Raw genomic sequence first — 57,671 nt, 5'->3', positions numbered from 1 at the left:
ATCCTTGGCGAAGTACTTCTCCATGAAGGCCTGCGTGCGCCGTTGCAGCGTTTGCGGGTCGGTACCGGCCTTCAGCTTTACGTACACATCATGGTTACCAAAATCCCAGCGGCTCTTGTTAGCCTGATAATCAGCCGAGTTTTCACTCCGAATGAACGCATTGTAGGTAAGCGTAGAATTACGGGGAGCATTACTCACAATGGCCGTAACGGTAAAGGTTTGCCAGGCGCCGATCATACGCAGTTCGAGCGGCTTGCCAATGGGATCTTCCTTGCCAAACACATCCTGGGCCATCTTCTCACTGATGACAATGTCGCTCAGGCTGTTCAGGGCCGTTTTAGGATTCCCTTTCAGCAGCGGGAAGCTGAACATGTGCAGAAAATCAGCATCGACCAGCCGGACATCCTGGTTGGAGGTTTGCTCCTTTCGCCGGACACTGGAGGTTCGGTCGAAGAATCGGGAAACGCCTTCCAGTTCGGGAAACTCGGCTTTGAGCGCGGGCGAAATTACGTACGGCATGGTGCCGCTTCGACTGGATGTTCCGTCACGTTCCGAGGCCAGGAAGTTTAGCCGGAAGATGCGGTCGGCGTCCGTATGAAAGGTATCGTACGATAGCTCAAAGGTAGCCGTCAGGAACAACAACACGCACGTTCCGAACGCCACCGATAGGCCCACGACGTTGATAAACGTATGCGAGCGGTGTTTCCAGAGCGTTCTAAAGGCGACTTTCAGGTAATTGCGGAACATGAATGATTATGGTAAGTTTGTGTAAATCTGATGGATATGTACTTCCCTGCTGTAAATGACCCTTTCATTGCCGGTGAAGACCAGGGTGTCTGGGCTCCGGCTGATCACCAGCGCATTATCGCCAAACTCACTACGGGGCTGGGCGTACTTTTCTATCGCGAAAAGGCAATTCATCTGGAACCCCTGCCCGAAACAATGCTTGACGAAGGCAAAGCCAGCCAGGTACCAGACATATCGCTACGAGATAATCAGGCCGCTCAAACACCTGTTATTATTGAAATATGCCATACCGCCGGGCTAAAAGGCGACCTTAGAAAAGTAATTCAGCTTATAGATGATGACCTGTACGGTATCCGTGAAGGATTCATCTATGATTATCACACCAGTACATGGCTTCGGTATCGCTTCGGCGATGGTGGCCTGACCACCGAGTCGTCATTCACCGATATTCTGGCTCTCGATCTGAATGATTTTTTAGTTTAGACGCCATTCGGATGCCGAGACGCCAGGGGTCACCCGCGACGGACCGGTCTCTACGTTATTCGCTTCGGAGGCTGGTTACGGGGTTCATCAGGGCGGCTTTTATGCTTTGGTAACTTACTGTCAGGAAGGCAATCAGGATGGCCAGTGTACCGGCTACCCCGAAAATCCACCAGCTCAGGTCTTCCCGATACGCGAAGGTTCCCAGCCATTTGCTCATGGCCCACCAGGCTAGCGGGGTAGCCAGCACAAGCGCAATCAACACCAGTTTCAGGAAATCTATCGATAACAGGCCAACGATGTTCGACACGCTGGCCCCCAGCACTTTACGCACGCCAATTTCTTTGGTGCGCTGCTCGGCAGTGAACGCAGCCAGTCCGAATAAGCCCAGGCAGGAGATCAAAATGGCCAGCATACCGAAATAGTTGACCAGCGTATGCACCTGCTGCTCGCTTCGGTACAAACTCTCGTATTCTTCATCGATAAAATGGTACGTAAACGGGTAATTGGGATTGAACTGCTTCGATAACTGGTTGAGGTCGGCAACGGCCTGCTGCGTTTGTCCGGCCCGGGTTTTTACGAGCAGGTAGCTGGTGTTGCGACCGTCGAAACACAGGATCAGGGGAGTAATGGCCTGATGCAGCGAGTTCAGGTGAAAGTCTTTCATGACCCCTATAATCCGGCCGGTACCCATCCAGAAATTCACCTCCTTGCCAACGGGGTCTTTCATCTGCATTAGTTTGGCCGCCGTTTCATTGATGATGTAATTTGATGAGTCGGCGGGGCTGTCCAGGTTGAAATCGCGTCCATCGACCAGCTTGATGTTCATCGTTTTAGTAAAGTCACCCCCAACGAACATGCACGACACATTGGTTTGCAGGTTCGGGTCTTTACCCGGCCAGCTCAGATCGCCCGACGAGCCCTGTACATTGACCGGTAGGGCCATGGTCGTTGTTGCCGACACAATGGTTGGCTGGCGCATAACTTCCTGCCGGAATGTCTCTAGCTTTTTGGGGTTTGCAATTTCACCTTCCAGGGGGATATACACCACATTTTCGCGGTCCAGACCAAGATTCTTCGTACGCAGGTAATTCATCTGCCGACCCACCGCCAGCATGCCTACAATCAGGAAAATTGAGAGTGAAAACTGAAAGACTACCAACGTCCGCCGGAACAGGGCCGGCCCGGAACCGAACTGTAGCCGGACGCCTTTCAGAATTTTTATGGGCTGAAGCGAGGACAGGAACAGTGCTGGGTAACTTCCCGACAGAAAGCCTGTTATCAGAACCAGAACCAACATAATGAGCCAGAGCATTGGCTCGGCGAGGTTGAGCGTTAGTTGCTTCCCGAATACCTCGTTGAAGGTGGGCAATACACACCAGACCAGACCGAGAGCCAGCACAACGGCCAGTAAACTCGTTAGGATTGACTCGCTCAGGAACTGCCCGATTAAAGATGAGCGCAACGCACCAACCACTTTCCGGACACCTACCTCCTTCGCCCGCATCGCCGACTGTGCTGTGGCCAGGTTCATGAAGTTGATGCAGGCAATCAGCAGAATAAACAGCGCGACGATGGCAAAAATCCGCACATACTCGATTCGCCCGCCTACAGATTGACCATTTTTGTAATCGGCGTACAGGTGCAGATCGGTGATGGGTTGAAGAACAGGTACACCCGTTTCGAAATTCTTCCCGGCTAAACGCGGATAAATATCCTTCATCGCCATTTCAGCCTGCGCTAGGGTTGTCTTTGGCTTCAGACGGACGTACGTACTGAACGAGGTGTTTCCCCAGGTTTTCATCCAGTCCTGTTCCTGCTCTTTCCAGTTCACCAGCCAATCGAACTGGAGCGTGGAATTGGTCGGCAAATTCTCCAGAACTGCCCCAACTACATAAAACTTGTCGTTATTGAGCTGTAGGGTTTTGCCGAGGACCAGCTGATACTGACCAGCCGTAGCCGGAAAGTATTTCTCCGCTAATTTCCGGGTAACAATAATCTGGTTGGGCTGTGCTAAAGCGGCTTTAGGTTTGCCCGCCAGAACCGGCAGATCGAAGACACCGAAAAAATCGTCGGTGGCAAAATGCCCTTTTTCTTTTGCAGCTGTTTCGCCTACCTTAATCAAGCGTTCATCGCCCCAGTTAAATTTCGTTACAGCCGCTACCTCCGGTACGTCTTTCGCAATGGCTTCCTGCAGTGGTCCGGGGGTAATGTTGTTGGTAACCGTTTCGCCATTGTAGGGAAAATTGACCCGCACATAATGGATGCTCTCCGCGTCCTTCAGGAAGCGATCATAGCTCAGTTCATCTTTCACCCAAAGGCCAATCAGCAAGCTGCACGCCATGCCCAACGCCAGCCCAAAAACGTTGATAGACGAGTAGAGTTTGTTCTTCATCAAACTCCGAAACGCGATTTTGAGGTAGTTGCGAAACATAGATGAGGGGGGGAAGAGGGGGAGGAAGGAGGAAAGGGAAGGGAAGAGGGAACTGGCGTCAGCAATCCCTTTCCTCCTTTCCTCCATCTCTTCCCTTTCCTCCTTCCTCTTCAATTACACGTGAAAATTCTCGGTTACTACTTTACCGTCGAACAGATTCACGATACGATGCGCGAAACCGGCGTCGTAGGGTGAGTGTGTAACCATGATGATGGTGGTGCCTTCGTCGTTCAGTTCACCCAGCAGTTTCATTACTTCCTCGCCATTCTTCGAGTCGAGGTTACCCGTCGGTTCATCGGCCAGGATCAGCTTGGGTTTGGCCACAACGGCCCGGGCAATGGCCGTCCGTTGCTGCTGACCGCCTGACAGCTGCTGCGGGAAGTGATTGCGCCGGTGCATGATGCTCATCCGTTCCAGAGCTTCTTCTACCCGCTTTTTACGCTCCTCGGGGGGTGTTTTCAGGTACAGCAACGGCAGCTCTACGTTTTCGTACACCGTCAGTTCGTCGATCAGGTTGAAGCTCTGAAACACGAACCCGATGGAGCCTTTGCGAAGCTGTGCCCGCTGCCGCTCGGTCATCCGGGCCACTTCGGTACCGTAGAAGTTGTAATCTCCATCGCTGGGATTGTCGAGCAGGCCGAGGATGTTGAGCAGGGTGGATTTACCGCAGCCCGACGGCCCCATGATGGCGACAAATTCCCCGTCTTTAACATCCATGTTGATGCCATTGAGGGCGGTGGTCTCTACTTCTTCGGTCGAGAAGAGCTTTTGAAGGTTAATTGTCTGGATCATTGTCTGTCTTTAAGGAGAGAAGGAGGAAGGCAGAAAAGGAGTAAAGAAATTCACTACTTTAGCTTCGAAACCACCGTTTACTACCTCCAGATTATGGCAAAAATTGAAAAGTTTGAAGACCTCTTTGTCTGGCAAGAAGGACTTGCCCAGGCAATCAATATGTATAAGTTATTAGCGACTTGCACTGATTATGGGTTAAGAGATCAAATGAGACGCTGTTCCGTTTCAGTCCCTTCAAATGTTGCCGAAGGCTATGAGCGACACACAAACAAAGAGTTTATACGTTACCTGCGTATTGCCAAAGGGTCTAATGGCGAACTACGAACTCAGATCCATTTAGCCATTGCAGTCAATATTATTGATGCTGTGACTGGCCAGGAGTTACTGGATAAAAGCCGCCTGATTTCCTCCATGCTTCAAAATTTGATCAAGGTAAGACTAGAGAAGTTTAGCTGAAATAACTGGAGAAAAGAGAAATCAAGATAACTGAATCCACCACTACTCCTTCCTCCTCTACTCCTTCCTCCTCTACTCCTTCCTCCTTTCCTCCCCTCCTCCCTTTCGTCCCTCTACTCCCCTCCCCTCTCAAAACTCCAACACCTCATTGTCCCCGAAATTCTCGTAACTGCTTGTGATGACCTGCTCGCCGGGTTGCAGGCCCTCCAGGACCTCATAAAATTCCGGGTTTTTACGGCCCAGCGTTATGTTTCGCTTGACGGCCCGCTTGCCCGATGACTTGTCTACGACATAGACCCAGTTGCCGCCCGTGTCGGAGAAGAAGCCGCCAACGGGAATCAGGGTGGCTTTGGCCGCTTTACCCAATTCCAGCTGAATAGGCGACGACTGGCCGCGCTTGATGCCTTCCGGCGTACCAGTGGGAAATGTCATATCTACCTCGAACCGACCGCTTTTCACCTCCGGATAAACCCGTTTGATTTCCAGTTCGTGTGTTTTTCCATTGAATTCAAACGACCCTTTCAGACCCGGAAACACCCGGCTGATGTAGTGTTCATCGACACCAACGCGCATCTTGAATCCATTCAGGTCATCGATCTGGCCAATGTTCTGGCCCTGATTGATGTTCGAACCAACCTCCACGTCCATGGTGCTGAGCATACCCGAGACGGGCGCTTTCACGACCAGATTTTCAAGCGTTTGCTGCCAGAGAGATACGTTTTTCTGCGTACGGAAAAGGGTTTCTTCAAGTTGCCGGATCTGCGTTTTGGCGTTTTCGTCCTGGTACTTCTGCGATTCGATTTCAATTTTACGGCGCTCGTTGAGCCCTTCATAATCGCGTTTCGCTTTCAGGTAATCCTGTTCTGAGATCACCTTATCGGCGAAGAGTTTGGCCTGCCGGTCGTAGGTGTCTTTTAACTGTTCGAGTTGATAGTCGAGTTCAGAAAGCGTCCGGCGGAGCTGGTACCGTTCTACTTTCAGCCGCTGCCGGGTGTTCTGCAGGTCGTTGACGAGTCGGCTGGCTTCGGTTTCCTGTTGCAGGAAGGTAAGCTTAAGATTCTGGTTTTCGAGACGGAGCAATATTTCACCCTGTTTTACCATGCTACCCCCTTCTACCAGTTTCTGGGTCACATACCCACCAGCGATGGCATCGAGCCGAATGGTTTTGAGCGGCTGCACCACGCCCGTAACGGCAATGAAATCCTCAAATGGACCCGTTGACACGTTCGAAATGGTGATTTTGTCTTTTTCAACGTTCAGTTTCGAGCGACGGTCGGCAAAGAAAAAGGTATAGGCGAGCAGACCGATAAGCAACGCACTGCCGCCGGAAAGTATCAGGCGCTGGCTCGTCCAGAAGCGTTTGGGTAAGGTGCGATCCATTTTAATAAAAGGTGAAATGTTACAGCGTGAAAGAGCAAACAGGTATCTTGAACTCCTCCGTTTTCCTTAAATGGAGCCAACGCCGTGCCACTTTTGATAAATACCTGTCAGTTAAGCTATTATACCATACCTCTTCCCAAAGGTTGTCCGCTTTCGGACAAAAACTGTCCGCTTTCAAACGCGCCTGTACCGTCGCCCTTTCGGCTGTTTTTTTCTTAATTTCCTTCGTCACCAATCGACACCAGCACATAGGGCGACAGCGTTCGGGCCCGGCTGTCCCGATTCAGGAAATCATACGATAGTTTACTGACGTGGTAATAAGGAAACACGGCCACGGTCCGAACGCTGAAGTGTCGCGCGGCCAGCGAATCGGCCTCTTCAGCACTGGTGAAAACAGGCTGTGGACCCCTCTGTAGCTGATGGCGCAGGGCCGAGTCAGACCGAACATAGCGCGTTGGGTGGTTGGCATAGAACTCATACGTCCAGTAGCTCCCCCCGCCAACCCCGACGCCGGGCATGTATAAAAGCGTTGGGCGCTGCGCCGAACCCGGTTGCTCATTGGCGTAATGGGCAGCGGTCATACCCGCCTGATACGGCATCAGCGTTGGGTAAATAAACAGGTTGAGAACGCCCGCCAGCACCAGCATCGTGCCCACCATTCGACCCGCCAGCGTGAGCAGCGTGCTACCGCGAAACAACAGAAATATCAGCAGCGTGACAGCCCCCACCCAACCCATCGCCAGAGCCGACTGATCTGGTTGCACGATGTATAACAGACCTATCGACAAGGCCATCAGGACTACACCAAGAACGGTTTGCCCAAGGGTCCACCAGCGTAGCGCCACGGGCGACAGACTAACCAGAAACCGGGCGGTAAGGATGGCAAAGAAAGGAAACACGATATTCATGTAGTGTGGCAGCTGGAAAGCCGACAGCGAAAACAGCGCAAACGTGGCCAGCCCCGCCCCCAGGGATACATACTCGGGTGCCGGGTGCTGGCGCTTCACCAACCCGGCTATCGACCGGCCCACGCCGGCGTAGAACGGTAGCGACCAGGGCAGAAACGCCCAGAGCAGGGTATGGAAAAAGAAAAACTTGTCACCCGCCCCTTTGATAGGACCTGTATTGAAGAAGCGGCCGAACTGGCTGTCCCAGAAGAAAAAACGCACGCCCGATACCCCCGTGTCACCAAAAATAACCTTCTCCGGATGCAGATCGAACTGCTGATACAGGCAGTAAATTTCAGGAGCCGTGAACAGGAACGACAGCGCAACAGCCACATACCAGCGTAGTTTGAGCAGTTCGCGCCACTGCCCCGTTACGAGCCAGTGAAACACCAGCCCCGCCCCGATCGGTACCAGCACAAACACACCCTTCGTCATCAGCGCGCAGCCTGTCAGTAAAGAGCCCAGGAGCAGGTGTACAGGTGCAGTGAGAACGGGGGCCCTGCCCTCACCGGAATCACCGGCATAAACCCGCCAGAAATGGTATACCGCCCCCATGATCAACCCCATCAGATAAGGCTCGGCACGGACGTCGAAGTTGGAAAGCACGCCATGAAAGGCCGTCAGCAGTACCAGTGTGGCTACCTGTGCTACAATTTTCGGGTAAACCGAACGGGTGAAGCGGTAGGTGTAGCCAACGCTGGCCGCAAAAAAAAGCAGGGCCGGCAACTTGTACCCAACCGTGTTGACTCCAAAAATACGGAAACTCACGGCCGTTACCCAGAACGGGAAATGGGGTTTGTCGAGCCAGTCGGTACCAACGGCGTAGAGGTTGACAAAGTCGCCCGACTGGGCCATAACTTTGGCGATGTTGGCATACAAAGCACCATCGGGTTCCTGAATGGGCGGGAAAAGACCGGTAGCATTCAGGACGAGGCCAGCAGCGACAAGCGCATAAAACCAAGAGTCAGGAATGGACGGCGAAAGGGTGCGTTGCTGAGGGGCGGGCATGCGTACTGAATAAGTGATAATAACCGTTCATTTCATTGACTCGAAAACGCAAAGCGACCGTTCAATAGAGGCCAAAGTACGTAAGAAAAGCTCAATCTGCCGTTGAACCCATATGACGTGCAACATTTAACCCTCCTCGTCTATCTTTGACCTATGCAACAAGCAAAACTACTACTCGTTGACGACGATCCCGATGTTCTGTTGGCTGCCCGCCTGTTGCTTAAACGGCACGTGGCTACGGTAGACATTGAGAAGAATCCTGAAAAACTCCCTTTTCTGCTCAATAACAACCGGTATGACGCGATTGTCCTTGATATGAATTTTCAGCGCGACGTTAGCAGCGGACGCGAAGGATTCGCCTGGCTCGACCGTATCCTCGACATAGATCCCAGTGCTCGCGTTATCCTGTTTACGGCCTATGGCGACGTCGAAATGGCCGTTCGCGCCATCAAAGCCGGTGCTGCCGATTTTGTCCTCAAACCCTGGCAGAACGATAAGTTTCTGGAAACCATCCGGAGCGCCATCCATAAACCGGACGGTAACGGGCAGGCCCCGGAGCCGGGCAAACAAACGACGCCGGACCGCGGAACCGCCCGGACGTCCAAACCGAACGCCATCATCGGGAACGCCATGCGTCCTGTTCTGGATACCGTTGAACGCGTAGCGCCCACCGATGCGAACGTGCTTATTCTGGGCGAAAACGGGACGGGTAAGGACCTGATTGCGCGGGCTATCCACGAGCACTCGAACCGGCGAACCGGCCCCTTCGTAAGCGTCGACGTAGGCGCGCTGACCGAGAGTCTGTTTGAAAGCGAGCTCTTCGGCCACGTCAAAGGGGCCTTCACCGATGCGCGCGACGACCGGGCCGGCCGGTTCGAAGAAGCCCATGGCGGCACGATCTTCCTGGACGAGATCGGCAACCTGACGCCCAATCAGCAGGCCCGCCTGCTCACCGTGCTGCAACAACGGCAGGTGACGCGGGTAGGCAGCAACAAAGCCCGGCTGGTAGACGTGCGCCTTATCTGCGCCACCAACGCCGACCTGTCTGAACAAACGGGTTCGCCGATGCGCTTCCGGCAGGATCTGCTCTACCGGATCAACACCATCGAGCTTACCCTTCCGCCCCTGCGCGAACGCCCTACCGATATTGGCCCGCTGGCCGACCACTTCGCTAAAAAATACGCCAAGCAGTATAACCGGCCGGTAGCCAGTATCAGTCCGGCGCTGCTGACCGAAATGAAGCAGTACCGCTGGCCGGGTAACGTCCGTGAATTGCAGCATGCCGTTGAGCGCGCCGTCATTCTGTCGCAGGGCAAGACGCTCGAACCTGCCGATTTTGTGTTCCGAAAAGACACGGCATCGGCCACATCGCCCGTAAACGAAACGCTCCAACTGGAAGCGATGGAACGCCAGCTGATCCAGCAAACGATGCAAAAATACCGGGGCAGCATTACCGATGTAGCGCGTGAACTGGGCTTGTCCCGACAAGCGCTTTATCGTCGGCTGGAGAAGTTCGGCTTGTAACGCTCCACCATAAACGAAGCGAACAGCACGGGTAAAAACAAGGCTTTGTACCGCTTTCGGGTTGGCATGGTGGTGTACCATTCGTACATCGTCAGTCCAACCCGTTTTGTGTATACATGTATGAAGCACAACTTCCTGACTGCTACCCTGATCGTTTCGGTCGCCTTCATCCTGCTGGCGATCAGTCCACCCCGGCGGCCGACCCTTTACCTGATCGGCGACTCGACGGTAAAGAACTCCAGCGACAAAGGCGAGGGCGGTATGTGGGGCTGGGGGCATTTTATTGCGGCTCACCTCGACACATCGCGTCTGCAGGTCGAGAACCACGCCATGGGTGGCCGCAGCAGCCGTACCTTTCTCGCCGAAGGGCGCTGGGACCGTATTATGGCTACGCTGAAACCCGGCGATTTTGTGATGATGCAGTTCGGGCATAACGACGCCGGGCCTGTCAACGATACCATCCGCGCCCGTGGCTCCATCAAAGGTATTGGCGATGAAACGGAAGAAATCGACAACCTCATCACGAAGAAACATGAGCTCGTACACAGCTACGGCTGGTACCTGCGGAAGTACATAACCGATGCGCAGGCCAAAGGTGCCCTGCCGATTGTGTTGTCGCTGGTGCCGCGGAATGCCTGGAAGAACGGAAAAGTGGAGCGGGCCACGGGTAACTACAGTACCTGGGCAGCTGATGTAGCCAAAAAACAGGGCGCTTATTATATCGATCTGAATGGGCGCGTAGCTGCGAAATACGACGCGCTTGGCGATTCGGCAACGCTACAGACAACCTATTTCGTCAGCGATCACACCCATACCAATGCAGCCGGTGCCCGACTCAACGCGGCTACCGTGATGGAGGGTATACAGCAATTGGGGAACTGCCCATTGAACCAGTATGTGCTAGCGAAAGCACCCAAATAGTTGCCTGTCTGATACCACATACCCCTGAATCCAAAACCCTACAATGGAAGAAATTGCGTTTACAATGAAGCTGAAGCCAGGCGTGGCATCCGAATACCAACGGCGGCACGATGAACTGTGGCCTGAGCTTTCGGCTGCCCTCACCGACGCGGGTATTTACGACTACTCCATCTACCTCGACCGGCCGACGGGCACGCTGTTTGCCGTGCAGAAACGGTTGCCGGGCCATACCGCCGATGCCTTGCCAACCCAGCCCGTCATGCAGCGCTGGTGGGCTTACATGGCCGACCTTATGGAGACAAATCCCGACTCTTCCCCGAGGGTTGAACCCCTCGAACGGGTGTTTCACCTGGATTAAACGGGTATTCTGAGTTATTCCAGCGCTAAACGGGTTTTGCTAGCTCGGCAGCAATCGCTTCCTGCGCCAGCCGGACGATCTCTTCGGGGGTTTGTCCGGCGGGTTCGATACCGGGCAGCACGGTCCATGACATCCGCGAGAAAGACCGCAACGGAAAAATACCTTTCGGGTTGAAGTGCCCTGTTCCCCCAATGACAACGGGTACGACAAGCGCCGTTGGTGCCCGTTTGAGCAGCACCGCCAGCCCGCCCGTTGCAAACGGACGCATCTGTCCGGTGGCTGAGCGGGTTCCTTCGGGGAAAATAACAGCCGAGTGTTTCTTCAGCTGAATGTGTTTGCCCAGCCGCGCAATTTCAGCGATGGCCTGCTTGGCGTCTTTTCGGTCGATGAGGGCCGCACCGCTTTTGCGGAGGTTATACGAAATGCCCGGAATGCCGTGCGACAGCTCGATTTTAGACACGAAAATGGGCGTATGTCGTCGCAGGAACCAGATGACAGGCGAAATATCGAACATACTCTGGTGGTTGGCGACAAAGACGATCGGTCGGTCGGTGGGTAGCTCAGGGGCGAGATGACGGTATTGAATCGTACTACCTGTCAGATACCAGCCGTAGGCGATGAACCCGTTCATAACGTCTACTGTTTTCTTATGGGCGTCTTTACCGAACAGATGAAACGCGCCAACCTGAAGCGCATGAAACACAAGCAGTACCAGGCCAAAGTAAAGCAGGTAGATACTGCTCAGCACGTAATCTAGAAGTTTCTTCATACAAGCGGGTCCAGTGCAGACTGGCACCGTAGCTACTGATTTTTTCTCAAAAATAGCAATCAGTCGTTTTCATTAGGTAGAAAAAGGTAAAGCTGGCTAAATCTGCCCTTTGTTTTAACCGTAACTTGCCAGGAAATAGAAATCGATCGTTTATCTTTTATATAGTTTGACATGAGTTTATCAGGCAGCCGTTTGGACGTAATGCGCTTCGTCGGCGAAAAAATAGATGCGTTAATGGCCGAATACTTACGGCCAATTGAAACGAACTGGCAACCCACTGACCTGCTGCCCGATTCGACGCAGGACAATTTTCTGGACGAGGTAAAGCTGCTGCGCGAGAGTGTTCAGGAGCTTCCTTATGACTATGTGGCCGTACTGATCGGCGACACCATTACCGAAGAAGCCCTGCCTACCTACGAATCGTGGCTGATGGATATGGAAGGCGTTGACCAGGAAAATGGCAACGGATGGAGCCGATGGATACGGAGCTGGACAGCCGAAGAAAACCGCCACGGCGATCTGCTCAACAAGTTCCTCTACCTGTCGGGCCGGGTGAACATGCGGGCTATGGAAGTATCGACGCAATACCTTATTGCCGATGGGTTCGACATTGGTACGGGCCGCGACCCATACCGCAACTTCATCTATACCTCGTTTCAGGAGCTGGCCACGAACGTTTCGCACCGCCGGACCGCCACGCTGGCGAAACAGGCAGGCTGTCCGCAGCTGTCGAAAATATGCGGAGTCATTGCATCCGACGAGATGCGCCATGCCAAAGCGTACAAAGCGTTTGTGGGTCAGATCTTTGAAGTAGACCCCTCCGAAATGATGCTGGCGTTTGAAGACATGATGCGCAAAAAGATTGTGATGCCGGCTCACTTCCTGCGCGAAACAGGGGTTAAAATGGGGCAGACATTCAGTCATTTCTCCGATGCGGCCCAGCGGTTAGGCGTATATACCACCCAGGACTATATCGAGATTGCCGATACACTGCTGGCCGACTGGAACATTGCGGCCGTAAACGACCTGAACGATGCCGGACAGCGCGCCCGCGACTACCTGATGGCGCTACCCAACCGCCTGCGCCGGGTTGCCGACCGGACAAAAGTGCCTACGCTGGAATATCCGTTCAGCTGGATTGCATGAGAACCCGGCTAAATCCATGAATCGCTTTGCGGTTGGCCTTAGCTGGCGTATCGCCACCATCGTTATCCTTACGGGCGCGGTGGTGGCGCTGTATGCCAGCCAGTCAAATAAGCTATGGCTTGTCGTTGCCTTAATCGTCACAGGCGTCTTATCCCTCAATCTATACCAGTACGTTACAGGTCTCAATCGCAAACTGACCCGTTTTCTGGAGTCGGTGCGTTATTCGGATTTTACCGTTGCCTTCCGGGCCGACAATAATTTTGGTCCCTCGTTTCGCGGCCTCAACGATCAGTTCAACGAAGTACTAGATGCCTTCCGGCAGGCGCGGGCGGAGAAAGAAGCCAACCTCCACTACGTCAACACCATTGTTCAGCACGTTAGCGTTGGGTTGCTCACCTTCGATGCCAGCGGTCAGGTCGAACTGGTTAACCAAACGGCGCTGCGGCTGCTGGGCATCTACCGGCTCCGCACCCTTACCGACCTCAACGCAACCCACCCGGACCTGGCCGGACTCCTCCAGTCGGCTACCAACGCATCGGCCCCGGTGGCTTACCAGACCGGCACCGATGGTGAGTTATCGGTGCGGTGTACGGCGGTGCGGCTCCGCGGACGGTTGGTTACGGTGGCCTCGCTGCAGAATATCCGCACCGAGTTGCAGCAACGCGAACTCGATGCGTGGCAGAACCTAACAAAGGTGCTTCGCCATGAGATTATGAACTCCATCACACCCATCGTATCGCTGGCAGGTACCATGCGCGACATTGTTGAGATGGACCTGGTGCCGGCACTGGGGCCCGACGCGTCGACAATGGCTCCTTCGTTTTCTGTAGCCGCATCCCTCACCGATCTGCGCGATGCGCTGACGACCATTGAGCAGCGGGGCGCGGGTGTCATGCAGTTTGTGGATGCCTACCGGCACTTCACCACCATTCCACAGCCCATTTTTGCCGATGTACCGGTCGAGAATCTATTGCGGAACGTAGTCCAGCTGTTCCAGCCTGAGGTACAGAAAAACCGGGTCACCATCACAACCACATCGCCTAACCTGGCTATCCGGGCCGACACGGCTCAGATTGAAATGGTGTTGCTGAACCTGGTCAAAAACGCGGTGGAGAGTCTGGAGAAAACGGCCAGTCCATCCATTCAGATCGAAGCGGAAGCAGATGGGCCCTACGTAATCATTCGGGTGTCGGATAACGGCCCGGGCATAGAGCCGGAAGCGCTGGAGCAGATTTTCATTCCGTTTTATACGACCAAGAAGACCGGTTCAGGTATTGGGTTGAGCTTGTCGCGCCAGATCATGCAGCTCCACGGGGGCCAGCTTACGGCCGAGTCCAAACCCGGCCAGGGCAGCACCTTCAAACTGGTCTTTTAGTGCATTTGGCGCAGGTTATGGTGTCTTGACTGCGCGCTCCCAAAGCTGAAAGTTGGTCCGTAGCCGCCCGATGCGTAAACTTGCGCCTATCATTCACTTGTTTCCCCTCATGAAATCACCGTTACTTACACTTGCCCTGGTCGCCGGCTTTGCGGTTACCAGCTTCGCCCAGATCGACTTACCGGCTGCCAGTCCAGCCGCTACCGTTTCCCAGCAGGTAGGCCTGGGTACCGTTACCATCGAGTATGCCCGCCCCTCGCTCAAAGGCCGTACCATGTTCGGCGATCGCGTTCCCTATGGCAAAGTATGGCGCACGGGCGCTAACAAGATTACCAACCTGGTTCTGTCGGAAGCAATGCTCGTCGATGGCAAAAAAGTCCCCGCCGGTCGCTACGGTCTGTACGCCTTGCCAACCGCAGCTGATTTTACCTTCATTTTAAACAAAGACGCCAACAACTGGGGCGCTTACACCTATAAAGAGGCCAACGACCTGATGCGCATTACGGTGAAACCCGAAAAAGCAACGACACTCACCGAAGCCCTGACATTTGAATTTACCGACTTTACGCCGACCTCGGCAAGTCTGACCATGCGCTGGGAGAGTCTCCGGGTCAAACTGCCGATTACCAACGACCCCGACGAAAAAATCATGGCCCAGATTGCGGAACAGACAGCGAAAGCAGACGCGAAACCAGGCGTATTTTCGGCCGCAGCCAACTATTATTACGACACCAACCGCGATATGAAACAGGCGCTGGTGTGGGCCAACAAAGTGGTAGAGTCCGAAAAAATGTACTGGACATATTACCTGCGGGCTAAAATCGCAGCCAAAACGGGCGATTGTAAACTGGCCAAATCCGATGCGCTACAGTCGCTGGAACTGGCGAAGAAAGCAGGCGACGACGCGTATGTCCTTAACAACCAGAAGTTGCTGGCCGAGTGTAAGTAGTCACGCAGAATTAGATTGACTTATTTTTGATGAGCAGTTTGTCATGGCTCCGGCCACCCGGTCCGAGGAACGAGGAATCTTCGGATAAGTCTGGTTTTACTGACCATCTCCGAAGATTCCTCGTTCCTCGGACCGGGTGGCCGGAGCCATGACAAACAAAGTGCCGTTTAAGTCTGCTCGATTGCTTAACTCGTTTCGTGGTGAACTTGCACACACGCAGGTTCACCACGCTTATTGGTACAAGGATCAGCGTTAAGGCCCCGCGACAATAACTTCCAGATCCGGCCACTGCTCACGCAGCAGATCAGCTAACGCCTGTAGCCCCCAGGCCTCGGTTCGGCGATGTCCCAGGGCGACGACCGCTATCCCGCGTTCTGTCACGGCTTCCTGCGCCGACGGACGGTATTGACCTGTCAGATACAAGCCCGCACCCGCGTTGGCGGCTTCCCGAACAAGCCGGTCGTTCATTGCCCCAACTACGGCGACCCGCCCAACAACTGTCTGTCGTCCGGGATCGACTTGATCGTAGCCCCCAAAAAGTGATTCCAGCTGGCCAATCCAACCCGATACAGGCTTGGGTGGTGCGTCGAATAGCATACCAATAGGCCGTTGGGGCAAGGGAGCGCCGGTTTCGGAGGTGTCCTGCTTATAACCCAGCGGTTCGAGCGGGCCGGTCACCTGCAACCGTTCGGCCAGCCGGGGGTTATATCCCATTGTCAGGTACTCGTCGAACGGCAGGTGATGGTATATAATGCCGGTATCAGGCGGTAACGCGTTCAGGTCGAGTTTCCAGGGACGGTGTAGCCATAGAGCGTCGGGCCGGTTCGCAGCAATCCAGCCTGCCAGGCCGGAAAACGGCTCCAGCGCCAGACCAAGCCTCCGGACGGGACGTTTTGAAGGATAGTACACACCACCCTGTTCACGCTCGGGATAGCGATCGACGCTAAATTTTTCGCCAAGAAAAGCAGTGATTGCGCTGAGTAAAACCGCCTGGTCGTTCATCTTTTTACAACCGCCGGATACTGCTTTGGTTTAGTCATGCGCAAACTCAGTCTCTACATCGCTATCTCTCTCGATGGGTTCATTGCCCGTTCTGATGGCCGCGTCGACTGGCTCGACAACGTCCCAAACCCAAACCAGCTCGATTACGGATACGACGCTTTTCTGGCCTCGATCGATACGACGCTCATGGGAAACAACACGTACAAGACGATTTTGAGCTTCGGAGGCGAATTTCCGTATGCCGATAAGATCAACTACGTCTTCAGTCGGTCGGAACAGGCCAATACCACTTTCGTCAGGTATATTACCAGTGATCCGGTTGCGTTCGTTCAGTCGCTAAAGAGCAGCAACGGAGGAACTATCTGGCTGGTGGGCGGTGGCCAGCTGAATACACACCTGCTCAATGCCCGCCTGATCGATGAATTGATCATTACGGTAGCACCCATCGTTCTGGGTACGGGTATTCCCCTGTTTGGCAGCCATGCTGTAGAAACCCAGTGGGCAGCCGTACGCACCGAATCCTTCGAAACCGGCCTCGTGCAGTCAACCTACAGCCTCGTCAGCCAGGACACGCTTGCCTGACAATAAGCCCGTAACTATTTATTTCCCAGCGATTAACCTGACCGTTTAATCGAACAAGTTTGGTGTATTCCATTATATTTCAATAGGTTTGTGTTCTCAAAGAGCTACAGGCCCATGATTTTCCTCGGATAAGACCCTACGCAGGTCTTCGTTTTCCTCCTCCTCAGTACCTCGCTGCTCCGCTTTGCGGATAGCTATTTTCATCCATTTCTCATTATCCATAGGTTACTGCTAGCCAGTTAGGCTGTGGGTCTATCTGTTGTCTCAATGACCAAATTTATTCGGTTGTTTTTGGCTGCCCTGCGCGGTTCGGAAACCAATTTTACGTCCGGCAGTATCAACCGGGCCATCTTTTTACTGTCGGTTCCCATGATTCTCGAAATGGTCATGGAATCCCTGTTTGCCGTTGTCGATATCTTTTTTGTCGCCCGAATTGGTTCCGAAGCGGTTGCAACGGTGGGCCTGACGGAATCGGTGCTCACGCTGGTTTACTCCGTAGCCATTGGCCTCAGTACAGCCGCAGCCGCCATGGTATCCCGGCGGATAGGCGAAAGCAACCCACGCGAAGCGGGTAGAACAGTGGGCCAGGCGATCCTTGTAGCAGTGGTGGTAGCGCTGGTACTGGGCCTGCCGGGTGTGATATTCGCGGAGTCTATATTACGATTGATGGGCGGCAGTCCACAGCTCGTCGCCAACGGAACAGGGTTCACCCGCATGATCTTCGCCAGTGCGCCAGCTATCATCCTGTTGCATGTCCTGAGCGGCTGTCTGCGTGGTTCGGGCGACGCGTCGGTCGCCATGCGGTCGCTCTGGCTGGCTAACGGCGTCAACATCGTGCTCTGTCCGGTATTCATCTTCGGCCTGGGTCCCTTTCCCGAACTGGGGGTTATGGGTTCGGCCGTGGCGACAACAATGGGTCGGACGGTGGGGGTTTTATACCAGCTTTATGCCCTCACGCGCCGGAGTGGGGCGTTGCAGGTACTGCGAGCCGACCTCACGCCCGAACCCGGCGTCATTCGTAACCTGCTGACGGTGGCAGTAGGCGGAACGGGGCAATACCTGATTGGATCGGCCAGCTGGGTATTCCTGACGCGGCTCGTGTCGACCTTCGGCAGTGAGGTGGTAGCAGGTTATACCATTGCTATCCGGATTCTGATTTTCACGATCCTGCCCTCCTGGGGTATGGCCAACGCAGCCGCCACACTGGTAGGGCAAAATCTGGGTGCGGGCCAACCCGACCGGGCCGAAACCTCAGTCTGGCGGGCAGCGCTATGCAATATGATCTTCCTGTTGTTGATTGGGGTGCTGTTCTATGTAGGGGCTCACCGTGTTGTCTGGCTGTTCGACCATACACCCCGCGTAGTCGAGATAGCGGTACAGTGCATTCGGATATTCTGCGTTGGCTATGTAGCGTTCGCTTATGGTATGGTTGTCAGTCAGGCGTTTAACGGAGCAGGCGACACCCGAACGCCAACGCTGATCAACATCGTCTGTTTCTGGATGATCGAGATTCCGCTGGCCTACACCCTGGCTGATACGCTGGATTGGGGCCCATCGGGCGTGTTCTGGGCCGTAGCCACCAGCGAAACGTTACTGGCCGTTATGGCCGTATGGGTATTCCGTCGCGGGCACTGGAAAACAGTACAGGTCTGACCGGAAGGGCGTCGATTCAGGCTGGTCGACTGCCGAAACTTTTACCAAAATCAGCCCGTTCTATTACTGTAACCAGGCTTCGGCCTGTGTTTGGCAACATTGAATCCGGGTGTAAGCCCACAACTCAGCCAAACGATAACCCGATAACCACTCAGAAAAAGATTCATGAACGACACACATAAAGAACCCGAAACCGCCGTTCTGGTCGCGATGATCTCGCAAAGGCAAACCGCCGAACAGACCAAGGAATACCTCGATGAACTGGCATTTCTGGCCGAAACATCGGGCGTCATTACCAAACATTCGTTTACCCAGAAGCTCGAACGCCCCGACATCCGCACGTATGTAGGAAAAGGCAAGCTGGAAGAGATTCAGACCTATATCCGTGCCAATCCGGTCGATATGGTCATCTTCGACGATGACCTCAGCCCGTCGCAGGTTCGAAACCTGGAAGATGAACTGGTCGACATCAAGGTGCTCGACCGGAGTCTGCTTATCCTGAACATCTTCTCGATGCGGGCGCAAACGGCCCAGTCGCGGGTGCAGGTCGAGCTGGCCCAATACCAGTACATGTATCCCCGTCTGACGCGCATGTGGAGTCACTTGACCAGCCAGAAGGGTGGTGTGGGTATGCGTGGACCGGGGGAGAAAGAGCTTGAAACCGACCGCCGGATCGTAAAAGACCGCATCGCGTTTCTGAAGGATAAACTGGAAAAGATCGACCGGCAGAGCCAGACGCGCCGGAAGGAGCGCGACCGGCTCGTTCGGGTAGCGCTGGTTGGATACACCAACGTTGGGAAGTCGACGCTGATGCGAACGATGGCCAAGACCGATGTTTTTGCCGAGAACAAGCTCTTCGCTACCGTCGACTCGACGGTTCGGAAAGTGACGCTGGGCAACATCCCGTTCTTGCTAACCGATACCGTTGGATTCATCCGGAAACTGCCGACGATGCTGATCGAAGCCTTTAAATCGACACTCGACGAAGTGCGGGAGGCCGACATTCTGGTTCACGTGGTAGACGTATCGCACCCGTTGTTTGAAGAGCAGATCGAAGTCGTGAACGCGACATTGGCCGATATCAAAGCCGCCGACAAGCCGATGGTGCTGGTGTTTAATAAAATGGACCAGTTTTCGCCCCGGAACGAATGGCTGGAAAAAGCTGAGCCCAACGATGAGTTTGACGAGATAGGGGCTGATGGCATCATTCAGGAGGAAATAGCGGTTCCGGTAGCGGTTCAGAAAAAGACAGCGCTGGAATACCTCAAGAAAACCTACCTCGCCCAGAAGGCCGACCATGTCGTGTTTATTTCGGCCCAGACGGGTGAGAATATCGTGGAACTGCGGGAGTTGCTGTATTCACTCGTGAAAGAAAAGCACTACTACATCTACCCGAACTGGGTGAACGTACCCCTCTCCGAATCGGCCGAATTCGGCGACGGTTTGGCAGGTTGACGGATTTTCGGCAAATTTGCATGAATACGAAAGTTGAAGAGACGCAACCCCTTGCGTCTCTTCTTTTGGTCCCGTAGTTCAACGGATAGAATAGACGTTTCCTAAACGTTAGATATGGGTTCGATTCCCGTCGGGACCACAACAAATGAAGAAAAACCCGTTGACTGTCAGCTAGTTAACGGGCATTATTTTGTTAGGGCACGGTTTCACTTAGAAACGCCCTCTTTATGGACTCCGAAAACTCTTCATCCCTAATTGTGCTATGGCATGATAAAATCTGCATTACTGCTTATTACCAGATCGGCAGTATACGGGTGAGGGTTATCGTTTCTGTCTTCAGGGTGCGTAATTGATGTATTGCACAAAACGGGGCTCATTGGCGCTGTTAGGACTACTACCGTGCGGCAGCGCATGATGCCAGATGATAAAATCACCCGCAGCGCCCGGAATGGGGATAGCCCCCAAAGCCTCCAGGTCTTGCGTGTGGGGGTCGGTTTTTGGGGGAAGTTGAGTCAGCCAGTCCACGACCCGGTGCTGAAAGGCTGGCACCAGCGAAAACGCTCCTTGGTGGGCCTGCGTATCGGAGAGGTACAGCAGGCCTTGCAGCCCGTAGGGAATTGGTCTGTCTAACCGAACATCCCAGTGCAGCCGGGGACCGGGAAAAGGCCATTTTGTTGTCTGCGGTGGGCTGAAGCCTACCCGGTCGGTGGTGACCCATAAATCTGTCCGGTTCCATAACTGCTCGTAAGCGGCCCGGATACGGGGAGATTCCCGGTTACTGGTCAGGAGCGTATGTTGAAACAACTGGACCATGATCCCCTGCTTGCCCGGATGAGGGGCGTACCAGGTGTGTGGCTGATACCGTTCCATCTGCAAAAAGTTACAGATCAACTCAATCGTTTGATCGCAGTCCTGCCGGGAGATGGCTTCTTTAACGATCACATAGCCATACGTATCCCAGTGTGCGAGATCGTCGGCCGAAAGAACCGGCGAAGCGTCCTCTTTCCGGGGCTTCGTCAATGACGTGCCCAGAATCTGAGCGTTGAAAGCAGCAACCTTGTCGGCGTTGGGCAGCCCGCCAGTGACGGTTTGAATCCACTCCTCAAACGCCTGAAAGCCTGGCGTGTGCTGGTAGAGGTACTGAATCGTTGGTTCAAGTCCCAGCCCTAACGCATTCAACAGGGCCGTATCCAGACTTCCTTCGTCTTCCAACGAATCGCCCGGTAGCTGCCCCAGCCGGCTGGCCATTGCTTTGGCCCAGTATCGTTTCAGGTGCAGGATGCCCAACTGGCCACAGGCCGTCGATGCCGCCAATTCAGTGACCGATGGGGTCATAGTCGAACGAGTTTAGTGATGACTCCTAAAGTAGATTTTCCCGACGAGTCTACTAGTATCATCAGTCCCGAAACTGACGCGTTTTGCCAAATCACCCTGATCAGCATCAGGACGAGTATACCATTAACTTTGCAGGCTCAGCGTGCCGCCAAACCCAATCACCGGCTACGGCGTTGCTACTGGGAGACGGTTACTCGCAAAGAAAAAATAGTAGATAGCCACCGATTCAAGCTATCGGCTACGTTTAAACACAGTGCCATTAATTCGAATTAACTAATCGGTGGTTCAGCAGGGGCCACCAGTCATCATGAAAGCAGTACTCTTATTTTTCGCTTTAATTGCCGTGCCGGCCGTAGCCCAGATAAAACTCCCGGCGAATGAGACCGGTCAGGTTCAGTATCAGGAGATTGTACGGATCGGTGATGGCAAAGGGCCAGCCAGGCAGGTGTTCAACCAGCTGCGGCTATGGACCGAGGAGCATTACCCTAAAAATGAAGCTGAACTTCAGTTCGATGAGCAGCATGGTATTGTCTTTGTCCGGTCGCTGTTCCCCTCCGATGATCAGACGGTCCGGTATACACTCACGGTCGAAGCGCGTATTGGCCGCTACCGGGCCACCATAACCGATCTGGTCGCCGAACAAAAAGGGGGACTTGCCCAGCCGGTTCGCCCCGTCAGTTCTACGGTCGAAGAGATTGAGCGGGCTGCGAATGGGACCACCAAGAATAAGGTGCTGGTTCAGCAGATAGCGGCCAATCAGGCGGAGCTATACCGCCAGATCGATCAATTGTGCCGCGCTACGTTAGCCAGCCTGAAGCAGTCGATGACAGCAGCAACACCAGCGAAACCCTGAAAAGAACATCGTTAGCGGTGCCGCTCTACCCCTACCTGTTCGCAGTACGCCAGCACCGGACAGGTTGAACAGCGGGGTAGCGTACCCGTACAGATGTGTTTTCCAAACGGCATCAGCAGCCGGTTTATGTCGCGCCACTGGTCGCGCGGCACCTGCCCTTCCAGCACCTTCAGCGTCTGCTCGGGTTGCTTTGTCTGCACGTAGCCCCATCGGTTCACCACCCGGTGCACATGAACATCGACACTGATAGCGGCCAGCCCTGTTGCCACGCCAAGAGCCAGATTGGCACACTTTGGTCCAACCCCTTTCAGCGAGGTAAGGGTGGCGAAATCGGCGGGTAGTTCACCCCCGAACTCGTTCACGATCCGATCGGCAATACCCTGCATGGTGTAGGCTTTTTGATCGGGATAGGTGGTGCCGTAAAGCAGGTCTGTCAGCGTGGGAATATCGAGTGCCAGGAGTTGTTCAGGCGTTCGGGCGACATCGAACAGACACAGCGAAACGGGTATGGTCGTTTCATCGAGCGTACGGATCGAGACGATGCAGGAGATCAGTTGTTCGAACAGACTGCTGTAGCCGCGCTCTGCCAGTTCGAACATGGCGGCTTTCGGATACGGGCGAATAGCCTCGTCAATACGGGAGAGGACGACGTTAAGATCGAAGTTGGGTTTCATAAAGGGGTAAACACGGCGAAAACCGAGTTGTCACGGCGCAGACTAAAAAAAAGCTGAAGCCGCCGTTGCCAACCCGGTTCCCGTTATACACTCCCCGTCCTATACGTTCACGACAACCATTTCTACCCGTCGGTTTTCGGGACGCTCCTTCAGGCTTTTGTTGGTGTTGATGGGCCGTGAAGGGCCGTAGCCGATGGTTTCGATCCGGTTTGCATTGATGCCTTTCGACACCAGATACCGCTTTACTTCATCGACCCGGTTCCGCGATAGTTCGACGTTCGCATCGAAATCACCGACGGTATCGGTATGGCCTTCGAGCTTGATGGTCAGCGTTGGGTTTTCCTGCATCACGCCCACCAGCCGGTCCAGTTCGGGGAATGACTCCGGTTTGAGATCGTATTTGGAAACATTGAAATACACGGCGCGCAGGGTGATTTTAGACCCAGCCGCTATCGGCACCAGATCGAAATCACGCGTTACGGCAGTCCGGTTGGTAGCCAGCGTATCGCTCTGACTGAAATACCCTTTTGCCGAAGCGGTTACGGCATAAACACCCCGCGTCTCGATCGGAATTTTGTAATTCCCGCCGGGCAACGTGCTCCGAACCGAATCTGCCGGACTATCGCCAGCAGCTTCGGCACCCGAAATAAGCCGGTAGGTAAGGGTAGCCGCTACAGGACGCCTGGTCTTCGCATCACGTGTCAGGCCGTTGATCGCTACCGCAACGGGGGCAACACCAACGTCCGGTTTGGCAGGCGTTTCGTCCAGGCCGGGTGTATTGCGGGGTTGGTAGCGGGGCTGCGGGTTCGGTTTGGACTGAACGGGCGGCAATGGCCTGGGCCTCGGGGTTCGCTGGGCGTACGTATCCTTGGGCTTACGCTCCGGATTGGTAATGTGAACGCCCCAGAAATTGAAACAGATAATTCTGTCTCCCCTTTCAACATAGTCTTTGCATTCGAACAAGTCGAAAACGGTATAGCCGGGCGTGATACGCTCGAAATAAGCGACAAAATCCACTTCCTCGCCAGGATCAACCCGCCGACGCATTTCAGCTGGAATATTCTCTGCCCGAACCAGTTTGAACGACCGCTCCCCCTGATTGACATACAGACGGGAACTCGGCTGAAAACCAATATTATTGGTGCCGCCCAGATTAGGCCCTAAGCGCTGGCCGAGACGACTACCCGACCCGCGAAATTTCATGTATATGATCGTGTACTGCTCCGTCAGTTCGACCCGCTGAATAGTAACATCCTCATCGTTGACATCCTCCACACGGGGGCGCTCGGTAGTATATTGTACCCGCTGCGCCCAGAGACAGGGTGACCAGAGCAGGAACACAAGACAGGTAAGTAAGTGGCGTTTCATGGTCGTTGTTTACAAGAGGGTGCACCCCCTTTAACGATTAGACCAGCCCTGTAGTTTAGGGTTTAATCCACTGGCGGTCGCTGTGCTTACAATAGGCCGACTGGCGGTCGGTCAGTGGGCGGGCGCTGTTTTAAACACGCCATTTTCCACCGACCAATATTCGGTCTTCAGGCTGTCGACTCCACGAAACGTTTCCACGTTGAAGCCGGCAGCACCCGTTGCCGACCCCGGCACCACCGTTATATGGACAGCCTGCCCGGTACCGTGCCAGGTCAATGGCTGGCCTGTTTGCAAGCGCTCAGGTTTAGCAGAAGCAGGCGTCAGGAAATAGGCGTTACCCTGGCCAAACACAAGGGCGGTGCCATCGGGTGATACACAGACGGCCGTTTTCTCATCAACGCCAATACCCCTCGCCCCTACGTTCCAGTCGGCACGGGCGCGGGCCAGAAAGACCAGATGCCGGCCCTGCCGGTTACGGGCCGTGTAATGCTGATCGGTCAGGATATTGGCCAGCAACGGGTGCATCAGAAAATCACGGCTGCCAATAGTAACCCGCTTGTCGAAGGGATCGGCCAGGGCTTCCTCAGACGTAACCGACCCTTCTTTGGCCGAGAAATACAGTTGTCCCAGAATGGCACAGCCCGCGCTGGTACCACCCAGAACAACGCCATCGCGGATGCGGTCATTGACGGCGTCGATAAGGGGCGTTTTCTGATAGAAGTTGATATAATTAGCCTGATCGCCCCCGGCAAAGAAGATCGCTTCGGCCTGACGTACTTTCCGTACAATATCGGGATGACTGGCCAGTTCGCGGGTATTGACCAATAGTGTTTCGACAGAATTGACGCGCTCGCCCAACTGACTGTACAGATAAGCGTTGTAGCCATCGCTGCCCGATGCCCGGATAATGACCACATCGCCCCCGTTGGCCCGGCGCAGTAACCAGCGCATGGCCCCGGCAACATCGGTACTTCCGCCTGCCAGTACAACTCCACCGATGGGCTGAGTTTTCACATCGGCGGTATCCCCTGCTATCCAGGACGTGTACGTCCTGTTTGCTGGACCTGGAGCTAATGACTGAGCCATTATATCAGTGAGGACCACTAGACAGCCTATCCAGACAAGCAAACTTCTTAACTCGAATCGCTTCATTGGGCAATATAAGGCTGGAAGGAAGTATTATCGAAACTGGGTTTCTACTCATAGCCCTAAAAATCCCGTTTATTTATAAAATTTTGCATAATCAAGTATTTATATAGTATTCTTCTGATATATGGAAAAACAACCATCAGCTTAACCGTTTTTTAATCAACAAGCAACTAGTACTTTTGTAGTCTTTATCAATAAACCAATAAAGCGCTATGAGTAAACACATACGAATTATTCTTCCATTGCTCTTTCTACTTGCGCAGATGAGCTATGCACAAACGCAGGCAATTACTGGTCGCGTCACGTCCTCGGATGATAACGCCGGACTACCGGGTGTTTCGGTGAGCGTGAAAGGTCGCACCCTTGGTACACAAACAGATGCCACCGGTAACTTCACCCTCAACGTGGGTAGCGATGCTACGCTTGTGTTCAGTTTCATTGGTTTTTCGTCTGTTGAAGAACGGGTTGGCAACCGCTCGGTCATCAACGTGAAGCTACAGGCTGACGTCCGCAATTTGAACGAGGTGGTGGTAACGGGATATGGCCAGCAGATCAAACGGGAACTGACCGGCAACATCGCCAAGATTCGCTCGTCCGACATTCAGGACCAGCCCGTAACCACCTTCGACCAGGCTCTTCAGGGCAAGGCCGCCGGGGTTCAGGTGAATTCGGGGAGTGGTAAACTGGGGCAGGGCATTCAGGTACGCGTTCGGGGCCAGTCGTCGGTATCGGCGTCGAACCAACCGCTGTATGTAGTGGACGGCACACCGGTTACGACGGATGACCTCTCGATCAACGACGCCACCACCAACCCACTGTCCGACATCAACCCACAGGACATCGAATCGATCGAAATCCTGAAAGATGCTTCGGCGGGCGCTATCTACGGGTCGCGGGCGGCCAATGGTGTGGTACTGATCACGACAAAAAAAGGGCGTTCGGGACGCACCAACGTAACCTTCGGCATTCAGGCCGGTTCGAGCACACCCACGCGTAAGCTGGAGTTTCTGAACACCAACCAGTACGTCGATTTTTACCGGCAGGCGGCTGCTAACTCCGACCGGATCGATGGACTGGCTACCAACGACCCCGACTCGTACACTACCTACATGGAAAATTTCTTCCAGACGCAGGGGCTTGGCACGTTCGGCACACCACAGCAGGCCAATACGAACTGGGGCGATCTGGGTTATCAGGCGGCTCCGTTCCAGCAGTACGACATGAACATCAACGGGGGTAACGACAAAACGACGTTCTACCTGTCGGGCCAGCTTCTCGACCAGAAAGGCATTCTGATCGGCAATGCGCTGACCCGCTATTCTGGCCGGATCAACCTCGACCATAAAATCTCCGATCGTTTCCGGGTAGGCTTCAATACGGGCCTGAGCCGCACGCTGAACAAGCGTCTGTCGGGCGACCGTCAGTTCGATAACCCGGTTCAGATGGTAGCCCTGCCGCCAATGACGCCATCGACAGACCCCACCACGGGCTTGCCGGTAGGAACACCCCCTGGCGATATCAGCATTCCGAGTTACTACAACCCGATCATCAACCTTCAGAACTCCATCTTCAACACCACCGTTTACCGCAATATCAGTAACGTATATGGTCAACTGGGTATCGTGAAAGGGCTGACCTTCCGGACTGAGTTTGGTCTGGACGTGCTGAACCAGCAGGAAGAGCGGTATTATAACAGCAAAACGCAGCGTAACACCGGCTATCCGGGCGGTCTGGGCCAGTTCCGGACGGTGCGGGTTGAAAATTACACGACGAACAACTTCTTCAACTACAATACCACCGTTGGTCGCCATGGCCTCGATGGCGTGCTGGGTATGTCGTACCAGCAGGCCGAGCAGCGCAGCAGTCTGGCAGAAGGGCAGGATTTCCCGTCGGATGCCTACCGGATGATTATCAGCGCAGCCCGCAAGACCAACGCCACCTCGACCCAATCCAACTACAGTTTCCTGTCCTACTTTGTACGGGCTAACTACAAGTTTACCGATCGTTATTTACTGGGTCTGAGCGCGCGTGTCGACGGCTCGTCACGATTCGGGCAGGACAGCCGGTATGGTTTCTTCCCGGCCGTTTCGGCGGGTTGGGTACTGACCGAAGAAAGTTTCCTGAAGAACACGCGGGGTATCAGCTTCCTGAAACTTCGCGCCAGCTATGGCCGGACAGGAAACGCCGAGATCGACAACTTCCCCCAACTGGGTCTCTTTACGGGCGATGCCAGTTATGCCGGCTTACCGGGCCAGCGTCCTACACAACTAGCCAATCCCAGCCTGAAATGGGAAACCACCGACCAGGCCGATATCGGGCTTGACTTCGGATTCCTCAATAACCGGCTGAACGGCGAGATCGACTATTACAACAAGCAAACGACGGGTCTGTTGCTCAATGTGAACGTACCCGGTTCAACTGGCTTTGCGACGCAGTTCCGGAACGTTGGTTCGCTGGAGAACAAAGGCTTCGAGTTCGTGCTGAATACCGAAAACACAACCGGTGCCTTCCGCTGGACAACCAGTCTCAACGCAGCTACCAACCGGAACCGGATCAAGAATTTGCAGGGGCAGATCATCGAAGGCGGCCTGAACGCCATGAGCCGGGCCGTTGAAGGCCAGCCGCTGGGCGTATTCTTCACCCCCGAGTATGCGGGCGTAGACGCGGCCAACGGTGACGCGCTCTGGTACAAAAACGCGACCAACACCGATGGCAGCATCGACCGCGCTACTACCAACGTATACAACGAAGCCCAGCGTGTCGTTGTGGGAAGCCCGCTACCCAAGTGGACAGGTGGTGTCACGAACACCTTCAGCTACAAAGGCTTCAGCCTGAGCGTATTCTTCACCGGCGTGTTTGGCAATGACATCAATTTCTACGGCGTAGGTCGCTTCTCATCGGCCAATGGTCGTTTCGAGGATAACCAGACAGTCAATCAGCTGGCTGCCTGGACCGCTCAGAACACGAATACCGATGTGCCGGAAGCGCGTTTATTTTTCAACAACGGAGCGCAGCCATCGAGCCGCTTCATTCTGGACGGCTCGTTTGTCCGCCTGCGGAACGCCACACTGGCTTATAACCTGCCCAAGACACTGATCAACCGCGTTAAGCTGAACACCGTGCGGGTGTTTGTGACCGGGTTGAACCTGCTCACCTTCACGAAGTATGCGGGCTGGGACCCCGAAGTCAACGCCGACGATGTTGTAACGAACATTGCACAGGGCTACGATTTCTATACGGCCCCTCAGGCTCGTACCATCACCGGCGGTATCAATATTGGTTTTTAAGCAATCGACAAACGGATTTCACTTATGAATGTATATATCAAAAACGGATTGCTGATTGGGTTAAACCTTATGCTGGTGACGGCCTGCAACGACCGGCTAACCGTGCAACCCACACAAAGCATTGATGTTACCCAGGCGCTGAGCAACGAACAGGACGTTCGTATTACACTCACCGGTGCTTATGATGGTCTTAGCGATGGCAACCTATACGGCGGAGGTTTCCAGTATATCGGTGAACTGCTGGGCGACAATCGTGATGTCGTATTCGGGGGTACGTTTACCGCCCTGGACGAGTTGTGGCGTAAAACGATCACAACCACCAACACCGACGTTCGGGATACGTGGCTCGACAGCTACAACGTCATCAACCGAACAAACAATGTACTGGCCAATCTGGAAAAGGTGAGTGAGGACAACCGTACCAGTTACGAAGGCCAGGCCCGCTTTATCCGGGGCGCGATGTACTTCGAGCTGATAAAACTTTTTGGCAAGAGCTATAACGATGGTACGCCCGCAAGCAACCCTGGTGTGCCGCTGGTGTTGACCCCAACCGGTGCCGTTGGCGACGTGGACAACCGCGTTCGGAACAGCGTGGCCGAAGTATATGCACAGGTAATCGACGACCTGACAAAAGCCGAACAGCTCCTTGCGACGAGCCCGACCGGCACCTTCGCCACGGCCCTTGTGGGTAACTCCGGCGTAGCTACAAAGGGTGCAGCGCAGGCGATGCTGGCCCGTGTTTACCTGCAGCAGCAGAACTTTGCCGCAGCCCGCGACGCAGCTAACCGCGTAATCACAAGCGGAACGTACACCCTGGCCAGCGACGTTGCCGGTGCTTTCTCCGATGTTTCACCCGAATCTATTTTTAAGATCGTTGTAACAGATCAGGATGGTATTACGGGTACGAATGCCCTCAATACGTACTTTGCATCGACCCGCAACTCAGGCCGGGGCGATATCCGGGTTCAGACCAAGTTCCGGCAGTTATTCGGTGCCGGCGACGTACGCGGGCAGTTCTTTACGACTGTCAACAACAACGTCTTTACGAGTAAATTCAATGACCTGTTTGGCGATGTGGTGGTAATCCGGCTGGCTGAAATGTACCTCGTTCGCGCCGAAGCCAACTTGCGGTTAAACACCAGTGTCGGCGCAACGCCACTGGCTGATATAAACGCCATCCGGACCCGCGCCGGAGCTACCCAGTTCACCGCCGTTACCGTAGCCGACGTACTGCTCGAACGGCGGCTGGAACTCGCTTTTGAAGGTCAGCAAATCGCCGATCTGAAGCGTACCGGTACCGCTGTTGGCACAACGCCCTACAACGCCAACAACCTGGTGCTGCCGATTCCGCAGCGCGAAATCGATACCAATAAGCAGCTCGCGCAAAACCCCGGCTACATAAATTAAGGCCCCACAGACCACCGGCCCGTAGGGCCTTAACAGCGCAGCGTTGGTAGCCGGTAACCGGTAAATATAAAAAAGGGCGAATCACGGTTGTGATTCGCCTTTTTTGTGCTGCTAAAGCTGCTGCTTATTGCTTCAGCAGCTTTCGCCTGAACGTGACCCCGTCGACCTGCACATCCAGAATATACAGGCCTGTCGGTGCCGTTCGCAGATCGAGCGATTGCTGGAACACATCGGCTGTCTTCTGGTATTTCTGCCGGATCAGTTCGGCCCCGGTCATACTACGAACCGATACCGTGAGTACGCCCCGCTGCGGACTGTTGAGCGATACCATCAGCGGGCCGTCGCTGGGGTTGGGTGTTACGGTCAGCGCTGGCTCAACCGGTTCGGCGATGGCGGTAACGGTGCCCGCCCGCACGTTCACGGTAACCACCGCCGACGTGCTGCACAAGTCTGTTCCGGTACCCGAAACCGTATACGATGTCGTTTGTGTGGGCTGCGCTACTACCTGCGGGCCAAGTGTTGAACTTAGTCCCGAACCAGACCAGGAGAATACGCTGGCTCCACGGGCATTGAGCGTAACAGTCTCGCCAGGGTTGATAAACAGCGCCGACGTGGCGACCTGCACGGATGATTTCATCCCGATTCGAGCCGTAATGTTATGTGCTACGTTCAACCCCAGACTATCGGCATAACGCAGCCAGTTGCCCTGGCGGTTTTGCCGCCACGAGGTAGCGAAGGTCGATTGGCCATTCTGGGTCGTCACTACGGCAATGCTGTCGCCCGTTGCATACGGGAATATAACGCCAATATGGAACGGCAAACCACTCAGGGGCACATTACGCTCGAAGGTGACGGTGGTAGGGCGGTTATTGGCGACATCGTCCAGGATCACCCGCAACGGCACGTCTTTTTGCTCCAGTATGGCACCAGGTCCATTCTGGAAACCCCGGCCATTCCAGACAGTCACGGTCACGACCGACTCGGTGGCGGCTCCACGGGCGGCTTTAGCCACGCCGAAACGCAGGGCGGTACCCGCCAGGTTACTATAGCCAAGTTCATTCTGGAAGAATTCCGATACGGCCTGACTGCGTTTGCTGTTCTGTCCGGCTACATAGCCGGTACCACCGGGCTCACGCAACACGGTCGGGGTACCGTTGAAATTAGTCAGCTCGGCACAAAGTCCCACATTGAGCACCTCGATATAGGCGGTACGAATAATTGGATCTGATGGCCCGATGGTGTTGAACACCTGTAGCGTTACTTTGAACTTACCCGGCGTATTATACACAACGGTTGGGTTTTGCTCGGTGGAGGTAGACGGGGTACCGCCCTCAAACGTCCACTCCCAGCGGGTGGGGAAATTAGCCGACAGATCGGTAAACCGCACCTGACCGCCCAACAGTACACGCTGGGTTTCGGCCCGGAAATTGGCGGATGGCCTGCTAACGACCTGCGTACCGCACACATTAGCTGTAAGCAGGCTGGCCCGACGCGGGCTAATGTCCATAACGGCCCGCATACGGGCTTTCTGATCGAGCGTAAATATGTTGAAACAACCGTCGTCCGAGTAGTCCATGTAGTTCTGCACCATGTTGGCGTTTCCACAGCTCACCCGCCCCACCTGACAGCCCCGGCTTTCAGAGGCCTGTGGGGGAGTGTCACTGCAAAAATCATCGCCACAGTTGGTGTCGCCCCAGATATGGCGCAGCCCCAGCCAGTGGCCGGTTTCATGGGTAAGTGTCCGGCCCAGGTTATACGGGGCCTGCATGGTTGGAAAAGTGCCCTTCTCAGCATTACCAAATGAGCTGTAGTTGATCACAACACCATCGGTACTAGCGGGGCTGTCGGTTGGAATACCCGGCAGATTGGAGCGACCCGGGAATTGGGCATACCCCAGCAGCCGGTCAGCGCTGTTGAACTCCAGCACCCATATATTGAAATATTTATTGGGGTCCCAGTAGGTAGTGGGTTTGAGCACTCCCTCGATCGCGTCGCGGTCCCAGTTGGCGCGGCTACCGTTGATCCGGTCGATACCCGGCTCAGCCATTGCCCGGCCCTGACGGTCGACAACAGCCTGGCAGAATTCGATTTCGATATCGGCACCCACCGGATTTGTATTGAACCCGCGCGTACTGGGTTTCCGGCGAAAATCTTCGTTCAGCGTTTCGATCTGGGCTCTTACCTGAGCCGCACTCAGGTTACGACCTGCGCCTACTGCTTCGCCATTGTGCACGATATGGACAATGACGGGGATAGTGATAACCGTGGCCGCCAGACGACCCGACTGCATCTTCTTCTTGATGTCGAGCACTTTTAGCTGAAGTTCCCGCTCAAAGTCGTTCAAGCTACCCAACTCCGGATTTCTGGCGCGGAGCAGGCTGTCCATCTCCATCGTGGCACACTGCTGGGGAGTCCGAACGGTCTGGGCCAGCACACCGGCCTGTAGCCCAATGAGCAGGCATACGCTGAGTATAGTTTTGATCATGGCCTATTTCGTAGCAACTGCGTTTAACGTAAAGCGGTAACTGGCGTCGATATCTGCAAAATAGTACTCGATCGTTAGTACCGAAGCGGTCAGATTCTTTATTGTCCAAGGGAATTTGCCATTCAAAACAGGCAGGTAAAACTCCAGTGATGCGTTGGCATTAACAAGCGTCCAGGTATCCGTAAGATATATATCGGGGTCAGCAGCATTACATTTGCTGGCTCCCTCACTGGCCTCAAACTTGCGTTCGTCATCGGCATAAAATGTACATAAATCATCGTAAATGCAGGGATCTACTCCACTCTGGGCAATAGGTATCGCCCCACTCCCCTGCCCCTCATCAAAAACCTGGAGTGATACAATCCGCCAGGTTTTTTTCTCGGTCCCGGTAAGCAACTGGCTATAGGTGATCGGTTTGGGTTCGATTTTTTCGGTACACCGGCTGAAAAGCCCACCGAACAGGACAGGGATCAGCAGGAAGCGTAGAAGTGTTCGCATCATTGCGGTATATAAGTCTGCGTGAAAATAAGCGTCGTATCACGGGTAGCGCTCAGCACAATTTTTGCCTGAAGGTTCAGCGTAATCCGGCGGTCGCGGGGGTTCCAGGCGCCGTTTCCCCGTAAGGTATCGGTCGAGCCAAGTTCTGAACTCGCCTGCGGTGGAATGGTCAGCGTATTATCGCCATTGTCGATAAACTGGAGCGTTGGTTTAACGGCATTGAAGTTGAATAATGGGCTATTGATATTCCAGTTGCTCAGGGTATATTGTTTGCAGTCAGTACTCGTAATCTCTATGTTGGGAACAGACGCCGTTTGCGTGCCAAACCGCTGCGTACCGGTATATAATCCGCCAAACAGGCAGTCATCCTGAATGGTCAGCGTAAACTTCCGACCAACTGCATTGTCTTTCCCGAACCCAACCTGTAACGAACTGGGCTCAACGCTGGTGAGCGTAAAGGTGAGTGACTGCGATTCCAGGATATTATTCGCGTTATTGATCAGCTTCAGCGGAATCTCGCCAAAACTTTTATTGGCCGGAATGATAACCGTGCCTTTAGTGTCGGGCAAGGTGTAGTCCCTTCCTTCGCGCGCCGACCCGGTTACGGTATAGTTGACCCGAATGGGCTGACTCAGCACCGGTCCCGCGTTATGCACCCGAATGACAACCGGCTGGGTACGGCTCTCTTTAAAGGTAAGTGTCGAGTCGCTGAAACGCACGAAGTAAGGCCCTTCGAAGGTGCGGTCCAGATCCTGTTCTTCGCAGCTGACGGCGGCCCAGCCCAACGCCACAGCGATGAGCAGCCCCACCCATCCCGTTTGTGGTCGTTTATTAGGTAGTATTTTATTCATGGTAAGTAGGTCATCTAAAATACATTAGAGTATTTTTTTGTCATGCTGACGAAGGAAGCATCTTCGGGTGAGGTGATTTATCCAGCTACCGAAGATGCTTCCTTCGTCAGCATGACAAAAACGCTTTTTCACAATAACCTAAGCTATTTATACTTGAGTACTTATGTCTCTCTGTTTCATGTCGTGGCGGTAAGCAATGTCATCATTGATCACAACATGCGCACGGATCAATTACTTCCAACTCATTAACGTACTGCTGCATTCGATCTCGCTTTAGTACCCCGGATTCTGCTGTGCTCTTAGGGTAGGATTTTGCTGAACTTCCCGCTGCGGGATGGGCCACAGTTCATAGCGGCTATTCCAGTTGGGCGAGAACGACGACATGACAGCCTGGGCCCGACCCGTACGCACCAGGTCATACCAGCGATGTCCTTCGAATGCCAGTTCGTAGACCCGCTCGCGCTCCACTGCCAGCAGTACATCGGCCTGAACCGTCGTCGTGATGGCCGGGGCTTTGGCCCGGTTACGCAGTATGTTCAAGTCGGCAACGGCACCCGTAGCGCCCGTTTGACGACCCAACTGAGCCCGCGCTTCGGCCCGGATCAAATACATCTCGGCGAGCCGGATCAGGACGATGTTGTTATTGTCTTCCGAAGCCGTGCCATACTTGGCTACCGTCCAGCCGTTATCGCTGCCGCCCAGATCCTGGGTATCGAAATCGATAGTTGACTGACGCAGCCCGGCCTCGGTAGATACCAGCGACAGCACCAGCTGGTTCGACGGAATGACCTCCCGCCGGCCAGCCAGAATATTGTTCAATCCAAAGGCATTTTGATCCGTTCCTGGATCGTCGGAGAGGTTGTAGCCCACTTCCAGAATGGCCTCTCCTGTAAAATCCCTTGTTACCAGATCAATATAATTAGGCTCCAGGGTATACACTCCCGAATTGATCACTGCCGAGGCCATTTCTTCGGCCTTTGCCCAGTTTTTCTGGTACAGGTAGAAGCGAGCCATAGCCGCCCGGCAAGTTGTTTTGTTCAGGTAGGTGGCGTTGGTAGTAATGTTGGTTGAGCCAGCGGCTATGGCTGGCAAGTCTGTCAAAGCCGCTTCATAATCGGCCAGTACCGACGCCAGTATAGTAGCCCGGGGCGTCCGGCCAATAACCCGGTTGGCGGCCTGTTCTGTGGAGGTTACCTGCGGAATGTCGCCGTAGGTGTAGGTCCCGATAAAGTTGGCAAAGCCGCGTAGAAACCGGGCTTCGGCCAGTACCTGCTTGCGGGTCGCTTCGGGCACACCCGCGACCTTCGGCAGCGTTTCGAGCATGAAATTAGCGACATACACCGTACGATACAGATTGCTCCACAAGGCTTCGACTGCCCCGTTGGCCGCCGTAATCTGCTTGGTACCCAATTCACGATAATCGTTGAATGTGCCGTTGAACTGGATATAGTCGGCGGTAAAATCACCGGCAATAATGATCGGCGCGGCTGCTCCGCGCAGGGAGCTGTACATACCGAGCCGAACGGGCTGAACGTCGTTGGGTTCATTGAGAACCAGCTCATCGACCAGCAGGTCGACGGGTTTAGGTTCCAGCACCTCATTACAGGCGCTGAGGCCCAACAAGACGAAGAAAAGACTATAGCGAATAAGACGGATCATAGCAGGGTGTTCGTCAATCGACAGAATGAATGATGGGTTAGAAATTTACCGACAACCCCACAATGACCGTTTTGACCTGGGGGAAGGTAAAGAAGTCGATACCCTGGGCGGTTGTTGAGCCATCGAGCGTGCTGACCTCCGGGTCGGGGCCGGAATACTGGGTCAGGGTCCATAAGTTGGTTCCCGACGCGTAAACCCGCAGGTTCGACAGTTTATACCGCGTTATCCATTGCTTGGGCAGGTTATAACCCAGCGACACGTTTTTCAACCGGACATACGAACCGTCTTCCACATACCGACTGCTCAGGAAGTTATTATACGTACTCTTGGACACATACTTGGGTACGCTGGTGATATCGCCCTCTTTCCGCCAGCGCTGGAGCGCCTTCCGCGACTGGTTATTTTCCAGATCAGCCCCTGAGTTCAGCAGCGTCTGGTTGGTGAGATTCATGATGCTGTTGCCATACGAAAACTGAAAGAAACCGCTCAGCTCGAAACCTTTCCAGGTAACCCGGTTGGTGAAACCGCCAAACAGTTTGGGTTGGGCGTTGCCGATCACCTGCCCATCATCGGGCGTGATGCGGCCATCGCCGTTCTTGTCATCGTAGATAGCGTTGCCCGTGGCCGGATCGACACCCAGGAATTTCAATCCCCAGAAGGTACCCAGCGGCTGGCCGGGCAGGATCACGTTCGTATTGCTGACGCCGTTGGCCGTATAGCCCCTGAAAATAGGCTCGCTGCTAACCAGTTCAACCACTTTATTGTCATTCCGCGACAGGTTGAGGTCGGTACTCCAGCGAACGCCCCCCCGGTCGATGTTGACGGTCGAAATGGTAAGTTCGATGCCCTTGTTGGATACCTTCCCAATGTTCCCCTGCACGGTACTGAAGCCGGTCGTCTGCGGAATTGGCTGGGCAAACAGAAGTTTATCGGTCAGGTTGCTGTAGGCGTCGACGGTCACGTTGAGCCGCCCGCTGAATAAGGAAGCATCCAGTCCTACGTTGGCTTCACGCGTACGCTCCCACTGCAACTGGGGGTTTGTCAGGGCGCGCGGCCCTACGCCCGTCGAACCGCTGTAGGTAGTGGATGCCCAGGTACCCAGAAACTGGAAGTCGCCGATGCGTTCATTACCCGTAAACCCAAAACTGGTTCGCAGCTTCAGGTCGCTCAGGAACCGGAAGCGTTGCATGAACGGCTCCGACGAGATGCGCCAGGCCAGCGACGCCGACGGGAATATCCCAAACTGCTTGTCCTGCCCAAAGCGTGACGAGCCATCGTAGCGGGCCGTGATCGTAGCCAGGTACTTTTCGTCATAGTCGTAGCGAACCTCGCCAAAAGTAGAGATCAGGCCACTGTTGACGCGGTAGGAATCCCCCTGATCGACAATGCCGGCCGATCTGATATACGTAAAATCATCACTCGGAAATAGCCGCCCCTGTAGGTTTCCGCTGCGTTGCTGCCGCTGCAACGCTTCGAAACCAGCCATGGTATTGAATTTGTGCTTGCTGGCCAGCCGGAAATTATAGGTCAGGGTGCTGGTATTGATCAGCGTCGAGAACGTTGAATTGCTGAAGTCGCCATACCCCTGCCCGCCCACACTGGTCAGGAAACCGCCGATGGCCGTCGTCGAGGGTTCGAAGTTATCTTCGGTAACGTTGTTGTAGTCGATGCTTATCTTCGAGCGCAGCCGCAGGTTCGGAATGAACTCATATTCTGCATATAGCCCGCCCAGGAGTTTAGCCGTGTACGTTTCAAAACGGGGCAGCACCGCCTGACCAACCGGGTTGAAGTTGGGGAAGCCCGCGTAGTTGTCATCGTTTGGCCCATAAAGTCGGCCAAATTCGTCGTAGGGCGAGTAATACGGCAGGCTCTTTACGGCACCGGAGTAGACTCCATCCAGAAAATTATCGCCTTTGACCCGCTTATTTTTGGCCCGCGACAATGTTATGTTGGTCCCGAACGACAGTTGTGAGGTGGCCTTGTGGTCAAATTTGAACTGGCCGGTGTAGCGACCAAACTCGTTGTTGAGTTGAACGCCTTCCTCATTGCGGTAACTGCCGCTCAGGTAAAACTGCGTCTTATCATTACCTCCCTGGCTCGAAAGCTGGTATTGCTGGTAGATGGCGCGCCGGGTGGTGGCTTTGACCCAGTCGGTATCGACACCATCGGTCACCCCGCGCACCAGACCCTGCTTGTCGGGGTCCTGGCCGGCATTGGTAACGGCTTCGCGCTGTAGTTCGAGCAGCTCCGACGCGTTGAGCAGGTCGGGACGCCGAACCATGTCGATCATACCCCGCTGCACATCGGCGCTGAAGGTTGTTTTCTGACCGGACCGGCCTTTTTTTGTCGTGATCAACACCACCCCGTTGGCCGCCCGCGACCCGTAGATAGCTTTGGCTGAGGCATCTTTCAGCACATCGATGCTCTCGATATCGTTTGGATTGAACAGAGCGAAGGCGTTATCCTGCTGGCCACCAAACTCCCGGTTCGTCAGTTGTCCGTCTTCTACCGGTACGCCATCGACTACAAACAGCGGGCGGTTGGAAGCCGAAATGGAGGTGCTGCCCCGTACCCGAACGTTGATACCACCGCCCGGTGTGCCCGACGACTGCGTCACCTGCACCCCGGCGGCCTGGCCCTGAAGCGCCTGGTCGAAGCTGGTAATGGGGATGTTTTTGAATTTCTCGGGCGAAACCGACGTAATTGAGCCGGTAATGTCCTTTCGCTGGGTGGTATTGTAGCCTGTCACAACTACCTGGCTCAGTTCGTTGATGGCTTCAACCATCTGAACGTTAATGACCGTTCGGTTACCAACGGCTACCTCCTGCGTTACGATCCCGATGGAGGTAAGCAACAGCGTAACCGATCCGTTCGGAATTGTGAGGCTGTAGTTCCCGTTGGCATCGGTGCTAACACCGTTGGTGGTGCCCTTGACCAGCACGTTTACACCGGGCAGCGCCTGACCGTCGCTCACCGACGTGATGCGTCCCGAAATGCGAAGTCCCTGCGCCAGGAGCCCGCCTGAGAGCAGGATAAAGAAGACTCCGAAAATGACCGTATTGTAGTGGTTCCTCATATAGTGGGTAAAAGGCGTTGCTTGTTCCTGAAATCAGGCGAATCCGGTTGCAGGTCAGGTCGTTGAGAAGTTTGTATGGTGCAACCGGCTTGGTCAATCCTCAGACAATCGTACTACTAACGATGACAAGTCGGTTATTCTGTTTTTCAGCAGAACAATATTCAAAAAATTATGCAATAAGCAGGTATATGTAGTCAAAAAGTTTGCGATCAGGTCCTACGGCAACGGCAGAGCCGAAGGAAGAGAATCACAAAAAAGTCCCTACCAGCGGCAGGGACTTTTCCATATCAATAGTAACTATACTGATTATTTTGTTTTTGGATTCATGGTCGGAGCACTACCTGACGCAGCCGTATTATACTTCAGCTCGTTATCGGGCACATCCCAATAATCCAGGAAGTTGTATTCGATGGTTGCGTTAGTGTTTACTTTACCAGCTCTATCGAGCACAACAGCCCCTTTGCGGCCACCGCCACTGGCTACCGGATCAATTACACCCCAACGGCGAGCATCGTAGAACGAAAGTCCCCGGAAGGCAAGCCCAACCCGGCGCTCCCGACGTAGTTCTTCTTTAGCCTGATCGAGCGTAAGCCCTTTGCCGGATACAGCCGCCAGTCCAGCGCCCTGCGCCGTCCGGACAGCGTCGACCGATTTGAGACCGTCTTCGATTTTACCCGTGTTAATAAGCGCTTCGGCTTTCATCAGCTCATTTTCTTCGTAGCTACCAACCAGATACAGCTCCGTTGCACCCGCCGTCCGGTCAGACAACGTAATGACGCCGGGTAGTTTCTTGCCGCCGTCTACCAGTGCCCAACGCGTATTGAACGCATTGCCCCGGCTGCTTTCGCCGATCCAGGGGGTAGCCCGCTGGGTGAAATTGTTGGCTAACCGCTGATCGCCCGTTCTGTAATCCTGAATCAACCGCTCACTGATTTTGTAGGTAGCTCCACCCGATGGATCACCAGTCGCCTTGGCGGCTACGGTACCCGTTAGCGGTGCCAGAACATCACCATTGGTGTTTGACCGGGCCGTAAAGACATAGTCCGAAGCAGTAACCCCATCGTTCGTCAGGGTAAGCACCTGCGTCCACTGCGCGGCTGTCATAGCTTTGGTGGTGGTGTTTACCAGCAGATTCCGGGCTTTCAACGTATTGATGTTACGCTTCCACATGGCTGTCGTGGGTACCACTCCTTTACCAACCTGATTCACATCGGGGATGATTCTGGCCATCATGGGAGCATAGTCAGCAGCCGTTCCGATGGTAGTAAGCAGGGCAGCCGCTTTATCCAGATTGGCATTAGCCTCTTCGATCATCTTCTCTTTGGACACGAAATTTCCGTTCGTACCGTTAGTGGCACTGTTGATGATACCCGCGTAGTACATCGATCCAATCCGCGAATAGGCAAATCCTTTCCACCAGTAGACCCATGCCTGAATAACGGCTTTCTTGGTAGCCGCATCGCCGGCGAACGCAACCTGCTCCGATAACTCCAGCACTTTATTCATCTGGCTGTTCATCGAATACATGTACCACCATTCATGAAACAGCGGATTGGCTCCCTGGTTAGCATTGACGTTAACCTGACGGATCAGCGCAATTTGCGTGTTTGGTGCGTTTGGATTCAACACGCGCGAACCATCGTCGAGAATCACATAATCCGGAGCACCAATCTGGTTACCGAACTGGTTGGCAGCCTCTTCACTGATCACATCGCCCATCAGTTCATGGACCCCAATGGCACCCGACCAGAAATAACCGGGAATACCATCGTATAAATCCGCTTTTATTTCACGGAATCCGTTTACGTAAACGCCCCCCTGGGCGAAGTTGATAATGCCCGACTCGGTGTTGGCACTACTTACCGTTGGCTGGTTCGGGTTTTTAACGTCAAGCTGCTCCTTGCAGGAGGTAGCGAAACCAAGCAGCATCACCGCTACTAAAACTTGTATCTTTTTCATCGACGAATCATTGAAAGGTATAGCGGGCCGGCTACCCGTGGGGCTCCCCTGGAAGCCTGCCGGTAGCTAGCGCCAGTTAAGTTAGAAACCGATGTTTAGCGTAGCCTGGTACGAACGAACGTTTGGCATCGTGTTGTGGTCTGTTCCACGGTCCCATGCCGAGTTACCCGAACCGGAGCTGATTTCAGGATCGTAGCCCGTATACTTCGTGAAGGTCAGCAGGTTACGGCCCGACAGGACGAGTTGAGCACGACGCAGAACCGGTATGTTGGCAATTTTACTGAAGTCGACACCCACCTGAACGTTACGTAACCGAACGAACGAAGCATCTTCGTAGAAGTAGTCTTTTGTTCCGTTGGCAGCCCGCTGTGCATAAACACCCCGGTAGAACGCCGTCCAGGCACCCGTCTGGCCTTCGATGGTGAAAGGCTTGGCATAGTCAGCATGGATACCATCGCGATACATCCATTCCTTTGTCTGGTTATAGACGTGGCTACCCTGTACCCAGTCGAACTGGAAGCCAAACGAAAGGAAGTTTTTGAACGTGAATTCGTTGATGAACGACATGTTGAACAGCGGGTTAGGATCGCCAAAGCTGTATTTGTTAGCCGAGAAAAATGGCTGCTTGGTTGCTTTGCTGACAACATACCCGTTGCTGGCTACCGTGTAATTGGCCTGCTGATCGGCGGGGATGTAAAGCTGACCATTCACGTCTCTGGCATCGACCTGGCTGATGGATACATTGCCATACAACTGACCGATTTTCTCACCCGCTTTCAGGACGTAGTTGGTGCTACCGGCGTTCGACAGGACAACAACTTCAGCACCGCCTTTTACCGCCGTGATTTCGGATGTCTGACGACCGAAGTTGGTTGTCAGATTCCAGGAGAAGGTAGGCGTCCGGAAGATGTTGGCATTCAGCGAAGCCTGAAAACCGTGCGACCCCAATGAGAACGCATTGTCTTTGATGGAGTTGATTCCCGACGATGGAGCCGCATTGATGTCATAAATAGCGTTGTCTGTCGACCGGTTCCAGTAGGTAGCCGACAAGCGTATGCTGCTCAGCCAGTTGGAACTTTTGAACGGTGTCAGGGCCAGATCGGTACCAATTTCAAGCTCCGACGATACCTCTACATTCAGGTCCGGGTTTGGCTGGCTGGCTGGTGTATAGAACGAGTTGGCGTTACCCAGCGTCCGGGTGTTCAGCACCTGATAGCGGTCGAACGGTCTTGGCTGAATACCGGCCTGACCGTAAGCTGCCCGGAATTTAAATTCAGGAAAAATCCCCGAAATCGGGCTGTTTTCCCAGAATTTCAACGCAGATATCCGGAAATAAGCGTCGCCCCGTGGGAACGTGAACGGCTTGGACGCCTGACCGAAGGCCGACGAGAAGTCGGTACGAAAACCACCCGATACCCCGGCCAGATCACCAAAATCGATCCGCTGGTTCACCAGGTAACCGTAGGTAATAAAGGGCTCGGTATAATCCCGGAAGGTTTTGAAGGAAGATGCCTGAGCTGCCGTAAAAGGCTCATAGGTAGGCAGCGATAAGCTATAGGTATTGTACTCCTTCGATTTCCGGTTCCGATAGTCAAATGCGATCTGCGTCGAGGTCCGAATCGGGATGTTCAACTTGAAATCGTTCTGAAAATCAGTGTTGAAAAACGCCGACGCCAGGAAGTTCTGATACGTCGAGTTCAGGCTTAAGTTATCGATCTCTCCCTTTGCATCGGTAGCGTAGTTACCCCAGAAGTTACTGCCGCTGTAGGCTTGCACGTTGCGATTTTCTGTCTGGTTCGGGTAGGTCGTAATGATCTCCTGACGCGAGTAGTTAATACCGTATTTAGCATCCAGGTCTATGAACTTGTTCAGTTTATAGTTCAGGTTCAGGTTCTGGATAATGTCTATTTTATTGTCATTGTTATTGGTATACCGCTGCCAGTAGCTCGGGTTGTTGTGGTTTACCCCCACCGCATCACCGTAGTAGATACCCGGATTTCCGTCAGGATCTAGCGCCGAAAAATCAGCGAAAGGCCGGGCGTTATTCACTGTATACAGGATATTCCGGTCGTTCGACTTGATCGTATTCTTGGTATAGATCAGCTGCGTCGTTGTCCGGAACGTCAGTCCTTTCGCCAGTTCAGCCCCGATGTTGGTGACAATGTTACTGCGCTGATAGCCTCCGTTGTTGATGATGTTGCTTTCCTGCTGGTTGTTCGAGGCCGATACGGCAAAGTCGAACTTATCGCGACCACCCGACAGCGAAATGCTGTTGTTGTAGGTCGTAGAGGGCTTGAAGAAGTAGTCGTAGTGATCGATGTATTTCAGATTCGCCGTATAGGGCTTGTCAGCCTTGTTGTTAACGTCGAGTGGGTTATACTGAACGTTCTCGCTGTAGATCAGCGTGTTCGGATCAAACGTCAGCGGCTTTCCCGACGTACCGATTACGTTATTCTGGGCATCGGTAACAAAGCCATTGAACTGCGACTTGGCTACACCCCCCACGTTCAGGTATGTGTTGCGTGTGATACCTGACGAGATATCGATCTGAAGTTTTCCGGATTTTCCCCGTTTGGTAAACACCTGAATAACCCCGTTGGCTCCCTGCGCTCCATACAGCGTGGCAGCCGCAGCGCCCTGAACAACTTCAACCCGTTCGATCGTATTCGGGTCGATTGAGCTTAGGATAGCGGTTGGGTTACTGTTAAAGTTACCGTTCGAGTCATAACTGGACGCATCGACCTGCACACCGTCGATGATCAGGATGGGGGCTGTACCCCGGTTGATGGTGTTGATCCCGCGCAACACGATGTTGACTGGCGCACCGGGGGTACCATTTCCACTCGAGATCTGAGCACCGGCAATTTTACCAACCAGCGCCTGATCGATCGAAGCGGTTGGCGTTTGTGGCAGGTTTTTGGACGACACCGATTCGACGGCAATACCCAGCTTCCGTTTATCGGTCGCTACGCCAACGCCCGTTACGACTACCTCCGTCAATTGCCGACTGTCGGTAACCAGTTTGACGTCGATAACCGAGCGATTTCCTACGGCAATTTCCTGCGTCGTTGTTCCTACAAAACTTACCACCAGTGTCCCTCCGCTGGCGGGTAATGAAATAGCATAGTTTCCTTCGGCATCGGTATTGGCACCCCGGCTCGACCCTTTCAGCACGATCGATACCCCAGGAATGGCATTCCCATCTTCGGCAGATGTTACCTTGCCGGTTACCTTCCGTTCCTGAGCCCACACGTTGGCACAGAGTGAGCAAACCAATAGGAAACTCACTAATAAAATTCTCCTCATGTCGCTTTTTGTCTAGGTTAAATGCATGCACACTTTCTGCAAAACTATGTCATCAATCAGACATTGCAAATTTTTTGTGCAAATTTTATATCACACTCATTAATTTCCATAGATCAGCTTATTTCAAAATATAATTTTGCTTTATACCACATGTACCTTCTTTTACTACAAGATTTACAGGGTTTATTTATTCTTTCAGACGAGGCTTATAGACAATGTTTGGCTAAGTATATTCTGCATGTAAATTGCTAATTATTAGAATAATACAAAAATTACTATTAAGTAAAATTACCTATCATTTTTATGAGTATTCACGTATGCCGAATATTGGCCGTAGCTGGTCATTTGTATACGACCATTCACATACAATCACGAATCAATGATAGACTTGTAATTTTCCAACCTGCCTATGCTCTGTAGTGTCAATTACTGCGTTTTGGGCCTATCAAAGGGATATAAGGAGCCACCCCAAAAATGGAAGACTCTACGACAGACAGGGCTAGAAAGGAGTAGTATATTTTCCTCAGTAAGGAACCACAGGCTACGCGCTATTTCACGTAGTAAAAAACCAGATTCATCATCTCGTCGGTTGAGTTCCAGCCATATCCCACTGTTCGGGCGGGATGGTTTGGATTGAGCGGATTTTGATCGGTATTGTCGTAGTGCGCTTCGGCGATAATGGTCGACCCCTTAGGAAGTACAAGCATTTGCCGGAAGAAATAGGTTAGTTGCCAGTTGTAATCCCAATCGGCAATACTGATCAGATTAATGGCATCACCATCGGGCGTAATGGCAAACGCCTTCATCGATCGACCCAACCGATGCATGTGGGGCATCACAGACAGGAGCCGGATCGTATCCGGTATTGGGCCATAATTCATGTAAAAGGCGGGCCGGGTGTTGGCCGGGAGCTGAAACGGCTGATTCGTTACGTTATTCTCGGTGAGCGATAACGTCTTCACTACGCGCGCTACGGGTACTTTGGCAAAGTATAGCCGCACCTCCGACTGGTCCTGGTCAGCTTTGGCTGAGGGTGCATAATGCACGTTCAGGATGAGGTCGCTGCCCGCCCGGATACGTTTGGCCGCGCCAACGGGAAACGTCACGCGGTCGTTACCCGGCACCCAGCCATACATAAACTCATCGGCAAGGGGAGTTTTCTGAAAATCACGCAGGTGTGGATCATCCTCGGCAATTCCATCAATACCGGCCATCGTCCCTGTCGAGTCGACCATCAACCGGCTATGGTGAACCAGTTTACGATTACCGGGAACAAACTCAATAGCATCGACCCATACGTCTTCACTGAGATTCATAGGCACATGGAAGTACCGAAAATCTTCACGCCCATCGCCATGAACCGTATACGGTTTCATTTTCAGGATGAGGTCAGGTTTCCTGGGCTCACTTGACTCGACCTGTGCTTTTCCCATTCCTGCTTTCGGCTTTTCGCCTTCTGCCATTCCACCTTTCACCCAGCTCTGAATGGTATTGATCTCTGATTCTGACAACCCGCGCTCGTTGGCGTAATGCTGAAATTGCCGATCGGCCGGGAAGGGAGGCATATACCGGATCTGCGTAACTTTGGCAATGAACTTGCTTCGTTTGACAACATCCTGATAGGTAAGCAGACTGAACGGCCCTACCCCACCCGGCTGGTGACAGGTTGAACAATGCAAAGCAAAGATAGGCTGGATATCGGCGGTGTAGGTTGGTATCTGAGCCCGTATCATGGGCGCAACAAATAGCAAACACACCAAGAACCCAAGTTGCCCCCTTTTCATAATAGCTCAATATACAAAAAAGCAGCAACGGGATAACCCGCTGCTGCCAGTCAAAAAACTGTTAATGCTATTACTTCACGGTGAAGCTCAGGCGGCAATTGGAGTTAGCCTGTGATACCGGCGTTGGATCGAGGCAGATGCTCTCTTCATTCCACACTTTGAATACCAACCCATCGGAGGTAGTAAGCTCCCAGGTAACCACAAACGCATCGGCGCTGGCAACGGTTTTGCCACCTACCACCTGCGCACCCTGCAGACGGGTACCCGCCGGACGAGGCCGCGCCGGGTTTTCAAACACCTTTACTGCGTTTACCTTATCGTACTTAACCGTAGCATCCTTATAAAGCGCGTAAACGTCGGCGGGAGCTAGGCTGAACGAATTCCACTGGCGGTTGGCCGCTGGTGCATCAATCGTTTTCACTACTTTTCCTCCGTTACCCAGCGATACCGTTTTGGGGTTTCCGTCAGGATCAGTATACGACTCGATCATATCTACTTTGATAACTACTTTACTAACTGTCAGCTTGTTATCGAGCGATACCCACCGGATTTTGAAGTCAATTTTCGAAGCATCCTGCCCCGTAAGCGGAAAGTTTTTTGCGTTGGAAGCAAAATTGGCTTTACCGGTTTCGGCTATCCCCTCAAAAACACCGAGGGCGTGCACACCTGACTCCCACGGTTTGTTTGGGTTGAGTGACTCATCCTGGCAACCCACCAGCAGCATAACCGCCACTGTTAACGAATATAAAAAGAGTTGTTTCATTGCTGTCATTATCTGGTTAACCCGCTGATTACGCACGTTTGACAGTGCGTAATCAGCAGCTATGATTTTCTTAGAACTCCCACTTAGTCTTTACTTTATCCCAGAAGATTGGATCCCGGTCGAAAATCACATCGGTGATATACTTCGACGCGTTGGGGTTCAAAGCACCTTCAGACTGCGGATACGGTAACCGCAGCGCATACTGACGGGGTGGCTTCGAGATGGGTGCCTGAATACCCACGGAGAACTGCTTGAACTGGCTTTGAATAGGGTAGCCGGTCCGGCGTTGCAGGTTCCACATGTCCATGCCCTGCCCCCACGAAGAGAACCAGATTTGCTTGGCCACTACGTTCAGTTTGGACTGGGGGGTCGTAGCTGCATCGTACAGGTCCAGCCACGCTTTCACGTAGGCATCAACCTCGGCCTGCGCGGGAGCTTTTGCTCTGGTGGGATCTGATTTAAGACCCTGGGCCACCACTACGGCGATCTGCTCACGCATGGCAGCGTCAAAAAGAGCTTTAGGATCACCTGTTACGCCCGTTCCGTCCAGAATCGCTTCGACCTGATAATATTTCGTGTTCCAGCTATGGATCAGCGGCCACAGCCCGTCACCACCGAAGTTGAGCGCTGCCTGGCCGGTGAGGGCTACAGCAGGCGTGGTCCGGTCCGAGTAAACACCACCTGCCGGATAGGTACCGGGGGCCGTCCGCAGGGGACCATCGGCAGCCGCACCCGATACATCGGCCCGGTCCCGTCCGAAGTAACCGGCTATATAAGCCAGATCCGTAGCCGGAATAGCGCCGGTGATACCAAATGCCTTTTTATAATCATCCAGGAACGAAGCCCGAAGCGGCAGGTACGATCCACCAAAAGGCGTAGTACCGCGGTCTGTTGGGTTATTCTGGTCCAGAATCCGTGACGTTTGCCGGTAGAAGTAGAAAGGCAAACGTGGATCTTTGTTCAGCATCATTTCGCCCATCAACTGGTGGTTGATATAGGTAGGATCTGACGTACCGGTGTACGTAAGAAACCAGGGGTGTGTGTTGCGCTCCGGTGAAATCTGCTTGGAATACAGGTAAGACCAGTTCTGCGCAGGAGTTGTAATAAACCCACCTGCATCGAAAGCCGCCTTTAGTTCAGCATTTCCATTCGTGCGGCCCTTGCGCGAGGTAAGCAACAGGCGCAGCTTCACCGTTTTGGCAATCCGCGTCCAGGTTGTTGCGTTACCGCCACCCATGTAGTCATTGATTACGGCAACAGGCTGCGGTTTAGCCAGTTCTACAACGGCCTGATCGCATAGTTTGAGCAAGTCCTCGTAAATAGCTGCGTCCTTATCGAATACAGGGGATGTGTTGGGGGTTGCCGCGTTGCCTTTCCAGGCTTCCGAGTACGGCATATCGCCAAACATATCTACGTAGTTACCCATCGCGTATGCTTTGAGTACCAAAGCGATACCCCGGTAGCGGGGATTCTTACCGTCTTCCGTAGCCCGCAGCATCTCTTCCATGCTCTGCAGAGTCCGAAAACCATCATTCCAGGTTCCCTGGAAGCTGGTGTTGCTTAAGTTATAGGCATCGTTGGAATTCCAGAGACCCGCAAAACCCATAGCGCTGCTATTCACAGTTGTGAACGCGTCACGAGCTGCATTTTCGGCTACAGGCAACAGCAGACCCAGCGAACCGGTTGCGGGTTTGTTGGGATCTTTGTTGATGTCCAGATCGGTGTAATTACACGAACTGACTATGCTGATGATTCCAGCCAGTGCCAGTGTCCTGACAATGTTTTTATTATTGATCATCGTAACTGCTTAGTTAGATTTTATTAATGAGGCAGATCTGTTTAATAGATCGATAGACCTCCCTGATCGTAGTTAGAATGAAGCATTGAGGTTAATCCCGAAACGACGCGTTGATGGCGAAGCACCCAGGTCAAAGCCCTGAATGTTCGAATCGGCGAAGTTTGACAGCACTTCGGGGTCGAAGTTCAGCCCTTTCAGCATGTTAGGTGCATAGAACCACAGGTTACGACCCGATGCCGACAAACGCAGGCTGCCAATCACTTTAGCATACCGCTGCAGGAAGGCTTTAGGTACGCTGTAGCCCAGGGAAATTTCCCGTAAGCGCACCACCGTAGCGTCGTAGATATTTACCTCGTCAGCACCGTATGCACCATATCCATCCGTAAAGTGGTACTGGAAAGCGGTCATGGCGATGGTGTTTTTGATTGACTTTCCATCTTCGCCCAGCAGCGGCTTGTAGGTAGACGGATCACCCAGTACACCTGGAATTACCCGCATACCTTCACGATCTTCGGAGTTCTTGAGTTGACCACGCAACAGCAGCGAAGCGGCCGTGCTTGAGAACAGGCTACCACCGACTTTGTAGTCGAGCAGTACGCTCAGTGAGAAATTTTTGAAGTTTACCGTGTTGGTCCAGCCTAGCTGGTATTTCGTATTCGGGTCGCCAATTACGTCTGACTGAGGAGCGCGAATAGGCAGGCCCGTTGACGGGTTGATGAGCAGATTACCGCTTTCATCACGGGCATTCTTCGAACCAATGATCTGCCCGTAAGGCAAGCCGTTCCGGAAAATGGTTCCAAGCGAGGTAAGGCCAGTACCACCGATAAAGATTTCGCCACCCGGACCCGCATCTTCAACTTTCGACTGAATGCGCGTGTACGCCAGGAACGAAGTCCAGGTCAGGCCATTGGCCATCCGCAGGGGAACCAGCGTGAGGCCCACTTCCCAACCTTTATTGGAAATCTTACCGGCGTTTGTGATCTCAGTCTCAAAGCCTGATGTCCGGGGTAGTTCCCGGGTAACGATCAGGTCTGTCGATACACGGTTGAAATAGGCGGCATCAATACCAATCCGGTTGTTGAAGAACTGAAGTTCAGTCCCTAACTCTACCTCAGACGTAAACTCAGGCTTCAGATTGATGTTGTTCAGCTGTTTGGGCAGGTTGGCCGTCGAGATTGCGCCAGCATTGTAGAAGGTACGACCGAGGTTGTAGGCCGTAAATACCTGATAGGGATCGGCATCTTTACCCACCTTGGCGTAGTTAGCCCGTAGTTTACCAAGATTGATAATGTTCTTGGGCAGGTTCAGTACATCGGTGAATACAAACGAAGCGGATACGGCCGGGTAGTAATAGCTGTTATTACCGGCTGGCAGCGTCGACGAGTGGTCATTACGAACGGAACCCGTCAGGAAAAGGAAGTTGCCGTACCCTACCGTCAATTCACTGAAAAGTCCGTACAACCGGCGCTGGCTCCGATAATCAGCCGCGTTCTGGTTCAGCGTACCGCCAATTGTCAGGATGTTCGGATCGATAACGGGTGCGCCACTAATCGCTGATTCGGTGTAGCTACGCTGGTTCGGGTTGAATCCAACCAGCAGCTTGGCATTGATCTTTTCCGAAAAATCGTGCGTTGCCGTCGCCAGGAAGGTAAAATCAATTTCCGTCTTGGTCAAATCCTGCCGGGTTACCGAGCCTAACGGAACAAACGAACCACCTGGGCGGAGAACGTTCTTACGCGTCTCTGAGTAGGTGTTGAGTCCGCCACGGGCAGTGACGTTCAGCCAGGGCGTTACATCGTAGCTCATTGTCATATTCCCATACACCCGGTTCACGGCGGAGTTATAAAGGTTGTACTTAGCCGTCCAGAGCGGGTTGTCCAACGCCCGGTAGAATACGTTTGAGCCATCCACCGGGTTTTCAAACGGATAGGCGTTCAGGTCATAGTTACGGGGCAGATAGAACAAACGGCTGTAGATCGAACCGGCAGACTGTCCAGCCGGGCCGTAGTCGGCGTAATAACCAGCGCCCGACTGCGGGCTCTGCTGGTTGGTATTCGTATACGCCACGCTACCGGCCAGGTTGATACTATTGTTAAGCGTAGCATTACCACCAAAGCTCAGCGTGGTACGATCCGTAGACGAGTTTGGAATGATACCCTCGTTTTTGGTCCGCGAAACCGATGCGTTCAGCGATGTCTTGTCGCCGGTCGAGTTGATCTGAATACCGTTCTCCAATACCCGGCCCTGCCGGAAGAAACCGCCAATAATATCATGCGGTACGAGTGGCACCGCAATACCCCGGCCATTGGCCTGGAGTAATTCGGGAAATGCGTTCTGGAAACGGGCAGCACCGTACGGTACCGTTGCATCAACGAGTGGGTGCGGAATGGTACCGGCCGGATAATCCGGATCAATTACTTTCGAGTAGCGATCAAAACCCAGGCCCGCGTTGACCCGGTCAACCTCGGCTGGAAAGACGGTTCCCCAGTTTCCGATAAATCCACCGTTATAAGTCTGGTTGGAGCCCTGCGTGTAAGTGTTCTGGTAATCAGGAACCGTTGATACATTCTCGACAGAGTACGACGAGTTGAAGTTGATCTCAAGACCTTTTCGTGCCGATTTACTACCCGATTTGGTGGTGATAACAATAACGCCGTTAGCCGCCCGTGAGCCGTACAACGCCGATGCAGCCGCACCTTTCAGTACGGTCATAGCCTCAATGTTGTTGGGGTCGATGTCGTACGCCCGGTTTGTCGTTACGGTGTTTGAGTTGTACCCCTGGCTACCGTTCTGGGGCGTATTTACTGAGTTATCGAAGGGGATACCATCAACAACGAACAGAGGCTGGTTATTTCCCGTAAATGAGTTGTTACCCCGGATGGTGATCCGTGTACCGGCACCGGGTGCGCCGTTACCGGCCGTGATATTCACCCCCGGCACTTTGCCTGACAAGGCCCGTAGCGGATCTGGCTCCGACCGTTGCTGGAGCATATCGCCTTTTACATTGGAGACGGCGTAGGCGAGCGCTTTTTTGTCGCGCTGCTGGCCCAGTGCCGTTACAACCACTTCGCCCAATTGCTTGGCATCGTTCATCAGTTTTACATCAACAACTGAGCGATTACCAATCTCGATCTCCTGCGAAGCGGAGCCAACGAAACTAAAAATCAACCGGCTTCCCTTATCCGATACGCTGATCGAGTAGGCTCCCTTGGCATCCGTGTTGGTACCCTTGGTTGTGGCTTTGATCACGACAGATACACCAGGCATAGGTGTTCCGTCTTCGGAAGCCGTTACCTTACCCGTAATTGTTCGCTCCTGGGCCCAAACGGGAGTCCAGAGTGAGCACACAAAAAGCATACCCACCAGTAGAATTCTACTCATAGTAAGATTACGTTTAGATTAAGAAATACATTACTTTCTGCAAAACTAACAAAACGAGCACGCCTTACAAATTTTTTGTTATAATTATAAAAAGCCTACTATTATTGTATTCTTTGGCATTTATTCAGAATATTATTTTGTATATACTTATTTAATAGGTATCTCTATATAGGGGACAAGTCCTATAAATACTCGTTTTCAAAACAAAGTCTATATGAGTAATTACTGAAGGGATTCGGCAAAAATTTGAATAGTTCTACTCTTTCGTTTTTTCAGCCTGTTACTTTCTGTATGATCGAATAGCGGATGCAAACGATATTATTCAAAAAGAAAGCCTGACTAGGTAGCCAGGCTTTCTTTTTATTCGATTTCAACACGCGGTCGATTCAACGTTTTCTCTATTTGTTCTGTCATTGAGCGGGTGTACTGGTAACCAACCCGGAAAAGCTCTCGCGCTTTCCCAATATCGGTTGTACCATACTGAGCCAGCTGAGGAGGCTCGATCAACACCGTACATTTGGCAAAACGCTCTCTCGTCTTACTCTGAACAGCCAGCACCAGGCTCCGTTCGATAACACCCCGCATAGACGTAACTGGTTTACGGGGCCCCAGTACGTTACAGTGTGAACCAATAATAACGTCTACCTTATTTTCGATAATTTCGACGGGCAGGTTATTCAACACTCCTCCATCGACGAACTGGCGTTTGTTGATTAGCATCGGCTCAAAAATACCCGGTAAACAACAGGAGGCCAGTACGGGTCGAATCAACTCGCCCTGCTCGAAAACCACCTGCTCGCCATCGTTCAGGTCAACCGCCAGCACATGCAGCGGAATTTGTAGTCCCTCAAACGAATCGTGGGGCAGGTATTTGCGGTATAACTCGATGGCGGTGTCGATCCGGAGCAGGCCCATACGGTTCCAGGCAGGACGCAAATGCCGCACAAAGGATGATGATTCAATAATCTTCAGGCTTTCATCGGGCGAGTAACCCTGCGCGATGAGTGCACCGGTTATGGCACCTGCACTGGTACCCGCGATCTGGTCGAACTGGATACCCATCTCCTGTAACGCCTTCACAACACCTAAATGGGCAATGCCTCTCGCTCCACCACCCGATAAAACCAATCCAATTTTCATAGTATTCCCGTTAGGGTGCCTTATTTAACAACGGTAGGTTAAAAGGATTGGTTTACCGGTAAAGCCGTCTCTTGGGGTCTAGGATCATAAACAACTACCGCTCCGGACCGCCTGTTCGCTTATGGCTACGAGGGCCCCGGAATAGGTTTACAGCCACTCGGCTAGTGCTCCGCGCTCTTTAATACGAATACCTTTTTCGGTACGCTCGACCGTAGCAGCTTCGCAGGTAGGGTCATGATCGAAGATAAGCAGCCAGTTCTCATCGACAGCGCGGTTGAGAAAAGACGTCTTTTCATCCATCGTCACCAGTGGCCGTACATCATAGCCCATCACATACGGAATAGGTATGTGCGCAGCCGATGGAATCAGATCGGCGCAGAACACGGCCGTACGCGGCTGACTGGTGCCAACCTGGAACATGGGCAGAGTCATTTTCTCGGTATGACCATCCATATACAACAAGTCGATTCCAGGAATATCCAGCCCGTCCCGGTCAATAAACCGTAGCTGATCGTTTTCATGCAGCGGCATGAAGTTCTCCTTCAGGTAGGTAGCCCGCTCGCGGGGGTTCGGCGCGGTAGCCCACTCCCACTGCCCGCTATGGCTCCAGTAGGTAGCCTGTGGAAAGGTGGCTTCGAGCTTCGTATGACTCGAATCGGCATAGCGTACGGCCCCGCCCGCATGGTCGAAGTGCAGGTGGGTTAGCAGCACATCGGTTACATCGTTGATCGAATAACCCGCCTGTTCAACGGCGCTGGTCAGGGTTTTGCCATTGGGCAGGTCATAGTAACTGAAGAATTTAGCGTCCTGCTTATCGCCAGCACCAGTGTCGACCAGCAGGAGCCGGGAACGCCCGTTGGCATCAGTGGCTTCAACCAGCAGGTTTCGGAGCGCCCAATCGCAGAGATTGCGTTCGTCGGCGGGGTTGGTGCGCTGCCAGATGGACTTCGGCACGACACCGAACATGGCACCGCCGTCAAGTTTGAAAGGACCGGTATCAATGGATTTAATTATCATGGAATAGCCTGTGTTAGGGAGCAAAGGTAGAAATCTGTACCTGACAATGTAGCGTACTGCCCGGCGTATACCGGCACCAACTTACCCTGCCAGACGTTCTCGTAGAAAACCCTCTCATGGCCTGGCAACTACCTTTTTTCGTTATATTGAAGCTGTTTAGGATTACTGCCGGAAGCGGCACGGTGTATCCCGGCCGGGTTGGTGTATCCTGGACGGCCACGTCCGGGTATAGATAGATTTTATTCTCGCCCGGACGTGGCCGTCCAGGATACACTGTACATTGGCAGGATGCTGGCAGGCATTCGCGCTGTTTGATTCCCCACGTCTTCAATCACTAATTCATGAAACGAATTATCCACAAGCACCCGCTTGCTATCCGGTGGTTTCACTGGATCAACTTTCCGGTTCTGTTCGTCATGATCTGGAGCGGCCTGCTCATTTACTGGGCCTATGATCCCTACAAAATTCAGATTGGCGGTTATACGCTGGTATCGTTCTTTCCCGACGGTTTCTACACCTTTCTTCATGTGCCGCGTCGGCTGGCCGAAGGTATGGCCTGGCATTGGATGTTTATGTGGCTGTTTATGCTCAATGGGCTGGCCTATGTCATCTACACCTTTGCGTCGGGAGAATGGCGACACCTGGTGCCCGATCGCAACTCGTTCCGGGAAGCAATTCAGGTGATACTTTACGAATTTGGCCTGCGCAAATCCCAGCCACCTTTCATCAAGTATAATGGTGCTCAGAAGATCGCTTACTTCTTTATTATGCTCATGGGCGTCGGCTCGGTCCTGACCGGATTTGCCATCTATAAACCAACTCAGTTCTCCTGGCTCACGGGTGTGCTGGGCGGATACGAAGCCGCCCGGCTGGAGCATTTTCTCTTAACGGTTGGCTTTGTCCTGTTCTTCTTTGTTCATATCGGGCAGGTGATACGGGCAGGCTGGCCTAATTTTCAGTCGATGATAACGGGCTTTGAACTTGTAAAGGCCATTGACCCTCAACGCCCCGAACCCGCCGAGCCAACCACTATTCGGCCAACGGAACCTACCCCTACTCCAGCTATACTATGAGTCAGTCCCGCGAGCCCAAACTTCCGGAAAGCGATGTGCCCGAATCGGCTGTTCGCCGGAAACTGCTAACCTCATTTGGCTGGTTTGCGCTGGCCGCTGCCGTACCCGTCGGCGTGTATGAGTGGATTACCCGCAGCCCCAAATCGATGGGTGCCCGGAAACCCTTTCGCCAGGTGCTTGATGCCAATGAGCAGATTGCGAAAACCTATTTCAGCAACACGCACCTGGTGCCAACATTTCCGGTCAACGAAGCGGTAAAGAAGGCGCGTGTCAATGGCTACGATGGCATAAAGACGCCGATCCCGGACGACTGGAAACTACAGATCGATCGAAATACAGGTACCCCACCGCTGCTACTGACCATCGACGACATCAAGGCATTACCCAGACATGAGCTGGCGTACGAATTCAAGTGCATCGAAGGCTGGAGTCAGATTCAGCACTGGGGCGGCACACGCCTGTCCGATGTTTTGGCTGCCTATAAGCTTGGTACCCGGAGTGGCAATGCCCCCGCTTCCGGCAATACCGACGATCTGTTCAAACACGTCGGCCTCGAGACGCCCGACAAAGGGTATTATGTGGGCATCGATATGGAAAGTGCGATGCACCCGCAAACGCTGCTGGCTTATGAGCTGAACGGCCAGCCAATTACGGCCCCACATGGCGCTCCACTCCGACTGATTATCCCGGTAAAATACGGCGTCAAGAATTTAAAGCGGATTGGCCGGATCTTTTTCTCCGATGAGCGCCCACGCGACTTCTGGGCCGAACGCGGCTATGATTACTACGTAGGCTTATAAACGAGTAACACCTCACTCCATTCGGTTATGAATTACGTCCCTGTTCTATTGACATTCGTCGGAATGATGATTGGATCAGCGCCTGAGAAACCCGACAAACCAACACCGCAGCCTGTTGTGGTGCTGGAACTGTTCACGTCGCAGGGTTGCTCCAGTTGCCCGCCCGCCGACCAGGCCTTGCACGACATTGCGCAGAAAGCCGCCCGCTCCGGACAGGCGGTATATAGTCTGTCGTTTCACGTCGATTACTGGAACCGGCTGGGATGGCAGGACCCCTTCAGCAGTAAACTCTTCACCGATCGCCAGCGCCAGTACGACCGTATCCTGAATAGCCAGACCTACACGCCCCAACTCGTCATTAATGGACGGCAGGAATTGATTGGCAGCCAGAAAGCAAAAATCGAGCAGGCCATAAAAACCATTCAGCAGCAACGTCCATCCGCGTTTGTCGACGTCGACGGCAGTTTAGCCGCCGACGCTAAGCAGGTAACTGTATCCTACAGCCTGGCCTCGTCCGGGCAAACAGCCCCGTACCGTGTCAACGTAGCCCTGGTCCAGAAAGAAGCCCGAACAGCGATTGGAAATGGTGAAAACGGTGGTCGTACGTTGCTGAATACGAACATAGTCCGGCAGTTCAAGACGATTGACAAGCCGGGTGCATCGGGGAGTGTGTCGCTGGCCTTACCTGCTGGTCTGACGTCCGATCGAACAGCGGTGCTGGTCTACGTCCAGCGGACCGACACGGGGCAGGTCATTGGTGCGAAACAGTTGTGAGTGCTTTGTACTAGTTCTGAACCTGTTTGGAATTACTGAACCAAGCGGGTTACTGGATCCTGGCCGGGCTGGTGCGCCAGCCCGGCCAGGATCCAGTAACCCGCTTGGTTCATGACCGAAGGTTATTCGACCAGAACTTACAGCCCCATGGTCAGGCTAAGGCCCAGGCCCTGGCTGGCCGGGGAAAGCCGAAAAGAGGTAGCCGAGGCATTCGTATAGCGATTGGCAGCCCGGCGAAATTGTACCGTGGCGCGGTGGCTCAGCCAAACCGACGTTAATCCAAGTACAATACCACTACCCGCCAGGGCAGCGCCAACAACAGCCTGATCATGTCCGCGCCGACGGTCGGTTTGATTCATCGGGTCATTGTTGATACCGAACTGCCCCAATCGATCGGGTCTTCCACCAAATCGACCGGCACCACGCCCCCCGTGATCGGACAAGGCGAGCCCGGCCCCAGCGCCAACAAGTGCAACGGCCGATCCAGCGGTGATAAACGCCCAGGTTCGGAGCGAACGTCCCCGATCGAACGCAGCCATCGCATCAGGCTTAAGCCGCAACAGGTTTTCGGCTTGGGCCATGTCCACGCGCTGCCCGTTCGCGTCTACAAAATGGCGGTTCAGCAACCGGCTTTGGTACCGCAGTCTGTCGAGCGCTACCGGTGGATTGGCCGTTCCAAACATACCTCTTTGTTGACCGGGAAGGAGCCTGCGATCCATTCTGTTGCGTAGATTCATCCCATCTGCTGACGGAGCGCGGCCGGGTTCGAATACATCTTTCGTCCCGTTGGCATAATTGATCAGCAATACATCCTGAATGGGGGCGGTATAAACAGGCCCCTCAAGATTGGCCGATTTTCGGTATGTAAGTTCTTGCCGACCAACTTCCGGCACTTTAGCGGGAATCTGATCGCCGTTACGGAGAGTTATTGTATCCTGGGCATAGGTAAGTGTGCTGGCAAAGAGACCAACCATTAGGGTAAGTGCACGCATAGTTTCGGTGGTTTAATGAACGGTTTACCTGTCATTAACAGCCCATACGACCAAGCGTACTCTTCCGTTGCCGAACAACGGATATATTTATAACATAGTTACCGGCTGCTTTCCCGCTTTCAGCGGTATCGACTTCCCTTTCCAGCGCAGCGTACCCGTTAGCGTAGACGGCAGCGTAACAGTGCCCGTTAGCCCACCGGCCGGCGTTTTCTGGAACTGAACGATAATATCGCCCGCCGGATGCGGCATCTGACCGTTTACAGT

At 53.5% G+C, this 57,671-nt stretch carries 43 protein-coding genes and 1 tRNA gene (2 of these 44 cut by a window edge); 18 read left to right on the top strand and 26 right to left on the bottom strand.

The window, feature by feature from the left end; all coding sequences use genetic code 11:
* Positions 1–747, bottom strand: the beginning of a protein-coding gene (locus tag FH603_RS13920; protein ID WP_186738135.1) for an ABC transporter permease. The gene continues 1,671 nt to the left of window position 1, outside the view; 747 of the gene's 2,418 nt are visible here — the first part of the coding sequence; its start codon is at positions 745–747; the stop codon falls past the left edge of the window.
* A 36-nt stretch (positions 748–783) separates the two neighbouring features.
* Between FH603_RS13920 and FH603_RS13915 the strand changes: the two genes are divergently transcribed.
* Positions 784–1,230, top strand: coding sequence for a hypothetical protein (locus tag FH603_RS13915; RefSeq protein ID WP_186738134.1), 447 nt, complete (start codon positions 784–786; stop codon positions 1,228–1,230).
* Positions 1,231–1,285: 55 nt separating this feature from the next.
* Here the strand turns inward: FH603_RS13915 and FH603_RS13910 are convergent, their stop codons facing one another.
* Together FH603_RS13910 and FH603_RS13905 are read right to left on the bottom strand one after the other, a co-directional pair.
* A complete protein-coding gene (locus tag FH603_RS13910) occupies positions 1,286–3,661 on the bottom strand; it encodes an ABC transporter permease (RefSeq protein ID WP_186738133.1) in 2,376 nt (791 codons plus the stop codon).
* 114 nt (positions 3,662–3,775) lie between these two features.
* Entirely contained in the window at positions 3,776–4,453 is a 678-nt protein-coding gene (locus FH603_RS13905) for an ABC transporter ATP-binding protein (RefSeq protein WP_186738132.1), read from the bottom strand.
* Between the two features lie 93 nt (positions 4,454–4,546).
* Between FH603_RS13905 and FH603_RS13900 the strand changes: the two genes are divergently transcribed.
* Positions 4,547–4,909, top strand: coding sequence for a four helix bundle protein (locus tag FH603_RS13900; protein WP_186738131.1), 363 nt, complete (start codon positions 4,547–4,549; stop codon positions 4,907–4,909).
* Between the two features lie 129 nt (positions 4,910–5,038).
* On the opposite strand, the gene FH603_RS13895 is transcribed toward FH603_RS13900, so the two are convergent.
* Both FH603_RS13895 and FH603_RS13890 read right to left on the bottom strand, forming a co-directional pair.
* A complete protein-coding gene (locus FH603_RS13895; protein WP_186738130.1) occupies positions 5,039–6,289 on the bottom strand; it encodes an efflux RND transporter periplasmic adaptor subunit in 1,251 nt (416 codons plus the stop codon).
* Positions 6,290–6,504: 215 nt separating this feature from the next.
* Positions 6,505–8,244 (bottom strand): ArnT family glycosyltransferase, encoded by a 1,740-nt coding sequence (locus FH603_RS13890; protein WP_186738129.1) that lies wholly within the window; start codon positions 8,242–8,244, stop codon positions 6,505–6,507.
* Positions 8,245–8,397: 153 nt separating this feature from the next.
* Here FH603_RS13890 and FH603_RS13885 point away from each other — a divergent pair, with 153 nt between their 5' ends.
* The 3 genes from FH603_RS13885 to rhaM all read left to right on the top strand — a co-directional run bounded on the left by FH603_RS13885 (position 8,398) and on the right by rhaM (position 11,047).
* Positions 8,398–9,768 (top strand): sigma-54-dependent transcriptional regulator, encoded by a 1,371-nt coding sequence (locus FH603_RS13885; protein ID WP_186738128.1) that lies wholly within the window; start codon positions 8,398–8,400, stop codon positions 9,766–9,768.
* Between the two features lie 120 nt (positions 9,769–9,888).
* Positions 9,889–10,689: a rhamnogalacturonan acetylesterase gene (locus tag FH603_RS13880; protein ID WP_186738127.1), complete on the top strand. Its 801-nt coding sequence runs from the start codon at positions 9,889–9,891 to the stop codon at positions 10,687–10,689.
* Positions 10,690–10,732: 43 nt separating this feature from the next.
* Complete coding sequence (gene rhaM / locus FH603_RS13875) at positions 10,733–11,047, top strand: L-rhamnose mutarotase (protein ID WP_186738126.1); 315 nt, start codon at positions 10,733–10,735, stop codon at positions 11,045–11,047.
* Between the two features lie 25 nt (positions 11,048–11,072).
* Here rhaM and FH603_RS13870 read toward each other — a convergent pair whose 3' ends face one another.
* Positions 11,073–11,816 carry a lysophospholipid acyltransferase family protein gene (locus tag FH603_RS13870; protein WP_186738125.1) on the bottom strand — a complete coding sequence of 248 codons (744 nt, stop codon included), beginning with the start codon at positions 11,814–11,816 and terminating at the stop codon, positions 11,073–11,075.
* Between the two features lie 171 nt (positions 11,817–11,987).
* Here FH603_RS13870 and FH603_RS13865 point away from each other — a divergent pair, with 171 nt between their 5' ends.
* From FH603_RS13865 to FH603_RS13855, 3 genes are all read left to right on the top strand, one after another.
* A complete protein-coding gene (locus FH603_RS13865; protein ID WP_235985400.1) occupies positions 11,988–12,962 on the top strand; it encodes an acyl-ACP desaturase in 975 nt (324 codons plus the stop codon).
* Between the two features lie 16 nt (positions 12,963–12,978).
* Complete coding sequence (locus FH603_RS13860) at positions 12,979–14,337, top strand: sensor histidine kinase (protein ID WP_186738124.1); 1,359 nt, start codon at positions 12,979–12,981, stop codon at positions 14,335–14,337.
* Positions 14,338–14,446: 109 nt separating this feature from the next.
* Entirely contained in the window at positions 14,447–15,286 is an 840-nt protein-coding gene (locus tag FH603_RS13855; RefSeq protein ID WP_186738123.1) for a DUF2911 domain-containing protein, read from the top strand.
* Between the two features lie 252 nt (positions 15,287–15,538).
* On the opposite strand, the gene FH603_RS13850 is transcribed toward FH603_RS13855, so the two are convergent.
* Positions 15,539–16,288 (bottom strand): Nif3-like dinuclear metal center hexameric protein, encoded by a 750-nt coding sequence (locus FH603_RS13850; protein ID WP_186738122.1) that lies wholly within the window; start codon positions 16,286–16,288, stop codon positions 15,539–15,541.
* Positions 16,289–16,324: 36 nt separating this feature from the next.
* On the opposite strand from FH603_RS13850, the gene FH603_RS13845 reads away from it, so the two are divergent.
* The 4 genes from FH603_RS13845 (at position 16,325) to FH603_RS13830 (ending at position 20,117) form a co-directional block, all read left to right on the top strand.
* Positions 16,325–16,870 carry a dihydrofolate reductase family protein gene (locus FH603_RS13845; protein ID WP_186738121.1) on the top strand — a complete coding sequence of 182 codons (546 nt, stop codon included), beginning with the start codon at positions 16,325–16,327 and terminating at the stop codon, positions 16,868–16,870.
* Positions 16,871–17,137: 267 nt separating this feature from the next.
* A complete protein-coding gene (locus tag FH603_RS13840) occupies positions 17,138–18,523 on the top strand; it encodes an MATE family efflux transporter (RefSeq protein ID WP_186738120.1) in 1,386 nt (461 codons plus the stop codon).
* Positions 18,524–18,688: 165 nt separating this feature from the next.
* Positions 18,689–19,978, top strand: a complete 1,290-nt coding sequence (hflX, locus tag FH603_RS13835) for a GTPase HflX (protein ID WP_186738119.1) — start codon at positions 18,689–18,691, stop codon at positions 19,976–19,978.
* A 67-nt stretch (positions 19,979–20,045) separates the two neighbouring features.
* Positions 20,046–20,117 (top strand) — tRNA-Arg (locus FH603_RS13830).
* A gap of 197 nt (positions 20,118–20,314) precedes the next feature.
* Here FH603_RS13830 and FH603_RS13825 read toward each other — a convergent pair.
* Complete coding sequence (locus FH603_RS13825; protein WP_186738118.1) at positions 20,315–21,313, bottom strand: phytanoyl-CoA dioxygenase family protein; 999 nt, start codon at positions 21,311–21,313, stop codon at positions 20,315–20,317.
* A gap of 307 nt (positions 21,314–21,620) precedes the next feature.
* On the opposite strand from FH603_RS13825, the gene FH603_RS13820 reads away from it, so the two are divergent.
* Positions 21,621–22,166: a DUF4468 domain-containing protein gene (locus FH603_RS13820; RefSeq protein WP_186738117.1), complete on the top strand. Its 546-nt coding sequence runs from the start codon at positions 21,621–21,623 to the stop codon at positions 22,164–22,166.
* Between the two features lie 11 nt (positions 22,167–22,177).
* Here the strand turns inward: FH603_RS13820 and FH603_RS13815 are convergent, their stop codons facing one another.
* From FH603_RS13815 to FH603_RS13805, 3 genes are all read right to left on the bottom strand, one after another.
* Positions 22,178–22,840, bottom strand: coding sequence for an endonuclease III domain-containing protein (locus FH603_RS13815; RefSeq protein ID WP_186738116.1), 663 nt, complete (start codon positions 22,838–22,840; stop codon positions 22,178–22,180).
* Positions 22,841–22,939: 99 nt separating this feature from the next.
* Positions 22,940–24,208, bottom strand: coding sequence for an OmpA family protein (locus tag FH603_RS13810; protein WP_186738115.1), 1,269 nt, complete (start codon positions 24,206–24,208; stop codon positions 22,940–22,942).
* A 111-nt stretch (positions 24,209–24,319) separates the two neighbouring features.
* Positions 24,320–25,222, bottom strand: coding sequence for a Type 1 glutamine amidotransferase-like domain-containing protein (locus tag FH603_RS13805; RefSeq protein ID WP_186738114.1), 903 nt, complete (start codon positions 25,220–25,222; stop codon positions 24,320–24,322).
* A gap of 347 nt (positions 25,223–25,569) precedes the next feature.
* Between FH603_RS13805 and FH603_RS13800 the strand changes: the two genes are divergently transcribed.
* Together FH603_RS13800 and FH603_RS13795 are read left to right on the top strand one after the other, a co-directional pair.
* Positions 25,570–28,644 (top strand): SusC/RagA family TonB-linked outer membrane protein, encoded by a 3,075-nt coding sequence (locus FH603_RS13800; RefSeq protein ID WP_186738113.1) that lies wholly within the window; start codon positions 25,570–25,572, stop codon positions 28,642–28,644.
* 24 nt (positions 28,645–28,668) lie between these two features.
* Positions 28,669–30,051 (top strand): RagB/SusD family nutrient uptake outer membrane protein, encoded by a 1,383-nt coding sequence (locus tag FH603_RS13795; RefSeq protein ID WP_186738112.1) that lies wholly within the window; start codon positions 28,669–28,671, stop codon positions 30,049–30,051.
* A 124-nt stretch (positions 30,052–30,175) separates the two neighbouring features.
* Here FH603_RS13795 and FH603_RS13790 read toward each other — a convergent pair whose 3' ends face one another.
* The 13 genes from FH603_RS13790 to FH603_RS13730 form a co-directional block, all read right to left on the bottom strand.
* Positions 30,176–32,536: a M43 family zinc metalloprotease gene (locus FH603_RS13790; RefSeq protein ID WP_186738111.1), complete on the bottom strand. Its 2,361-nt coding sequence runs from the start codon at positions 32,534–32,536 to the stop codon at positions 30,176–30,178.
* 3 nt (positions 32,537–32,539) lie between these two features.
* Positions 32,540–33,037, bottom strand: a complete 498-nt coding sequence (locus FH603_RS13785; protein ID WP_244968006.1) for a hypothetical protein — start codon at positions 33,035–33,037, stop codon at positions 32,540–32,542.
* On the bottom strand, positions 33,034–33,885 hold the full coding sequence (locus tag FH603_RS13780; protein WP_186738110.1) for a hypothetical protein: 852 nt from the start codon (positions 33,883–33,885) through the stop codon (positions 33,034–33,036). The genes FH603_RS13785 and FH603_RS13780 overlap by 4 nt, the downstream gene beginning before the upstream one ends.
* Positions 33,886–34,158: 273 nt before the next feature.
* On the bottom strand, positions 34,159–35,544 hold the full coding sequence (locus FH603_RS13775) for a RagB/SusD family nutrient uptake outer membrane protein (RefSeq protein ID WP_186738109.1): 1,386 nt from the start codon (positions 35,542–35,544) through the stop codon (positions 34,159–34,161).
* Between the two features lie 37 nt (positions 35,545–35,581).
* Positions 35,582–38,620: a SusC/RagA family TonB-linked outer membrane protein gene (locus FH603_RS13770; RefSeq protein ID WP_186738108.1), complete on the bottom strand. Its 3,039-nt coding sequence runs from the start codon at positions 38,618–38,620 to the stop codon at positions 35,582–35,584.
* Positions 38,621–38,926: 306 nt separating this feature from the next.
* Positions 38,927–40,579, bottom strand: coding sequence for a RagB/SusD family nutrient uptake outer membrane protein (locus tag FH603_RS13765; RefSeq protein WP_186738107.1), 1,653 nt, complete (start codon positions 40,577–40,579; stop codon positions 38,927–38,929).
* 81 nt (positions 40,580–40,660) lie between these two features.
* Positions 40,661–43,885, bottom strand: coding sequence for a SusC/RagA family TonB-linked outer membrane protein (locus FH603_RS13760; RefSeq protein ID WP_186738106.1), 3,225 nt, complete (start codon positions 43,883–43,885; stop codon positions 40,661–40,663).
* 548 nt (positions 43,886–44,433) lie between these two features.
* Positions 44,434–45,618 carry a monooxygenase gene (locus FH603_RS13755; protein ID WP_235985399.1) on the bottom strand — a complete coding sequence of 395 codons (1,185 nt, stop codon included), beginning with the start codon at positions 45,616–45,618 and terminating at the stop codon, positions 44,434–44,436.
* 121 nt (positions 45,619–45,739) lie between these two features.
* Positions 45,740–46,432: a hypothetical protein gene (locus FH603_RS13750; RefSeq protein WP_186738104.1), complete on the bottom strand. Its 693-nt coding sequence runs from the start codon at positions 46,430–46,432 to the stop codon at positions 45,740–45,742.
* Between the two features lie 70 nt (positions 46,433–46,502).
* Entirely contained in the window at positions 46,503–48,230 is a 1,728-nt protein-coding gene (locus tag FH603_RS13745) for a SusD/RagB family nutrient-binding outer membrane lipoprotein (RefSeq protein WP_186738103.1), read from the bottom strand.
* A 72-nt stretch (positions 48,231–48,302) separates the two neighbouring features.
* A complete protein-coding gene (locus FH603_RS13740) occupies positions 48,303–51,611 on the bottom strand; it encodes a SusC/RagA family TonB-linked outer membrane protein (RefSeq protein WP_186738102.1) in 3,309 nt (1,102 codons plus the stop codon).
* Between the two features lie 360 nt (positions 51,612–51,971).
* A complete protein-coding gene (locus FH603_RS13735; protein WP_186738101.1) occupies positions 51,972–52,751 on the bottom strand; it encodes a patatin-like phospholipase family protein in 780 nt (259 codons plus the stop codon).
* Positions 52,752–52,898: 147 nt separating this feature from the next.
* Positions 52,899–53,768 carry an MBL fold metallo-hydrolase gene (locus FH603_RS13730; protein ID WP_186738100.1) on the bottom strand — a complete coding sequence of 290 codons (870 nt, stop codon included), beginning with the start codon at positions 53,766–53,768 and terminating at the stop codon, positions 52,899–52,901.
* Between the two features lie 341 nt (positions 53,769–54,109).
* Here FH603_RS13730 and FH603_RS13725 point away from each other — a divergent pair, with 341 nt between their 5' ends.
* Genes FH603_RS13725 through FH603_RS13715 form a run of 3 tightly spaced genes read left to right on the top strand, consistent with a single transcriptional unit; the run spans position 54,110 to position 56,415 of the window.
* Positions 54,110–54,841 carry a cytochrome b/b6 domain-containing protein gene (locus tag FH603_RS13725; protein ID WP_186738099.1) on the top strand — a complete coding sequence of 244 codons (732 nt, stop codon included), beginning with the start codon at positions 54,110–54,112 and terminating at the stop codon, positions 54,839–54,841.
* Positions 54,838–55,641: a molybdopterin-dependent oxidoreductase gene (locus FH603_RS13720; protein WP_186738098.1), complete on the top strand. Its 804-nt coding sequence runs from the start codon at positions 54,838–54,840 to the stop codon at positions 55,639–55,641. Before FH603_RS13725 ends, FH603_RS13720 begins: the two co-directional genes overlap by 4 nt.
* Positions 55,642–55,668: 27 nt before the next feature.
* Positions 55,669–56,415, top strand: a complete 747-nt coding sequence (locus FH603_RS13715; RefSeq protein WP_186738097.1) for a DUF1223 domain-containing protein — start codon at positions 55,669–55,671, stop codon at positions 56,413–56,415.
* Between the two features lie 137 nt (positions 56,416–56,552).
* Here FH603_RS13715 and FH603_RS13710 read toward each other — a convergent pair whose 3' ends face one another.
* Complete coding sequence (locus tag FH603_RS13710) at positions 56,553–57,407, bottom strand: hypothetical protein (RefSeq protein WP_186738096.1); 855 nt, start codon at positions 57,405–57,407, stop codon at positions 56,553–56,555.
* 87 nt (positions 57,408–57,494) lie between these two features.
* A protein-coding gene (locus FH603_RS13705; protein WP_186738095.1) for a family 78 glycoside hydrolase catalytic domain crosses the window boundary here: on the bottom strand, positions 57,495–57,671 show its final stretch. The gene runs 2,214 nt beyond the window's last position; only the last 177 of its 2,391 coding nucleotides appear in the window; its start codon lies off the right edge, out of view; the stop codon is at positions 57,495–57,497.

This window comes from Spirosoma utsteinense (assembly GCF_014282275.1).
GTDB lineage: Bacteria > Bacteroidota > Bacteroidia > Cytophagales > Spirosomataceae > Spirosoma > Spirosoma utsteinense.
Note: the sequence above shows the minus strand (reverse complement) of the source record. Positions and strands in the feature narration are given on the sequence as shown.

Bases quoted from the DNA above. Each gene is read 5' to 3' on its own strand.
- FH603_RS13915 (WP_186738134.1), top strand. From the start codon at position 784: ATGTACTTCCCTGCTGTAAATGACCCTTTCATTGCCGGTGAAGACCAG.
- FH603_RS13910 (WP_186738133.1), bottom strand. From the start codon at position 3,661: ATGTTTCGCAACTACCTCAAAATCGCGTTTCGGAGTTTGATGAAGAAC.
- FH603_RS13905 (WP_186738132.1), bottom strand. From the start codon at position 4,453: ATGATCCAGACAATTAACCTTCAAAAGCTCTTCTCGACCGAAGAAGTA.
- FH603_RS13900 (WP_186738131.1), top strand. From the start codon at position 4,547: ATGGCAAAAATTGAAAAGTTTGAAGACCTCTTTGTCTGGCAAGAAGGA.
- FH603_RS13895 (WP_186738130.1), bottom strand. From the start codon at position 6,289: ATGGATCGCACCTTACCCAAACGCTTCTGGACGAGCCAGCGCCTGATA.
- FH603_RS13890 (WP_186738129.1), bottom strand. From the start codon at position 8,244: ATGCCCGCCCCTCAGCAACGCACCCTTTCGCCGTCCATTCCTGACTCT.
- FH603_RS13885 (WP_186738128.1), top strand. From the start codon at position 8,398: ATGCAACAAGCAAAACTACTACTCGTTGACGACGATCCCGATGTTCTG.
- FH603_RS13880 (WP_186738127.1), top strand. From the start codon at position 9,889: ATGAAGCACAACTTCCTGACTGCTACCCTGATCGTTTCGGTCGCCTTC.
- rhaM (WP_186738126.1), top strand. From the start codon at position 10,733: ATGGAAGAAATTGCGTTTACAATGAAGCTGAAGCCAGGCGTGGCATCC.
- FH603_RS13870 (WP_186738125.1), bottom strand. From the start codon at position 11,816: ATGAAGAAACTTCTAGATTACGTGCTGAGCAGTATCTACCTGCTTTAC.
- FH603_RS13865 (WP_235985400.1), top strand. From the start codon at position 11,988: ATGAGTTTATCAGGCAGCCGTTTGGACGTAATGCGCTTCGTCGGCGAA.
- FH603_RS13860 (WP_186738124.1), top strand. From the start codon at position 12,979: ATGAATCGCTTTGCGGTTGGCCTTAGCTGGCGTATCGCCACCATCGTT.
- FH603_RS13855 (WP_186738123.1), top strand. From the start codon at position 14,447: ATGAAATCACCGTTACTTACACTTGCCCTGGTCGCCGGCTTTGCGGTT.
- FH603_RS13850 (WP_186738122.1), bottom strand. From the start codon at position 16,288: ATGAACGACCAGGCGGTTTTACTCAGCGCAATCACTGCTTTTCTTGGC.
- FH603_RS13845 (WP_186738121.1), top strand. From the start codon at position 16,325: ATGCGCAAACTCAGTCTCTACATCGCTATCTCTCTCGATGGGTTCATT.
- FH603_RS13840 (WP_186738120.1), top strand. From the start codon at position 17,138: ATGACCAAATTTATTCGGTTGTTTTTGGCTGCCCTGCGCGGTTCGGAA.
- hflX (WP_186738119.1), top strand. From the start codon at position 18,689: ATGAACGACACACATAAAGAACCCGAAACCGCCGTTCTGGTCGCGATG.
- FH603_RS13825 (WP_186738118.1), bottom strand. From the start codon at position 21,313: ATGACCCCATCGGTCACTGAATTGGCGGCATCGACGGCCTGTGGCCAG.
- FH603_RS13820 (WP_186738117.1), top strand. From the start codon at position 21,621: ATGAAAGCAGTACTCTTATTTTTCGCTTTAATTGCCGTGCCGGCCGTA.
- FH603_RS13815 (WP_186738116.1), bottom strand. From the start codon at position 22,840: ATGAAACCCAACTTCGATCTTAACGTCGTCCTCTCCCGTATTGACGAG.
- FH603_RS13810 (WP_186738115.1), bottom strand. From the start codon at position 24,208: ATGAAACGCCACTTACTTACCTGTCTTGTGTTCCTGCTCTGGTCACCC.
- FH603_RS13800 (WP_186738113.1), top strand. From the start codon at position 25,570: ATGAGTAAACACATACGAATTATTCTTCCATTGCTCTTTCTACTTGCG.
- FH603_RS13795 (WP_186738112.1), top strand. From the start codon at position 28,669: ATGAATGTATATATCAAAAACGGATTGCTGATTGGGTTAAACCTTATG.
- FH603_RS13790 (WP_186738111.1), bottom strand. From the start codon at position 32,536: ATGATCAAAACTATACTCAGCGTATGCCTGCTCATTGGGCTACAGGCC.
- FH603_RS13785 (WP_244968006.1), bottom strand. From the start codon at position 33,037: ATGATGCGAACACTTCTACGCTTCCTGCTGATCCCTGTCCTGTTCGGT.
- FH603_RS13780 (WP_186738110.1), bottom strand. From the start codon at position 33,885: ATGAATAAAATACTACCTAATAAACGACCACAAACGGGATGGGTGGGG.
- FH603_RS13775 (WP_186738109.1), bottom strand. From the start codon at position 35,544: ATGATCCGTCTTATTCGCTATAGTCTTTTCTTCGTCTTGTTGGGCCTC.
- FH603_RS13770 (WP_186738108.1), bottom strand. From the start codon at position 38,620: ATGAGGAACCACTACAATACGGTCATTTTCGGAGTCTTCTTTATCCTG.
- FH603_RS13765 (WP_186738107.1), bottom strand. From the start codon at position 40,579: ATGAAAAAGATACAAGTTTTAGTAGCGGTGATGCTGCTTGGTTTCGCT.
- FH603_RS13760 (WP_186738106.1), bottom strand. From the start codon at position 43,885: ATGAGGAGAATTTTATTAGTGAGTTTCCTATTGGTTTGCTCACTCTGT.
- FH603_RS13755 (WP_235985399.1), bottom strand. From the start codon at position 45,618: ATGATACGGGCTCAGATACCAACCTACACCGCCGATATCCAGCCTATC.
- FH603_RS13750 (WP_186738104.1), bottom strand. From the start codon at position 46,432: ATGAAACAACTCTTTTTATATTCGTTAACAGTGGCGGTTATGCTGCTG.
- FH603_RS13745 (WP_186738103.1), bottom strand. From the start codon at position 48,230: ATGATCAATAATAAAAACATTGTCAGGACACTGGCACTGGCTGGAATC.
- FH603_RS13740 (WP_186738102.1), bottom strand. From the start codon at position 51,611: ATGAGTAGAATTCTACTGGTGGGTATGCTTTTTGTGTGCTCACTCTGG.
- FH603_RS13735 (WP_186738101.1), bottom strand. From the start codon at position 52,751: ATGAAAATTGGATTGGTTTTATCGGGTGGTGGAGCGAGAGGCATTGCC.
- FH603_RS13730 (WP_186738100.1), bottom strand. From the start codon at position 53,768: ATGATAATTAAATCCATTGATACCGGTCCTTTCAAACTTGACGGCGGT.
- FH603_RS13725 (WP_186738099.1), top strand. From the start codon at position 54,110: ATGAAACGAATTATCCACAAGCACCCGCTTGCTATCCGGTGGTTTCAC.
- FH603_RS13720 (WP_186738098.1), top strand. From the start codon at position 54,838: ATGAGTCAGTCCCGCGAGCCCAAACTTCCGGAAAGCGATGTGCCCGAA.
- FH603_RS13715 (WP_186738097.1), top strand. From the start codon at position 55,669: ATGAATTACGTCCCTGTTCTATTGACATTCGTCGGAATGATGATTGGA.
- FH603_RS13710 (WP_186738096.1), bottom strand. From the start codon at position 57,407: ATGCGTGCACTTACCCTAATGGTTGGTCTCTTTGCCAGCACACTTACC.